General features: G+C 52.7%; 49 protein-coding genes and 5 pseudogenes (1 of these 54 cut by a window edge). 16 read left to right on the forward strand and 38 right to left on the reverse strand.

The window, feature by feature from the left end:
- The 8 genes and pseudogenes from HV334_RS19520 to proB all read right to left on the reverse strand — a co-directional run.
- Positions 1-447 (reverse strand): annotated as a pseudogene (locus HV334_RS19520) (CS1-pili formation C-terminal domain-containing protein); its annotated part reaches 1,791 nt to the left of the window's first position; the annotation flags it as partial.
- A gap of 15 nt (positions 448-462) precedes the next feature.
- Positions 463-1,160, reverse strand: a protein-coding gene (locus tag HV334_RS19525) for an IS1-like element IS1B family transposase (protein WP_095033700.1) whose coding sequence is annotated in 2 segments (ribosomal slippage) — positions 463-911 and positions 911-1,160 — 699 coding nt in all. Because the reading frame shifts where the segments join, the coding sequence is not laid out codon by codon here.
- A 46-nt stretch (positions 1,161-1,206) separates the two neighbouring features.
- Positions 1,207-1,479, reverse strand: a pseudogene (locus HV334_RS19530) (fimbrial biogenesis outer membrane usher protein); the annotation flags it as partial.
- 47 nt (positions 1,480-1,526) lie between these two features.
- A pseudogene (locus HV334_RS19535) lies at positions 1,527-2,204 on the reverse strand (hypothetical protein).
- A 53-nt stretch (positions 2,205-2,257) separates the two neighbouring features.
- A complete protein-coding gene (locus tag HV334_RS19540) occupies positions 2,258-2,845 on the reverse strand; it encodes a common pilus major fimbrillin subunit EcpA (protein WP_046276283.1) in 588 nt (195 codons plus the stop codon).
- Between the two features lie 595 nt (positions 2,846-3,440).
- Positions 3,441-4,160, reverse strand: a complete 720-nt coding sequence (locus tag HV334_RS19545; protein WP_103765892.1) for a Crp/Fnr family transcriptional regulator — start codon at positions 4,158-4,160, stop codon at positions 3,441-3,443.
- Between the two features lie 281 nt (positions 4,161-4,441).
- Positions 4,442-5,695, reverse strand: coding sequence for a glutamate-5-semialdehyde dehydrogenase (proA, locus tag HV334_RS19550; RefSeq protein WP_181220807.1), 1,254 nt, complete (start codon positions 5,693-5,695; stop codon positions 4,442-4,444).
- An 11-nt stretch (positions 5,696-5,706) separates the two neighbouring features.
- Positions 5,707-6,810, reverse strand: coding sequence for a glutamate 5-kinase (gene proB / locus HV334_RS19555; RefSeq protein WP_003031373.1), 1,104 nt, complete (start codon positions 6,808-6,810; stop codon positions 5,707-5,709).
- Positions 6,811-7,099: 289 nt separating this feature from the next.
- Here proB and phoE point away from each other — a divergent pair, with 289 nt between their 5' ends.
- Positions 7,100-8,155: a phosphoporin PhoE gene (gene phoE, locus HV334_RS19560; RefSeq protein WP_016151867.1), complete on the forward strand. Its 1,056-nt coding sequence runs from the start codon at positions 7,100-7,102 to the stop codon at positions 8,153-8,155.
- Between the two features lie 57 nt (positions 8,156-8,212).
- Here phoE and crl read toward each other — a convergent pair whose 3' ends face one another.
- From crl to gpt, 3 genes are all read right to left on the reverse strand, one after another.
- Positions 8,213-8,614 (reverse strand): sigma factor-binding protein Crl, encoded by a 402-nt coding sequence (gene crl / locus HV334_RS19565; RefSeq protein ID WP_016151866.1) that lies wholly within the window; start codon positions 8,612-8,614, stop codon positions 8,213-8,215.
- Positions 8,615-8,671: 57 nt separating this feature from the next.
- The gene (frsA, locus tag HV334_RS19570; RefSeq protein WP_016155767.1) at positions 8,672-9,916 is read right to left on the reverse strand and encodes an esterase FrsA; all 1,245 of its coding nucleotides are present in this window, start codon (positions 9,914-9,916) and stop codon (positions 8,672-8,674) included.
- A gap of 98 nt (positions 9,917-10,014) precedes the next feature.
- The gene (gene gpt / locus HV334_RS19575) at positions 10,015-10,473 is read right to left on the reverse strand and encodes a xanthine phosphoribosyltransferase (protein ID WP_003031380.1); all 459 of its coding nucleotides are present in this window, start codon (positions 10,471-10,473) and stop codon (positions 10,015-10,017) included.
- A 261-nt stretch (positions 10,474-10,734) separates the two neighbouring features.
- Here gpt and pepD point away from each other — a divergent pair, with 261 nt between their 5' ends.
- Positions 10,735-12,192 carry a cytosol nonspecific dipeptidase gene (gene pepD, locus HV334_RS19580; protein WP_016151863.1) on the forward strand — a complete coding sequence of 486 codons (1,458 nt, stop codon included), beginning with the start codon at positions 10,735-10,737 and terminating at the stop codon, positions 12,190-12,192.
- 53 nt (positions 12,193-12,245) lie between these two features.
- Here pepD and dinB read toward each other — a convergent pair whose 3' ends face one another.
- The 3 genes from dinB to lafU form a co-directional block, all read right to left on the reverse strand.
- Positions 12,246-13,301: a DNA polymerase IV gene (dinB, locus tag HV334_RS19585; protein WP_016155765.1), complete on the reverse strand. Its 1,056-nt coding sequence runs from the start codon at positions 13,299-13,301 to the stop codon at positions 12,246-12,248.
- Between the two features lie 66 nt (positions 13,302-13,367).
- Positions 13,368-14,009: a DNA primase gene (locus HV334_RS19590; protein WP_181220808.1), complete on the reverse strand. Its 642-nt coding sequence runs from the start codon at positions 14,007-14,009 to the stop codon at positions 13,368-13,370.
- Between the two features lie 55 nt (positions 14,010-14,064).
- Positions 14,065-14,979, reverse strand: a complete 915-nt coding sequence (gene lafU, locus HV334_RS19595; RefSeq protein ID WP_219916539.1) for a putative lateral flagellar export/assembly protein LafU — start codon at positions 14,977-14,979, stop codon at positions 14,065-14,067.
- Here lafU and HV334_RS19600 point away from each other — a divergent pair.
- Positions 14,906-16,609, forward strand: a pseudogene (locus tag HV334_RS19600) (flagellar biosynthesis protein FlhA); the annotation flags it as partial. The gene lafU and the pseudogene HV334_RS19600 overlap by 74 nt on opposite strands.
- 38 nt (positions 16,610-16,647) lie before the next feature.
- On the opposite strand, the gene HV334_RS19605 reads toward HV334_RS19600, so the two are convergent.
- Positions 16,648-17,409, reverse strand: coding sequence for a C40 family peptidase (locus HV334_RS19605; protein WP_049281680.1), 762 nt, complete (start codon positions 17,407-17,409; stop codon positions 16,648-16,650).
- Between the two features lie 349 nt (positions 17,410-17,758).
- Between HV334_RS19605 and dpaA the strand changes: the two genes are divergently transcribed.
- A complete protein-coding gene (gene dpaA, locus HV334_RS19610; RefSeq protein ID WP_016151817.1) occupies positions 17,759-18,499 on the forward strand; it encodes a peptidoglycan meso-diaminopimelic acid protein amidase in 741 nt (246 codons plus the stop codon).
- Here the strand turns inward: dpaA and HV334_RS19615 are convergent.
- Both HV334_RS19615 and lpcA read right to left on the reverse strand, forming a co-directional pair.
- Positions 18,470-19,237: a class II glutamine amidotransferase gene (locus tag HV334_RS19615; RefSeq protein ID WP_016151816.1), complete on the reverse strand. Its 768-nt coding sequence runs from the start codon at positions 19,235-19,237 to the stop codon at positions 18,470-18,472. The genes dpaA and HV334_RS19615 overlap by 30 nt on opposite strands.
- 149 nt (positions 19,238-19,386) lie before the next feature.
- Positions 19,387-19,965: a D-sedoheptulose 7-phosphate isomerase gene (gene lpcA, locus HV334_RS19620; RefSeq protein ID WP_103776897.1), complete on the reverse strand. Its 579-nt coding sequence runs from the start codon at positions 19,963-19,965 to the stop codon at positions 19,387-19,389.
- 239 nt (positions 19,966-20,204) lie between these two features.
- Here lpcA and fadE point away from each other — a divergent pair, with 239 nt between their 5' ends.
- Positions 20,205-22,649, forward strand: a complete 2,445-nt coding sequence (fadE, locus tag HV334_RS19625; RefSeq protein ID WP_049281681.1) for an acyl-CoA dehydrogenase FadE — start codon at positions 20,205-20,207, stop codon at positions 22,647-22,649.
- A 119-nt stretch (positions 22,650-22,768) separates the two neighbouring features.
- On the opposite strand, the gene tnpA is transcribed toward fadE, so the two are convergent.
- From tnpA to rppH, 5 genes are all read right to left on the reverse strand, one after another.
- Complete coding sequence (tnpA, locus tag HV334_RS19630; protein WP_131381019.1) at positions 22,769-23,227, reverse strand: IS200/IS605 family transposase; 459 nt, start codon at positions 23,225-23,227, stop codon at positions 22,769-22,771.
- A 190-nt stretch (positions 23,228-23,417) separates the two neighbouring features.
- Entirely contained in the window at positions 23,418-24,212 is a 795-nt protein-coding gene (gene thyA, locus HV334_RS19635; protein WP_003033990.1) for a thymidylate synthase, read from the reverse strand.
- 6 nt (positions 24,213-24,218) lie between these two features.
- Entirely contained in the window at positions 24,219-25,094 is an 876-nt protein-coding gene (lgt, locus tag HV334_RS19640; RefSeq protein ID WP_003825606.1) for a prolipoprotein diacylglyceryl transferase, read from the reverse strand.
- A 164-nt stretch (positions 25,095-25,258) separates the two neighbouring features.
- Positions 25,259-27,505, reverse strand: a complete 2,247-nt coding sequence (gene ptsP / locus HV334_RS19645) for a phosphoenolpyruvate--protein phosphotransferase (protein ID WP_016154275.1) — start codon at positions 27,503-27,505, stop codon at positions 25,259-25,261.
- A 12-nt stretch (positions 27,506-27,517) separates the two neighbouring features.
- Complete coding sequence (gene rppH / locus HV334_RS19650) at positions 27,518-28,048, reverse strand: RNA pyrophosphohydrolase (protein ID WP_003825602.1); 531 nt, start codon at positions 28,046-28,048, stop codon at positions 27,518-27,520.
- A 684-nt stretch (positions 28,049-28,732) separates the two neighbouring features.
- Here rppH and mutH point away from each other — a divergent pair.
- From mutH to HV334_RS19670, 4 genes are all read left to right on the forward strand, one after another.
- Entirely contained in the window at positions 28,733-29,428 is a 696-nt protein-coding gene (gene mutH, locus HV334_RS19655; protein WP_016157380.1) for a DNA mismatch repair endonuclease MutH, read from the forward strand.
- Between the two features lie 75 nt (positions 29,429-29,503).
- Complete coding sequence (locus HV334_RS19660) at positions 29,504-30,217, forward strand: TerC family protein (protein ID WP_016154277.1); 714 nt, start codon at positions 29,504-29,506, stop codon at positions 30,215-30,217.
- 144 nt (positions 30,218-30,361) lie between these two features.
- Complete coding sequence (gene ygdR, locus HV334_RS19665) at positions 30,362-30,580, forward strand: lipoprotein YgdR (protein WP_000758660.1); 219 nt, start codon at positions 30,362-30,364, stop codon at positions 30,578-30,580.
- Positions 30,581-30,686: 106 nt separating this feature from the next.
- Positions 30,687-31,727: an NADP(H)-dependent aldo-keto reductase gene (locus tag HV334_RS19670; RefSeq protein ID WP_046276130.1), complete on the forward strand. Its 1,041-nt coding sequence runs from the start codon at positions 30,687-30,689 to the stop codon at positions 31,725-31,727.
- Between the two features lie 100 nt (positions 31,728-31,827).
- Here HV334_RS19670 and lplT read toward each other — a convergent pair whose 3' ends face one another.
- Both lplT and aas read right to left on the reverse strand, forming a co-directional pair.
- Complete coding sequence (gene lplT / locus HV334_RS19675; RefSeq protein ID WP_181220810.1) at positions 31,828-33,033, reverse strand: lysophospholipid transporter LplT; 1,206 nt, start codon at positions 33,031-33,033, stop codon at positions 31,828-31,830.
- A complete protein-coding gene (gene aas / locus HV334_RS19680) occupies positions 33,026-35,185 on the reverse strand; it encodes a bifunctional acyl-ACP--phospholipid O-acyltransferase/long-chain-fatty-acid--ACP ligase (protein ID WP_181220811.1) in 2,160 nt (719 codons plus the stop codon). Before aas ends, lplT begins: the two co-directional genes overlap by 8 nt.
- A gap of 598 nt (positions 35,186-35,783) precedes the next feature.
- On the opposite strand from aas, the gene galR reads away from it, so the two are divergent.
- Both galR and HV334_RS19690 read left to right on the forward strand, forming a co-directional pair.
- Positions 35,784-36,812, forward strand: coding sequence for an HTH-type transcriptional regulator GalR (gene galR / locus HV334_RS19685; RefSeq protein WP_016157382.1), 1,029 nt, complete (start codon positions 35,784-35,786; stop codon positions 36,810-36,812).
- Positions 36,813-36,825: 13 nt separating this feature from the next.
- Complete coding sequence (locus HV334_RS19690) at positions 36,826-37,836, forward strand: LacI family DNA-binding transcriptional regulator (RefSeq protein WP_181220812.1); 1,011 nt, start codon at positions 36,826-36,828, stop codon at positions 37,834-37,836.
- 51 nt (positions 37,837-37,887) lie between these two features.
- Here HV334_RS19690 and lysA read toward each other — a convergent pair whose 3' ends face one another.
- Positions 37,888-39,144: a diaminopimelate decarboxylase gene (gene lysA / locus HV334_RS19695; RefSeq protein WP_016154282.1), complete on the reverse strand. Its 1,257-nt coding sequence runs from the start codon at positions 39,142-39,144 to the stop codon at positions 37,888-37,890.
- 118 nt (positions 39,145-39,262) lie between these two features.
- Here lysA and HV334_RS19700 point away from each other — a divergent pair, with 118 nt between their 5' ends.
- Positions 39,263-40,198, forward strand: a complete 936-nt coding sequence (locus HV334_RS19700) for a LysR family transcriptional regulator (RefSeq protein WP_103766709.1) — start codon at positions 39,263-39,265, stop codon at positions 40,196-40,198.
- Here HV334_RS19700 and HV334_RS19705 read toward each other — a convergent pair.
- The gene (locus HV334_RS19705; protein ID WP_103766708.1) at positions 40,170-40,877 is read right to left on the reverse strand and encodes an aspartate/glutamate racemase; all 708 of its coding nucleotides are present in this window, start codon (positions 40,875-40,877) and stop codon (positions 40,170-40,172) included. The genes HV334_RS19700 and HV334_RS19705 overlap by 29 nt on opposite strands.
- A 137-nt stretch (positions 40,878-41,014) precedes the next feature.
- Between HV334_RS19705 and HV334_RS19710 the strand changes: the two genes are divergently transcribed.
- Complete coding sequence (locus HV334_RS19710; RefSeq protein WP_065554331.1) at positions 41,015-41,341, forward strand: cupin domain-containing protein; 327 nt, start codon at positions 41,015-41,017, stop codon at positions 41,339-41,341.
- 144 nt (positions 41,342-41,485) lie between these two features.
- Here the strand turns inward: HV334_RS19710 and kduD are convergent, their stop codons facing one another.
- The 4 genes from kduD to HV334_RS19730 form a co-directional block, all read right to left on the reverse strand.
- Positions 41,486-42,247: a 2-dehydro-3-deoxy-D-gluconate 5-dehydrogenase KduD gene (gene kduD / locus HV334_RS19715; protein ID WP_046276126.1), complete on the reverse strand. Its 762-nt coding sequence runs from the start codon at positions 42,245-42,247 to the stop codon at positions 41,486-41,488.
- Positions 42,248-42,304: 57 nt separating this feature from the next.
- Positions 42,305-43,141 carry a 5-dehydro-4-deoxy-D-glucuronate isomerase gene (gene kduI, locus HV334_RS19720; RefSeq protein WP_052138002.1) on the reverse strand — a complete coding sequence of 279 codons (837 nt, stop codon included), beginning with the start codon at positions 43,139-43,141 and terminating at the stop codon, positions 42,305-42,307.
- A gap of 484 nt (positions 43,142-43,625) precedes the next feature.
- Positions 43,626-44,804, reverse strand: a complete 1,179-nt coding sequence (locus tag HV334_RS19725; protein WP_006686936.1) for an acetyl-CoA C-acetyltransferase — start codon at positions 44,802-44,804, stop codon at positions 43,626-43,628.
- A 102-nt stretch (positions 44,805-44,906) separates the two neighbouring features.
- Complete coding sequence (locus tag HV334_RS19730) at positions 44,907-45,791, reverse strand: LysR family transcriptional regulator (protein WP_016154289.1); 885 nt, start codon at positions 45,789-45,791, stop codon at positions 44,907-44,909.
- A 101-nt stretch (positions 45,792-45,892) separates the two neighbouring features.
- Here HV334_RS19730 and HV334_RS19735 point away from each other — a divergent pair, with 101 nt between their 5' ends.
- Both HV334_RS19735 and HV334_RS19740 read left to right on the forward strand, forming a co-directional pair.
- On the forward strand, positions 45,893-46,348 hold the full coding sequence (locus HV334_RS19735; RefSeq protein ID WP_016154290.1) for a multidrug/biocide efflux PACE transporter: 456 nt from the start codon (positions 45,893-45,895) through the stop codon (positions 46,346-46,348).
- 142 nt (positions 46,349-46,490) lie between these two features.
- Positions 46,491-47,720, forward strand: coding sequence for an amino acid permease (locus HV334_RS19740; RefSeq protein WP_029139645.1), 1,230 nt, complete (start codon positions 46,491-46,493; stop codon positions 47,718-47,720).
- Between the two features lie 52 nt (positions 47,721-47,772).
- Here the strand turns inward: HV334_RS19740 and rcnR are convergent, their stop codons facing one another.
- Positions 47,773-48,045, reverse strand: a complete 273-nt coding sequence (gene rcnR, locus HV334_RS19745) for a Ni(II)/Co(II)-binding transcriptional repressor RcnR (protein ID WP_016154292.1) — start codon at positions 48,043-48,045, stop codon at positions 47,773-47,775.
- Between the two features lie 120 nt (positions 48,046-48,165).
- On the opposite strand from rcnR, the gene HV334_RS19750 reads away from it, so the two are divergent.
- The gene (locus HV334_RS19750; RefSeq protein WP_141875606.1) at positions 48,166-49,041 is read left to right on the forward strand and encodes a nickel/cobalt efflux protein RcnA; all 876 of its coding nucleotides are present in this window, start codon (positions 48,166-48,168) and stop codon (positions 49,039-49,041) included.
- A gap of 45 nt (positions 49,042-49,086) precedes the next feature.
- Here the strand turns inward: HV334_RS19750 and HV334_RS19755 are convergent, their stop codons facing one another.
- From HV334_RS19755 to HV334_RS19785, 7 genes and pseudogenes are all read right to left on the reverse strand, one after another.
- On the reverse strand, positions 49,087-50,469 hold the full coding sequence (locus HV334_RS19755) for an amidohydrolase family protein (RefSeq protein WP_016157391.1): 1,383 nt from the start codon (positions 50,467-50,469) through the stop codon (positions 49,087-49,089).
- A gap of 12 nt (positions 50,470-50,481) precedes the next feature.
- A complete protein-coding gene (locus HV334_RS19760; protein ID WP_016154295.1) occupies positions 50,482-51,432 on the reverse strand; it encodes a carbamate kinase family protein in 951 nt (316 codons plus the stop codon).
- 26 nt (positions 51,433-51,458) lie between these two features.
- A pseudogene (locus HV334_RS19765) lies at positions 51,459-53,010 on the reverse strand (xanthine permease).
- Between the two features lie 117 nt (positions 53,011-53,127).
- Positions 53,128-54,546 (reverse strand): DUF1116 domain-containing protein, encoded by a 1,419-nt coding sequence (locus HV334_RS19770; RefSeq protein WP_016154297.1) that lies wholly within the window; start codon positions 54,544-54,546, stop codon positions 53,128-53,130.
- Positions 54,546-56,093: an acyl-CoA synthetase FdrA gene (gene fdrA, locus HV334_RS19775; protein ID WP_181220813.1), complete on the reverse strand. Its 1,548-nt coding sequence runs from the start codon at positions 56,091-56,093 to the stop codon at positions 54,546-54,548. The genes HV334_RS19770 and fdrA overlap by 1 nt, the downstream gene beginning before the upstream one ends.
- On the reverse strand, positions 56,071-56,859 hold the full coding sequence (locus HV334_RS19780) for a DUF2877 domain-containing protein (RefSeq protein WP_103766707.1): 789 nt from the start codon (positions 56,857-56,859) through the stop codon (positions 56,071-56,073). Before HV334_RS19780 ends, fdrA begins: the two co-directional genes overlap by 23 nt.
- A 126-nt stretch (positions 56,860-56,985) precedes the next feature.
- Complete coding sequence (locus HV334_RS19785) at positions 56,986-57,591, reverse strand: ankyrin repeat domain-containing protein (RefSeq protein ID WP_153690049.1); 606 nt, start codon at positions 57,589-57,591, stop codon at positions 56,986-56,988.
- Between the last annotated feature and the right edge of the window lie 80 nt (positions 57,592-57,671).

The raw sequence follows: 57,671 nt of genomic DNA on the forward strand, positions 1-57,671 counted from the left end.
CATCCCGAGCGCCAGTCGATATCCGTCATAATCACGCTCATACATCGCGCGATAGAGTTTACTGGTGCTGTTGCTGTCGCCTATGCCGTAAAACGAACCGTTAATGTTGACATGGTGTTCACGCAGCGATGTTGTATTGTCCATCGTCAGATAGCTGCGGGTACTGCTGCCGTTATGATAATCGTTGTAGTAGGTGCCAAAGTTATAGTTCAGGACGTTAGAGAGAGTCTCCACGCTGGAAGGTCCAAGCAGGCTGCTGCGTGCGACAATCGCTTCAGTTAACGCATCTTTGCTGACAATCATCTCCAGGTGAAATGAGGAGACGTTGAGTTGCAGACGTGCATCATTAGATAGCTCGATATTGGTGTTATCGTGAAACTTCACATCACGAATTTTTTCCACCAACGCGCGGGTTTTTCCAGATAACACGGCATTATTGGGCAATTCGGTAATGACTCCAACTTATTGATAGTGTTTTATGTTCAGATAATGCCCGATGACTTTGTCATGCAGCTCCACCGATTTTGAGAACGACAGCGACTTCCGTCCCAGCCGTGCCAGGTGCTGCCTCAGATTCAGGTTATGCCGCTCAATTCGCTGCGTATATCGCTTGCTGATTACGTGCAGCTTTCCCTTCAGGCGGGATTCATACAGCGGCCAGCCATCCGTCATCCATATCACCACGTCAAAGGGTGACAGCAGGCTCATAAGACGCCCCAGCGTCGCCATAGTGCGTTCACCGAATACGTGCGCAACAACCGTCTTCCGGAGCCTGTCATACGCGTAAAACAGCCAGCGCTGGCGCGATTTAGCCCCGACGTATCCCCACTGTTCGTCCATTTCCGCGCAGACGATGACGTCACTGCCCGGCTGTATGCGCGAGGTTACCGACTGCGGCCTGAGTTTTTTAAATGGCGGAAAATCGTGTTGAGGCCAACGCCCATAATGCGGGCGGTTGCCCGGCATCCAACGCCATTCATGGCCATATCAATGATTTTCTGGTGCGTACCGGGTTGAGAAGCGGTGTAAGTGAACTGCAGTTGCCATGTTTTACGGCAGTGAGAGCAGAGATAGCGCTGATGTCCGGCAGTGCTTTTGCCGTTACGCACCACCCCGTCAGTAGCTGAACAGGAGGGACAGCTGATAGAAACAGAAGCCACTGGAGCACCTCAAAAACACCATCATACACTAAATCAGTAAGTTGGCAGCATCACCGGGCAATTCAGCAAGAGTCAGGGCTTTAACCGTAATATTGCCATCAACAAGGGAAATCACCGCATCGGCAACTTTTTGCTGACTTTTCTCGTCAGTCTCGTTGTAACGAATATATACCGGCACCGTCATTCCCTGCTCCAGTGAACGGGCGAAAGCGCTGGGGATAACGTAATTACCCACTTTTACTGGGGCTGCATGTGAAAATCCTGGTGTCAGCGCAAGAAAAAGACAAATGCTACCGCCGACAATATTTGTTGTTGTCATCTGCATCCTTACATTCCGGTAATTTTATTTATCCCTGCTATTGACCATCACTTCACTGTAATAAACTGCTTACCGTGCCAGATACCGATGCGTGAACGGCTATTACTAATGTCGGTAAACTGTAATTTTATTTTTGTACCCGGCATAATGTAATAACGTTCGCGACAGCCTCGTCCCCGATCGCGAGCCTTATCTTTACAAGCCCCATAGGCGATCACACGAAACGAAACATTGCCGGTATTGGTAATAACATCGCCATTTCGGCTATATTCAAAACGCTCCTTGCGCGGCGCGACTACCAAAATAGTGCCAATTTCAGCCGACGCTGTTGCAACAGCCATTTTATTCGCCCGGGTTTCCGCGCTCTCGGTGATCGGCTCATCTATCCATTGCAGACGATAATAACGCTCGACATCATCTGCAGGTCCTTTATAAAAGAAACGAAAAACATCCTTCGCCTGACCTGGAAGAATAAGATTGGCAGGTGTAGAGAGTAATTCTCCGGAATTAACGGGCTTTATTTCGATTCACCCCGCCAAAGGTGATGACAATTGTTTTACCGAAACACTGACATAACGCGCCGCATCTGTCGTATTGATAATTTCTTTCGATAATGAACTCTCAGCAGAAGTCATGATCGATGTGATTTCACCAACATTAATTGCCCATCCGGGAAAAGATGCTACTAACCCTACCAACATCGCTGCCGGTAAATATTTTTTCATGACACCATTCCTGATAAATTCGGGAGAACAAATTCTCCCGAATTTTTTATTACTTAGGCAGACGGAGTCGTCCAGGTTGCATTGAACTGTACTTTTACATCGCCAGTCCAATAGCCGTCTGGCAGTGCAGAGTAATCTGCTACTGTCTGACTACCATCAGAAGTCGCTGACGCGATGGTGAATTTGAAGTTGGATTGATCGCTGACACGATCGGCACCGTTATAAGCGCCATCAGCCATCAAGCTTTCAAGACCAGAAGTGGAGCTGGAGTTAACAAGGACAGTATCTGATGAATTAGTCAGCGCAGTGCCATTCCATGCCACCCCTACGTTCAGGGTAGAAGCATCACCACTGGCGTTGATCAGAGTGTTACTAATAATCTGAGCAGTCAGTTCAAAATCAGTTGCCGTCTCCTGACCCTGAATCGTCACATCAAAAGCACCGTCCTGAGAGTTGAAGGCATTCAGCCCTTCAGCATACTGGAAAGTTAAAGAGTTCAGCGGGGTGACAACCAACATGCTGGTGGTATCTTTCGTTGCCGTCGCGTCCCACGAGGCTGTTGCAGAAGCAGTAACATCTGCCATTGCATTTGCTGCAACAAATACAGAAGCCAGAGATGTTACTAATAATATTTTTTTCATTTTATCTTCTCCTAAGAACAAACTCACCACCGAGTCTTATTATTAAGTCACTCCAGCGGTTCCATTAATTGCGAGCCAGAATTGCCGCGCCAGAAAATTATCATTTGGATTAAGTAACATCTCAACAAACCCTAAAACGTAAAAATTACAAAAAACTAAGAATTTTCCTATAAAAAACATTATATAAGAAGTTTCCTAAGATATAATTACTTAAAATATGTACATTTTTAGAATTATTATCCACACAAACAATAAAAACCAAACAATTCATCTTTTTTAAGTTTTTGATAAATATCAAAAAGATCATACAAATAGCCCAGGAGTAAAACCCTTAAAAAACATAAAGATAATTAACATCCACATACTCTCTCTATAATGTTTATTATTTGTTGCAATCATGCTAATTTTTTAACTTCACAAGAAAATTCTCATGAAATATTTATTTAAGGGGGAATATTCTTATAAAAATAGCGCTGACCTGTAGGATTATCATTCGAATTGATAATTATTCCACATAAATAAAACCAGGAATTTTCTATATAAAATGAATATTCCTGGAATATCAAGAGATAAATAACGCACGGCAAAGATAGCGTTAGCTGAAACCTTTTAACCCCAAATAACTATTAATTGTTACCGTACGGACCCGATGTAAGCTAATCAACTTTTGTTGTTCGAGGGATTTTAATGAGCGGCTAACGGTTTCAATTTTAAGATCGAGATAACTGGCAATTTCCTCCCGCGAGAATGGCAAGCGAAGCGTCGTTTCAGGCCTGCCAATACGTAAATGCATTTCGTAAAACTCCACGAGGAAAGCAGCGATTCTGGCCTCAGCATGTTTATTGGCATAACGCCGTAGTTTTTCAACAATGAATCCATTGTCCCTGCAGAGAAACTTGATGACTGCCGCTGCAACCGACGGCTCCTTTTCTGCTGCCTTGAACAACCGCGCAATATCGATATGACATACCTCCGCAGCCGTTGCAGCCTTGATCGTTGTCAGATACTTCCCCCCCTCAACAGCATCCAGCGCCATGATGTCTCCCGGAACATAAAAGCGACTGATAAAATCGTTATCACCACATTCCACGCTGGACGTGCAGTACCCCTCGTGAATAACAAAAAGCATGTCCGCGGCTCCATCCTGGCGGGCGAGTATCTCCCCCGCTTTAAACTTCCTTCTTTTGTCTATTAATCGGTATTGATTATCACGATCAATCGCCGCTCCCTTTGGACACAGTGAACAATGGCGGGGGGGAAACGGGTTGCCGAGTGGCACAACAGGAATGCTATGTTTGTGAATATCCGATTTCACGCAACTACTCCTCATAAAAATGAGACTGATTCTAATAGATTGGACCATAGGAACAATACGTGAGCCGCAGACCCAGAAAATTCATGCTGGTAGGGAAAATTCTGTGATACGTCGCCTTTTCGACGCCGGGGAGCACATGGCTAAAAACCAGACTGATGCGGATGATGATAAAACACAGGATAGAAAACAAATGCGGTAGCGGGGTAAAGACTAGAATTAACCGAGCAATGCCTTAACAGACCTGAAAATCATAGACCTATTATGGCATCGCCCGTTTTCAATTACGCGCGAATCGTGTCGTCACCGAAGCCAACCCACTTATAGGTGGTCAGTGCTTCCAGACCCATTGGGCCGCGCGCGTGCAGTTTTTGCGTACTCACTGCCACTTCCGCCCCCAGTCCGAACTGGCCGCCATCGGTAAAACGAGTAGAGGCGTTAACGTACACGGCAGAAGAGTCCACTTCATTCACGAAACGATCGGCGTTACGCAGGGTGCGCGTCAGGATGGCATCGGAATGCTGGGTCCCATGCTCGCGAATGTGGGTGATAGCATCGTCCAGATCGGTAACGATTTTCACGTTCAGATCCAACGACAGAAACTCGTCGTCATACTCTTCGGCTTTCACCGCAACCACGTTAGCGGGCCCTGCCTGCAATGTGGCCAGCGCGATGTCGTCGGCATGCAGCGTGACGCCACTTTGTGCCATCTGCTGGCTCAGCGCAGGCAGAAAACGCGCAGCGATATCCTGATGCACCAGCAGGGTTTCTACGGTGTTACAGGTGCTCGGACGCTGGGTTTTGGCGTTGACGATAATCTTCAGCGCCGGGTCGATCTCCGCGCTATCATCAACATAAATATGACAGACCCCAATGCCGCCGGTGATGACCGGGATAGTCGACTGCTCACGGCACAGCTTATGCAGACCCGCGCCACCGCGAGGGATCAGCATATCAATGTACTTAACCATACGCAGCATTTCAGCGACCAGCGCGCGGTCCGGGTTATCTATCGACTGCACGGCTGCAGCGGGTAAACCACAGGCTTCCAGCGCCTTTTGGATAACCGCCACGGTTGCCGCATTCGTTCGGTACGTCTCTTTCCCACCGCGCAGGATCGCCGCATTACCGGTTTTCAGGCACAGGGAAGCAACGTCAACGGTGACATTTGGACGCGCTTCATAAATCACGCCAATCACGCCCAGCGGAACGCGACGACGTTCGAGACGCAGGCCGCTATCCAGCAGACCGCCGTCAATCACCTGCCCGACCGGGTCGGCGAGATTACATACCTGACGCACATCGTCGGCAATCGCTTTCAGACGCGCCGGAGTCAGCGCCAGGCGGTCGAGCATCGCGTCGCTCAGGCCGTTGGCTCGCGCTTGCTCAACATCTTGTACGTTCGCGCTGAGGATGCTTTCCGTTTGCGCTTCCAGCTCATCAGCTATCGTTTCCAGTACGCGGTTTTTTTCGCGACTGGAGAGCAGCGCCAGCTTGTATGACGCAGCTTTGGCAGCAATGCCCATTTGTTCCAGCATATGCCTGTTCCTTAACGGGTAATCATGTCGTCGCGATGGACAGCAACCGGACCGTATTCGTAGCCCAGGATGGTGTCGATCTGTTGTGAGTGATGTCCGGCAATACGGCGCAGCGCATCGCTGTTATAGCGGGTAACGCCGTGGGCAATATCGCGCCCTTCGAGATTGCAGATGCGGATCACTTCACCACGAGAGAAGTTGCCTGTCACGCTTTTAATGCCTTTTGGCAGTAATGAACTGCCACGCTCCAGAATCGCTGCGGTCGCACCCTCATCAACGGTAATTTCCCCGGCAGGCGGTGCGCCGAAGATCCAGCGTTTACGGTTCTCCAGCGGAGAGGCCTGAGCATGAAAACGCGTCCCAACGGAAACGCCTTCCATCACGTCGCCAATTACGCCCGGCTTGCTGCCTGCGGCAATAATGGTGTCAATCCCGGCGCGGCATGCAACATCAGCGGCCTGCAGTTTAGTTCCCATACCGCCGGTTCCCAGACCCGAGACGCTATCACCGGCAATGGCGCGCAGCGCATCATCAATACCGTGAACGTCTTTGATCAGCTCAGCCTGCGGGTTGGTGCGCGGATCGGCGGTAAACAGCCCTTGCTGATCGGTCAGCAGCAGCAGCTTATCGGCCCCGGCCAGAATCGCCGCCAGCGCAGAAAGGTTGTCGTTATCACCGACTTTAATTTCGGCGGTCGCTACGGCGTCGTTCTCATTAATGACAGGAACGATGTTGTTATCCAGCAGCGCGCGTAGCGTATCGCGGGCGTTAAGGAAGCGCTCTCTGTCTTCCATATCCGCACGCGTTAGCAGCATCTGTCCGATGTGAATACCGTAAATCGAGAACAACTGTTCCCATAGTTGAATCAATCGGCTCTGCCCTACCGCCGCCAACAGCTGTTTCGAGGCTATCGTTGCCGGGAGCTCAGGGTAACCCAGATGCTCACGTCCGGCGGCAATCGCGCCCGAGGTAACGATAACAATACGATGCCCTGCGGCATGGAGCTGCGCACACTGGCGAACCAGTTCTACGATGTGGGCGCGGTTCAGGCGGCGCGATCCGCCCGTTAACACACTGGTGCCAAGTTTTACCACCAGCGTCTGGCTGTCACTCATGATTCTCTGCCATTCAAAATTGGGGAAAATGATATCAAACGAACGTTTTAGCAGGACTGGCCCCGGTTGCCAACAACCAGCGCACAAAGCATGAAATTTTATTGCGCAGGATCAGCAAGCGTAGCGGCAGATTTTGACGCATTTATTACAGAAATAAAAAAACATCCTTTTTTAAAAATATTCTTACTTTGTCATAAAACGTTCATTACCAGACGTTAAAAACCCTCCTGTCTTTTAACGGGGATCACACCCAGTGAATATTAGCGCGTACTTTTAATCAGGAATGAAAATGAAAAAGAGCACTCTGGCATTAGTGGTGATGGGTATTACTGCGTCGGCATCCGTACAGGCAGCGGAAGTGTATAACAAGAACGGTAATAAACTGGACCTGTACGGCAAAGTAAAAGCCATGCATTACATGACGGATTATGACAGCAAAGACGGCGACCAGAGCTATATCCGTTTAGGTTTTAAAGGCGAAACGCAAATTAACGATGAACTGACGGGATATGGCCGCTGGGAAGCAGAGTTCGCCGGCAATAAAGCCGAAAGCGACTCAAACCAGCAAAAAACCCGTCTGGCCTTTGCCGGTCTGAAATTAAAAAACCTTGGCTCGTTTGATTACGGTCGTAACCTCGGCGCGCTGTACGACGTGGAAGCGTGGACCGATATGTTCCCGGAATTCGGCGGCGACTCCTCCGCGCAGACCGATAACTTTATGACCAAACGCGCCAGCGGCCTGGCGACCTACCGTAACACCGACTTCTTCGGCGTCGTGGATGGTCTGGATCTCACCCTGCAATACCAGGGGAAAAATCAGGACCGCGATGTGAAAAAACAAAACGGCGACGGTTTTGGTACTTCCGTTACCTATGACTTTGGCGGCAGCGATTTCGCGGTGAGCGGTGCGTATACCAACTCCGATCGTACCAACCAGCAGAATCTGCAAACGCGCGGGACAGGCGATAAAGCAGAAGCCTGGGCGACCGGTTTAAAATATGATGCAAACGATATTTATATTGCGACGTTCTATTCTGAAACGCGCAATATGACGCCAATTTCCGGCGGCTTCGCCAATAAAACACAGAACTTCGAAGCGGTAGTTCAGTACCAGTTTGACTTTGGTCTGCGTCCGTCACTGGGTTATGTGCTGTCAAAAGGGAAAGATATTGAAGGCGTAGGCAATGAGGATCTGGTGAATTATATCGACGTTGGCGCAACATACTATTTCAACAAAAATATGTCCGCGTTTGTCGATTATAAAATCAACCAGCTCGATAGCGACAATAAACTGGGCATCAACAATGATGATATCGTTGCTGTCGGTATGGTTTATCAGTTCTGATGTAGCATAAAAAAATGCCGGATGGGGTTGCGCCGCCATCCGGCATTTTACTGTTCATTATGCCGTTAATTTAACCGGTTCATCGTTAAAATCGTCAGCAGGCTCCAGCGCCAGATTCAGCGACGTTAACAACCCACGTAATTTTTCATGAAATTCACGTAAGGTGTATTCCAGTCGCTCTACCACTTCAGTCTCTTTCACCGGCACAGCAGTCCAGTTCCCGTCTTTATCGAACAAGCCAAACTGGTAGCTGTACGTGAAGCGTTTTTCCTGCGCCTCCAGTTCCATCCACCAGCCCCAAAACTCGCGTTTCTCTGGGGCGGGTTTCACATTGACGCAAACAGCCAGACAATCGAAAAAAAACCGATTATCTTCGCACTGCCCTTCCCGGATGTACGGGCCAAGCGCGGTGAATTTCTTGATCAATCTACTTTTCGGATGCCCACTCGGTAACGTCATTACGATCTCCTTAGGTGAAGCACCTGTTTTACCAAATCGATAAAATTTAGCAAACTTTTAACACAATCTCTGATTGATCCAACCGGTTATTTCCTGCAGCCCTTTGTCAAAATTGCGATACACCGGGTTGAATGGAATCTCCAGCAACTTACCGTCAGAAGATGAAGAAGTGATTAAACGCGACTCCTCTTCCGGGCTAAACGGATCGTTTTTCCAGAACCCCGACAGCATTGGCGTCGGGCAGCGTCGGCCCAGCAGGCCCTGCACTTTTAATGAATAGCGATTAAGCTCAACGCGCAACGCTTCATCGGATGCGTCGTGCATTCCCAAACGACTGGCCAGAACGTCAAGGTACATTTCCGGGACGCTTGCCTGGCGCTGCGGGTCACTAAGCAGCGCATGAACCACCGGCCCCAAACAGGCCACCGCCTTCAGACGTGATGATTCCAGATACGCCAGGCGTACTGCCACGTTGGCGCCAAAGCGGAAGCCGAAGGCCGCCACACGGGTGTGATCCACCCACGGAACATTCGGCAGCGCTTTTAATACGTGCTGATGCAGCAGGCTGGAGTCCTGGGTCAGTTTCCATTTTGACGAGAACCCGACCGACGGCATATCCAGCGTCAGCATGGCAATACCGCGCGGGGCAAAGTAGCGCTCATACAGAGTGTAATAATCCGTTTGCATGGAATCGAGGCCTCCGCACATCAGCACCGTCGGGAACGGACCGTCGCCTTTTGGCATATGCAGGAAGCCGGTAATCGGCGCGCCGCCGGTAACGGCAAATTCCATCTCACGCAGCGTGCCCGGCAGACGCTGTGCGGCCTCTTCATAGGCGCGATTGGCCAGAGCCTGCGCCTGCTCTGCCAGCTCATCGCCTTTTAAGTGCGGATAAGCAGCGATGTTGTAGAGCGTGGAAGCATGCAGCCAGTGGCGTCCGCTCACCTGCGGATCCTCTTCCATAGAGGCTTTCTGTTGCCAGTCCATCGCCTGCTTCGCCCACTCGTAAATCCAGTTTCCGCCGCGATAGCCGATAACCGTGTCGTAGAGCTCTTTATCAGTGCGTTCGGCTTCGCTCATGACGATACGTGCCTGCACTTCGAGGATTTCGCGCGGATCGACGCCACGCCAGATCCACATCAGGCGATTCACCATGCGGTACCAGTGCGGGATGGTTTTGCCATCCAGGGTCGATTGTACGGACGGCTGCGCGCCGTGATTAAAACGACGAACCAGCGTTGACGTTTCAGGGTGTTTGAAGCGGGGTTTAAACAGGACTTCGCTGAGGTTAGCCTGTGACATGATTGCAGCCTCCATGAGTACTCACTAAGGCATAGTGTAACCTGACACAGCACAAAAAGAACAACGCCCGACAGTGCGGGCGTTGAAAACTTTTTAGATTAGCGACCCGAGATCGGCGGAACGAACACTACGCCCATATCCCACGGCTGCTCAATCCAGGTATCCTGAGGGATATCAACAACATAATCATTCACCAGCGGGCGACCTGCCGGCTTAGCGAAAATAGTGACGAAATGCGCTTTAGGGTACATTTCGCGGATCGCTACGGCGGTACCACCGGTGTCAACCAGGTCATCAATTACGATGAAACCTTCACCGTCGCCTTCGGCACGCTTCAGCACTTTCAGTTCGCGCTGGTTGTCGTGATCGTAGCTGGAGATGCATACGGTATCGACATGACGAATACCCAATTCACGCGCCAGCAATGCGCCCGGCACCAGACCACCACGGCTAACGGCAATAATGCCTTTCCATTGTTCAGAAGGCATCAGGCGGCTTGCCAGTTTACGTGCATGGATCTGCAACATGTCCCAGGTGACGACGTATTTTTCGCTCATGTGAAGTGTCCCAGCCTGTTTATCTACGGCTTAAAAAGTGTTCGAGGGGGAAATAGGTTGCGCGAGATTATAGAGATCTGACGCACTAAAAACCAGTGTTTCGCGGAATCCGCGCCTCTTTTTGCATGCTTTATGCTAGCCGTCAGCGGAGAAAGTGGTATTCTCAATCGCATCGCGCAAGCCTGACTTGTGATGTTTTTAATTCTGCTAACCCTGTGGCCTGCAAGCAAGTTTTGTAGGACATCGCCAAGGAGACTCAACGTGTCTGAACTGTCTCAGTTATCCCCGCAACCGCTGTGGGATATTTTTGCCAAAATCTGTTCTATTCCTCATCCGTCCTACCATGAAGAGCAGCTCGCTGAACACATTCTGAGCTGGGCCCAAGAGAAAGGTTTCCACGTCGAGCGCGATCAGGTCGGTAATATCCTGATTCGCAAACCCGCTACCGCAGGAATGGAAAACCGCAAGCCGGTCGTTCTGCAAGCGCACCTGGATATGGTCCCGCAGAAAAATAACGACACCGTGCACGACTTCACTAAAGATCCTATCCAGCCTTATATTGACGGCGAATGGGTAAAAGCCCGTGGCACCACGCTGGGTGCGGATAACGGCATCGGTATGGCGTCCGCACTGGCCGTTCTGGCTGATGACAACGTGGTACACGGTCCGCTCGAAGTGCTGCTGACCATGACCGAAGAAGCAGGTATGGATGGCGCGTTTGGTCTGCAGGCTAACTGGCTGCAGGCAGATATCCTGATCAACACCGACTCTGAAGAAGAAGGTGAGATCTATATGGGTTGCGCAGGCGGTATCGACTTTACCTCTAACCTGCCGCTGTCCCGTGAAGCAATCCCGGCTGGCTTCCAGAGCTTTAAGCTGACGTTGAAAGGCCTGAAAGGCGGTCACTCCGGTGGCGAAATCCACGTTGGTCTCGGTAACGCTAACAAGTTGCTGGTACGCTTCCTGGCGGGTCACGCTGAAGAGCTGGATCTGCGTCTGGTTGATTTCAACGGCGGTACGCTGCGCAACGCGATTCCGCGTGAAGCCTTTGCCACCCTCGCAGTGGCGGCAGATAAAGTTGATGCGTTAAAAGCGCTGGTCAACACCTACCAGGAAATCCTGAAAAACGAACTGGAAGCCAAAGAGAAGAACCTGGCTCTGCTGCTGGATGCCGTTACTCACGACAAAGCCGCGCTGACCACTCAGTCTCGCGACAGCTTCGTACGTCTGCTGAACGCCACCCCGAACGGTGTTATCCGCAACTCAGACGTAGCCAAAGGCGTGGTAGAAACCTCCCTGAACGTCGGCGTTGTAACCATGACTGACGACAACGTTGAAATTCACTGCCTGATCCGTTCTCTGATCGACAGCGGTAAAGACTACGTGGTGAGCATGCTGGATTCACTGGGTAAACTGGCTGGCGCGAAAACCCAGGCCAAAGGCGGATACCCTGGCTGGCAACCGGATGCTAACTCTCCGGTTATGCACCTGGTTCGCGAAACCTACCAGCGTCTGTTCAACAAAACGCCAAACATCCAGATCATTCACGCCGGTCTGGAATGTGGCCTGTTCAAGAAACCGTATCCGGAAATGGACATGGTTTCCATCGGGCCAACCATCACCGGTCCGCACTCCCCGGATGAGCAGGTTCATATCGAAAGCGTTGGTCACTACTGGACACTGCTGACTGAACTGCTGAAGTCGATTCCGGCGAAGTAAGATTCTGCGCTAAATGCCGGATAGCGCTGCGCTTATCCGGCAATCCATCAGAGTCACAGCCCCAACAGCAGCTGTCTTTCCAGTTGGGGATCCAGCAGCGTGACGTGTAATCCCACCAGCCTCACGCCTCGCCCTCCCCGACGTTCTTCCCAGGTTTTACGCGCCGTCGCAATTAAGTCATCTTTATTTAAGCGCGGCCAGACGTGCTCCTGCGTGGTCTGCTGAAAATCATTAAACTTGAGTTTTATCCCCTGGCGAGCGATAAGGAGATCCGGCTTTACCTTGGCCAGACGCCGTTCCAGTTCGGGATAAAGCCGCTCAATAATCGCCTCACACTCTGACCACTCATGAATATCTTCCGCCAGCGTGCGCTCCACGCCGACGGATTTGCGCAGTCTGTCGTTGTTAACGTCCCGCTCGTCAATGCCCTGGCTTCGCTCCCACAGCACGCGACCAAACTTACCAAAACGTTTGAGCAGCATTGCCAGGTCGTATTTTTGAACATCCTCGCAGGTACGCAATCCCATTGATTCCAGCTTCGCGGCGGAGACTTTGCCGACGCCGGGAATTTTGCCGAGCGGTAACGTTTTGAGAAATTCAGGAACATCGGCAGGGGTAATTACATATTGCCCGTTGGGCTTGTTGAGATCGGAGGCTATTTTTGCCAAAAATTTAACCGGCGCAATCCCGGCAGAAGCGGTTAGCTGCAGCTCGTTAAAAATCGTCTGGCGGATCTCCTGGGCGATCAGCGTGGCAGAACCGTGGCAGTGGGTGCTGTCGGTTACATCCAGATAGGCTTCATCCAGCGACAGGGGTTCAATCAGCGAGGTATAGCGCGAGAAAATCGCCTGAATCTGGCGGGAGGCTTCTTTGTAGGCCTCGTAGCGACCGGGTAATAAGGTAAGATGCGGGCATAGCTTTAACGCCATTCCCGTTGGCATCGCGCTACGCACGCCAAATTTGCGCGCCGGGTAATTGGCTGTACTGATAACCCCCCGGCGCTCCCGGCTGCCGCCGATGGCAATGGGAATGTCACGCAGAGCGGGGTTATCGCGCATTTCCACCGCTGCGAAAAAGCAGTCCATATCAACATGTATGATTTTGCGCATCACTCGCCTCCCACAACACTGTTTAAGTATACAGTATTTTTATAGTGTGAGAAGTATGATTATTCCTTACGCCGGACCATTCATGACGAAGCGGGCATCGCACAGGTAACGCACAATATCCTTTTTCGTATGTTCTGCGGGATTACCCGCCGTACTGACAAACAGTTTATTCACTTTGCGAACATTTGCCCGCAGCAGTTTTTCGACTGTCATCAGGCGGAAGGCATCATTTTCAACGCAGAAAAGCTCGTAGTCGCCCAGACGTTCACCACAAATTTCACAGTGATTCATCCAGTAACGTAGCCCGGTGGTTTTACTTTTATCGAGGTAGTAATTGCTGGCTTTGATGTTCTTTTTTATCTCTTCAGGCAGAGAATTAATGTGGAACAAAAAGCTGTTACGCCTGACCGACTGCCAGCCCTGACCATCCTGATTTTTCTTAATAAAGCGGGTAAACATCACGCCATGGATGCGGGTAATTTGGTGGCAGCTCCAGCAGTGCATCTTCGAGGTAATCACCAGATAGTACGGCGCGACAATATTAAAATTGTCGGTGTCGTAGACATAGTCACGAAGCGCCCCGTTTAGCTCGTGGGGTTCGGTGTACCAGATACCTGAGACCTTGTCGAAATGCGCCCCCTGACAGGCTACATCGGTGACGTTATCAGTATGAATCTCCAATGGAATAATATGGGTTACATCTATCACATTGCCTTCCTGAGGAATAAATTGCCCCCACATTGCGTGGGGGACGGGAACAGAATTAATGAGTGACGGGAGCAGATTGCTGACGTAAAGAAGTCACCTGCTTTTGCTTGTCCAGCTTATCCACCAGCGGTTGCACAACCTTCTCTCCCTGCTGGCCAAAATATTGATACAACGTATCGGAAGCGCTTTGCGTCAGCACCATGATCTCAATGCGACGGTTCCCGGCACTTTCCGGGTTTTTCGCATCCAGCAGCATTTGGTCCGCCATCGCGCTGACCTGCATGACTTTATTCTGCGGCATTCCGGCATCCTCCAGCACGCGTCGCGCCGACAAAGCGCGGTCGCCGGAGAGGTTCCAGTTGTTGTAAATGTTACTCTTATAGCTCATCGCGTCTGTATGCCCGGTGATGATTATCTTGTTATCCAGCGAGTCAAACACGGGAGTCAGTTCAACCAGCAGCGATTTAAAGAACGGCATAATCCTGGCGCTACCGCGCTCAAACATATTGCGATTCTGGTCATCTTTAATCAGTACGCGCAGCCCCTGAGGAACAATCTCCATCTCGAGGTTAGTTTCCATATGCGCATTGCGGGCGATAACGTTAATGTCGGTCGCCAGTTCGCCCAATTCGCGGGCTGATTTTTGTTTCAGCAGCACCGCTTTTTCATTCACATCCAGCGCCTTTTTCGCGTTCTCTTCCGTAATTTTCGCCGTCTCCTGCGGGTTGACGGTTTTATCGAGTCTGTTGCGCGTGACGTTTTTCTTCTGCGCTCCCGGCGCTATCGGCTGCTTGCCCAGCTTATTTAACGGCGCCATACCGCCACCGTTAAAGATTGACTGACCATGCAGCGCCGCCACGATATTTTCGCGGTCAGCTTTACTGACGCTGTTCACAATCAACTTTATCGTGGTTACCAAGGGTGCCGAGCGTATCTCCGAGGTTTCGGCCCGCTTTACGCTGGACGCCATGCCCGGGAAGCAGATGGCGATCGATGCCGATCTGAACGCAGGCCTGATTAATCAGGCCCAGGCGCAGGCGCGACGTAAAGATGTGGCGGGCGAAGCGGATTTCTATGGCGCAATGGACGGTGCGTCGAAGTTCGTGCGCGGTGATGCCATCGCCGGGATGATGATCCTGGCCATCAACCTGATAGGCGGCGTCTGTATCGGTATTTTTAAATACGATTTAAGCGCCGAAGCCGCCTTCCAGCAATACGTACTGATGACCATCGGCGACGGTCTGGTCGCCCAGATCCCGTCTCTGCTGCTGTCGACGGCGGCGGCGATTATCGTTACACGCGTGAGCGACAGCGGTGATATCGCCACAGACGTGCGTAGCCAACTGCTGGCCAGCCCCTCCGTACTCTATACCGCCACCAGCATTATGTTTGTACTGGCGGTGGTACCGGGAATGCCGCACTTCCCGTTTCTGGTGTTCAGCGCCCTGATGGGTTTCACCGCCTGGCGTATGAGCAAGCGCCCGAAGGTGGCTGAAACTGAAGAGAAAAATCTTGAGACGCTGACCAAAACCATCGTTGAAACCACCGAGCAACAGGTCAGTTGGGAAACTATCCCTTTGATTGAGCCAATCAGCCTGAGCCTGGGGTACAAGCTGGTATCGCTGGTAGACAAATCCAAAGGGAATCCGCTCACCCAACGTATTCGCGGTGTACGGCAGGTTATCTCAGACACTAACGGCGTGCTGCTCCCGGAAATTCGCATCCGCGAAAACTTCCGTCTAAAACCGACCCAGTACGCCATTTTTATCAATGGGATCAAGGCTGATGAGGCAGATATTCCTTCAGATAAACTGATGGCGCTGCCCTCCAGTGAAACGTATGGCGAGATCGATGGTGTGTTAGGCCACGATCCGGCCTATGGTATGCCGGTGACGTGGATTGTCCCGGCGCAAAAAGCCAAAGCGCTAAATATGGGGTATCAGGTCATTGATAGTGCCAGCGTCATTGCGACGCATGTAAATAAGGTCATTCGCAACTTTATTCCCGACCTGTTTAACTACGATGATATTACCCAACTGCATAACCGCCTCTCTTCGATGGCCCCCCGTCTGGCGGAAGATCTGAGCGCGGCGCTGAATTACAGCCAGCTCTTGAAGGTTTATCGGGCGCTGCTGGTCGAAGGCGTGCCGCTGCGCGATATCGTTACCATTGCCACCGTACTGGTCGCCAGTAGCGCCGTCACTAAAGATCATATTCTGTTGACGGCAGATGTGCGTCTGGCGCTCCGTCGCAGCATTACCCATCCGTTTGTGCGCAAAGATGAGCTGGCGGTCTACACGCTGAATAATGAGCTGGAGAATCTGCTGGCTAATGTAGTGAATCAGGCTCAGCAAAGCGGCAAAGTGGTGCTCGATAGCGTACCGGTCGATCCTAATATGCTGAATCAGTTCCAGACCAATATGCCGCAGATTAAAGAACAGATGAAAGCCGCGGGTAAAGAGCCGGTACTGCTGGTCGCACCGCAGCTACGTCCTCTGCTTGCGCGCTATGCGCGCCTGTTTGCACCAGGCTTACAGGTGTTGTCATATAACGAAGTTCCGGATGAGCTGGAATTAAAGATTATGGGGGCGTTGAGTTAACCCCTGACGAGGCGGTGCCATTCGCACCGCCTTTTTGATTACAGAATGGTATTTTCCGTCAGAATACGACGAGCGCCGAGATAATGATCCTGCCAGAAGTCATCGGATAAATTGCTCACCCGAATCGTTTCTCCCGTACGCGGCGATTCAATAAATTGTCCCTGCCCCAAATAGACGCCCATATGATCGGCAATATCCCGACTGTGAATATGAAAGAACAATAAATCACCACGACGAAGGTCGCGATTAGCGACGATGGTCGCCCGCCGATAGTGATACATTTCATTCGCCGTACGTGGCAATTTTGCTGCCAGAATTTTGTTGTAGGCATAAAAGATCAGCCCGCTACAGTCAAAGCCTTGTTCCGGGCTGGTCCCGCCCCACAAATAGGGTTTACCTAACTGCTGTTCAAGACGGTGGATTGCCACTTCGGTTATGTTGTGCAGATGATCGCTACTGAGAAAATGGTCATTCTCAACCAGCTCCTGCCAGCGTTGATCGCTCGCTTTTAGTGGCCCCGGGAACCACTCCGGGTGCTGTTTAATCAGCGTCCTGTTTTGCTGGCGCAGCGCGCTTTTACTTTGCGCATTACCTTCCACCACATAACTTGCCTGCTTTTTTACCTGCGCGTGGTACTGCTTCAGCAGCCGGGCGCGGTTACGCATGCGTAATTGCGCCGCATAGCTTAAATGGGCGTCAGATAAGAGGGGCTGAACTTTGGCGACAGACGGCGAGGACAACACAACACACAAAGACAGCAGACCCGGCAAAAAGCGTCGGGGCGCAGAGACAAAAGACATGAAAACAACACTACCTAATCAAACACGTTCGCCGCAGTCTACCGCTATTGCCGGGCATTCCATTTTAATATTCGATTATTAAATTATTAATTTTTTAAATTCAATATATTAGGAATTCTGCACTCAGAAGACTTAATGACGTGCGCTAACCCGCAAAATACGTCAGTGTCTGACTGCCTTTAAGCACAATTTTCCGTATAAAGAAAATCTAAAGTGTAAACGCCGCACGAGAGACTTGCGAAAAACTCTCTGGGTGATAATGTGAGCGCTCCAGATCCAGATTTATCCGATTTGGGAATTCTTTTTGCCGTCCTGGCGTGTGTAATCGTTTTATCAAGGAATAAGCAGTATGCGTAAAATCGCATTTTTTCTTGCGATGCTTTTATTGCCGTGCGTTTCATTTGCCGGTTTGCTGAGCAGCAGCAGCCCGACTACGCCTGTCAGCAAAGAATATAAGCAGCAATTAATGGGCTCCCCCGTCTATATCCAGATCTTCAAAGAAGAGCGAACGCTGGATCTGTACGTCAAGATGGGCGAACAGTATCAATTGCTCGACAGCTATAAGATCTGCAATTATTCCGGCGGCTTAGGTCCGAAACAGCGTCAGGGCGATTTCAAAAGCCCGGAAGGGTTTTACAGCGTACAGCGCGGACAGCTGAAACCGGATAGCCGCTTTTATAAAGCGATTAACATTGGTTTCCCTAACGCCTACGACCGCGCACACGGTTATGAAGGTAAATACCTGATGATCCACGGCGCCTGCGTTTCCGTCGGCTGCTACGCAATGACCGACAACGGCATTGATGAGATTTTCCAGTTTGTCACCGGCGCACTGGTGTTTGGGCAGTCCAGCGTGCAGGTTAGCATTTATCCATTCCGCATGACCGATGCCAACATGCAGCGCCATAAGTTCTCGTATTACAAAGAATTCTGGGCGCAGCTAAAGCCTGGCTACGATTACTTTGAACAAACGCGTAAGCCACCGACCGTTTCCGTCGTCGATGGCCGTTACGTTATCAGCAAGCCGTTGAGTCACGAAGTGGTTCAGCCGCAGCTGGCATCAAACTATACGCTCCCCGAGACAAAATAACGCCCACTCGCCTGGCATAATCTTTTGCCAGGTTTCATTGCCGGTTAGCGGCTGAGTGGCAATCACGGTGACCACATCATTGGGTGTGGTCTCTGAGCTAAAATCGATTTCCACATCCTGATCCAGCAGTGTCGCCACGCCAAACGGCGCACGACGGGTGATCCAAAACAGGTTGGTCGAGCAGAAAGCCATCACATAACGCCCGTCAGACAACAGCATGTTGAAGACGCCCTTCTCACGCAATTCTCCTGCCAGCATCGCGATATATTTAAACACTGCCGTCATATTGCCAGGCGTACGCGGATAACGTTCAGTTAGCTTGTGGAGCAGCCAGCAGAAAGCTTTTTCGCTGTCGGTTTCCCCGACCGGGCGGAAATTACCGGTTTCCAGCGATTTATAGCCGCTGAGCTGTCCGTTATGAGCGTACGTCCAGTTACGTCCCCACAGTTCACGCGTAAATGGATGGGTATTTTCCAATGCCACTTCGCCACGATTCGCCTGACGAATATGGGCAATCACGGAACAGGATTTGATGGGATAGTCTTGTACCAGTTTGGCGATAGGCGAATTAAAGCTGGGTTGCGGATCTTTAAACGTACGGCAGCCCTTACCTTCATAAAACGTAATACCCCAGCCGTCTTTGTGCGGCCCGGTACCTCCGCCGCGCTGAACCAGCCCGGTGAAGCTAAAGCAGATATCGGTTGGCACATTGGCGCTCATCCCGAGCAGTTCGCACATACATCACCTCCACAAACGCCTTTAAGCGGGAAGGCGTAATTGTTGCAGCCAGTTTAGATTCGGACAGCGCGCGGAAACCGGAGCGTACACGTAGTACGTGAGGATTTCGGGCACTGCCCGGATTCAAAATGGCAAATAAAATAGCCTTCTTACTTCACCATCTCTTTTTCGATCAACTGGATCAGGATATGGATCACTTTGATATGAATTTCCTGAATACGGTCAGCATAGCCAAAGTGCGGCACGCGAATTTCGATATCCGCACTACCCGCCATTTTGCCGCCATCTTTACCAGTCAGGGTGATGACTTTCATCCCTTTCTCGCGCGCTGCGGCAATCGCTTTAATCACGTTACCGGAGTTACCCGAAGTAGAGATGCCTAACAGGACATCGCCTTCGCGCCCCACGGCTTCAACGTAGCGGGAGAAGACATAATCGTAACCGAAATCGTTGCTGACGCAGGAGATATGGCTGACATCAGAGATAGCGATCGCCGGGTAGCCAGGGCGGTTTTCGCGATAACGTCCGGTCAGCTCTTCGGCGAAGTGCATCGCGTCGCAATGGGAACCGCCGTTACCGCAAGAAAGTACCTTACCGCCAGCTTTAAAGCTGTCTGCCAACAGGACCGCCGCGCGCTGAATGGCGTGAATATTGGCGTCATCTTTAAGAAAATTAGCCAGCGTTTCCGCCGCTTCGTTCAGTTCGTTACGAATAAGATCCTGGTACATGAGGATATCCTTCAGCATGAATGTAAATGACAAGATGCAGTGTACCGGATAGCGCTACCAGCGAGAAGTACAAGCCACAGGAATGGCTGCGGCTTTTGATTTTTTGTGCCGGTTAAAACAGCAACAATGTGAGCTTTGTTGTAATTATTTTGTAAACACATTGCTAAAAGAATTTACATCCACTACAACCATATCATCACAAGTGGTCAGACCTCCTACAAGCAAGGGAGCTTTTCGTTATGATGATTTTGAGTATTATCGCTACGGTTGTTCTGCTCAGCGTTCTGTTTTATCACCGCGTGAGCTTATTCCTCAGCAGCTTAATTTTGCTCGCCTGGACAGCTGCGCTTGGCGTGGTTGGCCTGTGGTCAATCTGGCTGCTGGTTCCTCTGGCCATTCTCCTCGTACCGTTTAACTTTACGCCAATGCGCAAATCCATGATCTCTGCGCCAGTGTTCCGCGGTTTCCGTAAAGTCATGCCGCCGATGTCGCGTACTGAGAAAGAGGCGATTGATGCCGGTACAACCTGGTGGGAAGGCGACCTGTTCCAGGGCAAGCCAGACTGGAAAAAACTGCATAACTATCCTCAGCCGCATCTGACAGCTGAAGAACAAGCGTTTATTGACGGCCCGGTGGAAGAAGCCTGCCGCATGGCGAACGACTTCCAGATCACCCATGAACTTGCGGATCTGCCGCCGGAACTGTGGGCGTATCTGAAAGAACACCGCTTCTTCGCGATGATCATTAAGAAAGAGTACGGCGGGCTGGAATTCTCCGCGTATGCTCAGGCTCGCGTTCTGCAGAAACTCTCCGGCGTTTCCGGGATCCTGGCGATCACCGTTGGCGTACCTAACTCCTTAGGCCCTGGCGAACTGCTGCAGCATTACGGCACCGAAGAGCAGAAGAATCATTACCTGCCGCGTCTGGCACGTGGTCAGGAGATCCCCTGCTTTGCTCTGACCAGCCCGGAAGCGGGTTCCGATGCAGGCGCGATCCCTGATACCGGCGTGGTTTGTATGGGCGACTGGCAGGGCCAGCAGGTGCTGGGTATGCGCCTGACCTGGAATAAGCGTTATATCACGCTGGCGCCTATCGCTACCGTACTGGGTCTGGCATTTAAACTCTCCGACCCGGAAAAACTGCTGGGTGGTGAAGAAGATCTTGGCATTACCTGTGCGCTGATCCCAACGTCAACCCCAGGCGTACAAATTGGGCGTCGACACTTCCCGCTGAACGTGCCGTTCCAGAACGGTCCGACGCTGGGCAAAGATGTCTTCGTGCCGATTGATTACATCATCGGTGGCCCAAAAATGGCCGGTCAGGGCTGGCGCATGCTGGTGGAATGTCTGTCCGTGGGACGCGGTATTACCCTGCCGTCTAACTCGACGGGCGGCGTGAAATCGGTCGCAATGGCAACCGGCGCGTATGCGCACATTCGTCGCCAGTTCAAAATCTCTATCGGTAAGATGGAAGGTATTGAAGAGCCGTTGGCACGTATTGCGGGTAACGCGTACGTGATGGATGCAGCGGCGTCGCTGATTACCTACGGTATTATGCTGGGTGAAAAACCGGCGGTGCTGTCGGCCATCGTGAAGTATCACTGTACCCACCGTGGACAGCAGTCAATCATCGATGCAATGGATATTACTGGCGGTAAAGGCATTATGCTTGGCGAAAGCAACTTCCTCGCCCGTGCTTATCAGGGCGCGCCTATCGCCATTACCGTTGAAGGTGCCAACATTCTGACCCGGAGCATGATGATCTTCGGTCAGGGGGCGATTCGCTGCCATCCGTACGTTCTGGAAGAGATGGCTGCGGCACAGAGTAACGATGTGAATGCGTTCGACAAGCTGCTGTTCAAACACATCGGCCACGTCGGCAGTAACAAAGTGCGCAGCTTCTGGCTGGGCCTGACGCGTGGCTTAACCAGCAGCACGCCAACCGGCGATGCGACCAAACGTTACTACCAGCATCTGAACCGTCTGAGCGCTAACCTGGCACTGCTTTCAGATGTTTCCATGGCCGTACTGGGCGGTAGCCTGAAGCGCCGTGAACGTATCTCCGCGCGTCTGGGCGATGTATTAAGTCAGCTGTATCTGGCCTCCGCTGTACTGAAGCGTTATGACGATGAAGGCCGTAATGAAGCAGACCTGCCGTTGGTTCACTGGGGCGTTCAGGATGCGTTGTACAAAGCGGAACAGGCGATGGACGACCTGCTGAAAAACTTCCCGAACCGACTGGTCGCGGGCTTGCTGAATGTGGTTATCTTCCCTACCGGTCGCCACTACCATGCACCGTCTGACAAGCTGGATCATAAAGTCGCGAAGATTCTGCAGGTTCCGAGCGCCACCCGTTCTCGCCTTGGCCGCGGTCAATACCTGACGCCGAGCGAGCATAACCCGGTAGGTTTGCTGGAAGAGGCTTTGCTGGATGTGATTGCGGCCGACCCTATCCACCAGCGGATCTGCAAAGAGCTGGGTAAAAACCTGCCGTTTACCCGCCTGGATGAACTGGCGCACAATGCGCTGGCTAAAGGGCTGATTGATAAAGACGAAGCCGCAATTCTGGTGAAAGCCGAAGCGAGTCGTCTGCGTAGCATCAACGTGGATGACTTTGAACCCGAAGCGCTGGCGACTCAGCCGGTAAAGCTGCCAGAGAAAGTGCGTAAAATCGAAGCGGCCTGAATATCGGCGAAATAAATATCCTCCGGCATAGCCGGAGGTTTTTCGGATGCGCCTATAAGGCTCTGTTACCAGCCGCGCCCTAACAGGCGCATACGATCTGACATTTGCATCAGACTTCGTTACTTACGGCCCGTAAACGGGCTACCCGGATAAGCGATCGATAACTGCTCACCCATTTTATCTTCTGCAAGCTGGTGCTTTATGTATTCCTGTATCTTCACCGTGTTCTTACCCACCGTATCTACGTAGTATCCCCGGCACCAGAACTCTCTATTCCTGTACTTGAATTTCATATCCCCAAACTGTTCATACAGCATCAGACTGCTTTTCCCTTTCAGATACCCCATAAAGCCGGATACGCTCATTTTGGGTGGGATTTCCACAAGCATATGGATATGATCCGCACAGCATTCCGCTTCCAGGATCCGCACGTTTTTCCACTCACACAGCTTTCTTAAAATGCTGCCTATCGCCCTGCGTTTCTCCCCGTAGAATGCTTGTCTTCGGTATTTGGGCGCAAAAACTATGTGATATTTACAGTTCCATCGGGTGTGCGCTAAGCTCTTTTCGTCCCCCATTGGGACCCCCTTTTGATTTCTTGTTAAACATTTGCAGTTGCCAGACCGCAATGTGTTTTAACAAATCAAAAGGGGTTTTAATAACTGGCCCAAAGCTGAAAGCTTTCCGGAACCCCCAGCCTAGCTGGGGGTTTTCTGTGCACAAAAAAACCGACGCACACGGGCGTCGGTTGTGACAGCATGAAGCCGATTAGATAGCCACTGGCGCTTTAATACCAGGATGCGGATCGTAGCCTTCAATTTCGAAATCTTCGAAGCGATAGTCAAAGATAGATTCAGGCTTACGTTTGATGACCAGCTTCGGCAGCGCGCGCGGTTCGCGGCTAAGCTGCAGATGCGTTTGATCCATATGATTGCTGTACAGGTGCGTGTCGCCACCGGTCCAGACAAAATCACCCACTTCCAGATCGCACTGCTGCGCCATCATGTGTACCAGCAAGGCGTAGCTGGCAATGTTAAACGGCAAACCGAGGAACACATCGCACGAACGCTGATACAGCTGGCAGGAGAGCTTGCCATCCGCCACGTAAAACTGGAAGAACGCGTGGCACGGCGCCAGCGCCATTTTATCCAGCTCACCGACGTTCCATGCAGAAACGATAATTCGGCGAGAGTCCGGGTCATTTTTGAGCTGGTTTAACACCGTGGTGATCTGGTCAATATGACGACCGTCTGGCGTAGGCCACGCACGCCACTGTTTGCCATAAACCGGGCCCAGATTACCGTTTTCATCCGCCCATTCGTCCCAGATTGAGACGTTGTTTTCATGCAGGTAGGCAACGTTGGTGTCGCCCTGCAAAAACCACAGCAGTTCATGAATGATCGAGCGTAAATGACAGCGTTTAGTCGTAACCAGCGGGAACCCTTCCTGCAGATTAAAACGCATCTGATGACCAAAAATGGAAAGCGTTCCGGTTCCGGTACGGTCGTTTTTCTGTGTGCCTTCATCCAGCACTTTTTGCATCAGTTCTAAATACTGTTTCATGGTTCCTCAGGAAACGTGTTGCTGTGGGCTGCGGCGGTACGCCCAAACCATCATAATAATGCCTGCGACAATCATCGGGATTGAGAGGATCTGTCCCATGCTAATGTACTGTACCCAGGTGCCGGTAAACTGTGCATCCGGCTGGCGGAAGAATTCAACGATAATACGAAACGCGCCATAACCAATCAGGAACAGACCGGATACCGAACCCATCGGGCGCGGTTTACGAATGTACAGATTAAGAATGATAAACAACACAACGCCTTCCAGCGCCATCTCATAAAGCTGTGAGGCATGGCGCGGCAGCGAGCCGTAGGTATCAAAAATAGACTGCCATTGCGGGTTAGTTTGCAGCAGTAAAATGTCTTCGGTACGGGAGCCCGGGAACAGCATGGCGTACTTGAAGTTCGGATCAACGCGTCCCCACAGCTCACCGTTGATAAAGTTGCCCAGACGCCCTGCGCCCAGACCAAACGGAATCAGCGGGGCAATGAAATCAGAAACCTGGAAGAACGAACGCTTGGTGCGTTTGGCGAAGATAATCATCACCAGGATCACACCAATCAGCCCACCGTGGAAGGACATCCCGCCGTCCCAAACGCGGAACAGATACAGCGGATTATCGAGGAATAACGGGAAGTTATAGAACAGTACGTAACCAATACGTCCTCCGAGGAAAACCCCGAGGAAGCCCGCATACAGTAGATTTTCTACTTCATTTTTGGTCCAGCCACTGCCCGGACGATTAGCACGGCGCGTCGCCAGCCACATCGCAAAAATAAACCCCACCAAATACATTAAGCCGTACCAGTGAAGCGCGACGGGTCCGATTGAGAAAATGACCGGATCGAAATCCGGAAAATGCAGATAGCTACTGGTCATCTGTCACCACAAGTTCTTGTTATTTCGCTGAAGTCAGACAGCAATTGATAAGCGCGCCTGCATAATGCAGGCGCTCCAAAGGTGCGAATGATAGCACATGGGGATCGCAGCGGATGCCGATTACAGTTAAAAGATATGTATACCTACTGTTACCAGCCCTCGATTCACAATCCCCCGCGAATCAGTCCCCCCATGCCACGGCGTTCCATAAAAGCCGCCACCTGATGGCGTACTTCTGTCGCCATCTGCGCTTCCAGACTGCGTTGCGCCAGCGTTTGCGCCTCATCAAAATCGATATGGCGCAGCAGATATTTAACGCGAGCCACGGAACGACCGTTCATCGACAAATGGCGAAAACCCAGGCCGATCAGAATGGCCACGCACATCGGGTCGCCCGCCATTTCACCGCACAATCGCAAATCGATACCGCTTCTTTCGGCTTCCTGCGCAATCATCGCCAGCACACGTAACATACCCGGATGCAGGCTGTCATAAATGCTGGCTACCCGCGTATTGTTACGATCGACAGCCAAAATGTACTGGGTGAGATCGTTGGTTCCGACCGAGATAAAGTCTATCCGGTTTATCAGATGCGGCAGCATAAACACCATCGACGGAACTTCCAGCATGATGCCAATGCGCGGTTTTGGGATCGCGTAGCCGATCATCTCTTCCACTTCGCGTCCGGCGCGTTCAATCAAACGTCGCGCTTCGTCCACTTCATCAATGCTGGTGACCATCGGCAGCAAAATGCTCAGGTTGCCGGTTGCCGCGTTGGCACGCAGCATGGCCCGAACCTGGATCAAAAAGATCTCCGGCTGATCGAGCGTTATGCGAATGCCACGCCAGCCAAGGCACGGGTTCTCTTCACTGATCGGCATGTAGGGCAGTTGTTTATCGGCGCCGACATCCAGCGTACGCAGAGTCACCGGCTTGTCGTTAAACATTTGCAGCATGCCCTGATACTGCGCAACCTGTTCTTCTTCCGAAGGAAAACCGCTTTGCAGCATGAACGGGATTTCGGTGCGATACAGGCCAATGCCGTCGATCCGGCTCCCCAGCTTCTCTTCATGCTCCGGGCTGAGGCCAGCATTGAGCATCACCTTCACGCGCTCGCCGCTTTTCAACTGTGCTGGCTGGTTGACGTCATCTTCCGCCAGGCGGCTCAGTTCTATTTCTTCACTGATAAGACGCTGGTATTCCTGGATCAATACCGGTTCTGGATCGACCAGCAGTTCACCGCGATAACCGTCCACTACCAGCGTACGGCGGTGTAACACCGATGGCTGGATATCGGCCCCCATGACGGTAGGGATACCCAGCGCACGAACCATAATAGCCGCATGAGAGTTGGCCGCGCCGTCCCGGACAACCACACCGACTAAGCGGTCCTGAGGAAGTTCCGCCAGCGTGGTGGCGGAAAGCTCATCCGCCACCAGCACAAAGCGTTCCGGCCAGGTATTCGGCCCCTGGATCGAGTCGTCAAGATGGAACAGCAGACGCTGGCCCAGCGCGCGTAAATCTCCGGCCCGCTCTTTGAGGTAGTTATCACTCAGCGCGGCAAACTGTTCGGCAAACTTTTCAATGATCGTTTTAACGGCCCACTCGGCCACCGAACCGTTATCCACTTCCGCAAACAGCTCACGGCGCAGACGAGTATCGGAAAGCAAGTGTGAGTAGAGATCAAAAATCGCCGCCGTTTCTTTTTGCGCCCCGGCGGTAAAGCGTTTGCTGTAGCGGCGGAATTCATTCGCCGCCTCTTCCAGCGCACCGGTGAGCCGCTCGCGCTCAAGCGCCGGATCCAGCGTTGAAGCCTGATAGACCTGCTCCATCAGCGGCAGCGTCGCATCCTGCCAGCCTTCGGCTATTGCCACGCCAGGGGCGGCGGGCAATGCGCGGATGCGCGTTTGCCGGTATTGGCCGAACAGTGCGTTTAGCTGCGACTGCGAAAGAATAGCCGCCATTTGCGTGGCGAGCGTGACGAGGAAAGACTCTTCACTTTCATCGTACTGGCGCAATTCGCGCTGCTGGACCACCAGCACACCTAACAGCTGACGGCGCTGAATGATTGGTACGCCTAAGAACGCACGAAAGCGCTCTTCTTTTACCGAAGGGATGTATTTAAAGCTGGGATGTTTTTGCGCATCGGCGAGGTTGATAGGTTCCGCCAGCCTGCCAACCAGGCCAACGATACCTTCATCAAACGCGAGTGCGACAGTACGACCACGCGGTTTCTTCAGTCCCCGGGTCGCCATGAGGTAATAACAACGTCGATCGTGATCGGCCAAATAAACCGAACAGACCTCTGTATCCATCGCAAGACAGATGTCGGTAACCAGAATATTCAGCGCTTCATTCAGACGCGGAGCACTGGCCACCTTTTCGACTATTTCGCGCAGGCGGGTGAGCATAATTTGCGTAGCTTAACCTCTTTTACGTCTGTACGCAGGTGCGCTTTGCGGCTTAGGAGTGCTTTCCTGAAGCGCCATGACAACACTTGCGAATTCTTTCATCACCCTGCGATAGACATCGCGTTTAAATGACACCACCTGTCGAACCGGATACCAGTAACTCACCCAGCGCCAGCCGTCGAACTCAGGTGTACTGCTGGTTTGCATATTGATTTCAGCATCGCTGCTGACCAATTGCAGAAGAAACCATTTTTGTTTCTGGCCGATACAAACCGGCTTCGTGTCCCAACGCACCAAACGTTTCGGTAACTTGTAACGCAACCAGTTACGAGTAGAAGCAAGGATCCGTACATCTTTACGACTGAGACCCACTTCTTCAAAGAGTTCCCGGTACATCGCCTGCTCTGCTGTCTCTCCTGCATTTATCCCACCTTGCGGGAATTGCCAGGAGTGCTGACCAAATCGCCGGGCCCACATGACCTGCCCCTGGCGGTTACAAATTACTATCCCTACATTCGGGCGGTAGCCATCGTCATCAATCACCGGACTACCTCAATATAAACCTTATATACAAACGATTGTTTCACACTCCAGAGAGGCGGTAAACCACTCTGTTAAGGGCGCGATACTCTAATAACAATTGAATAACTCACAGCTAAGGGCGGAGTTATAAACAGAAGAAGGGCAAGCAAGGCGATTTTATTCACCTTTTCTGTGGATATAGTTGTGAAGAAGTACGGAATTACTATGGGAAAACCCAGAACAGTCCGAATAAGACATTCGTCACATATCAAAAATAGTCCTCTATATTCATTAAGTTAAAACCGTTAAGCGCAAATAAACCCATAGAAATGTGACGTATATCACGCACACGATCTTTAGGCTGATGAAAGATCGACCAGCGTTGGTTTTATCCACAGATTATGCCAATAAGTTAGGCACAATTTGTGTGAAAATTCGATTTTCGTCGCACGTCAAGGCTGTAAATTGAAACAGTAGTGGGGGTTTTTCACAGTTATCCCATCTTTCTGTGGATAACATGGTGTAAGATCCTGTTCATTGTCAGTGACCAGAATTGGAAAACCCGCTTCGCTGTTGCGCAACTCTGCGTATGTGAATCTAAAAACCAATATAAATCATAGAATTGAATAAAGCATGTGGAAAAAGATAAACTCTGTCCACACGGTATAAAATCTTTGCTCATTTTTTCACCTAAGGGTTAACCCGATGTCAGAACTCCATCCGCTGCTTTCTCCCCCTGAATCTGAAGCCCAGTTGTTGAGCCAGGCACAGCTGCTTTCGGGCTACGCGCTGGGAGAGTTGGCGGCAATGGCGGGACTCGTCGCCCCCAAGGATCTCAAGCGCGATAAAGGCTGGATTGGCGTGCTACTGGAAATCTGGCTCGGCGCCAGTGCGGGCAGCAAACCGGAGCAGGATTTTGCGGCGCTGGGCGTGGAGCTGAAAACAATCCCAGTGGATAGCCTTGGCAGACCGCTGGAAACCACCTTTGTGTGCGTGGCACCGTTAACCGGCAATACCGGCGTTACCTGGGAAACCAGCCATGTGCGGCACAAACTTAAACGCGTTCTGTGGATCCCGGTAGAAGGCGAACGTAGCATCCCGCTGGCGGAGCGCCGCGTCGGTTCTCCCCTGCTGTGGAGCCCGAATGAAGAAGAAGACCGGCAATTGCGTCTGGACTGGGAAGAGTTGATGGACATGATAGTGTTAGGCCACGTCGAACGCATCACTGCCCGCCATGGGGAAGTGCTACAGCTGCGTCCTAAAGCCGCCAACGCCCGAGCGCTTACCGAGGCAATTGGCGCCCATGGCGAACCCATCCTGACCCTACCACGCGGTTTTTACTTGAAAAAGAACTTCACGCGCGCATTGCTTGAGCGACATTTCTTGTTCCAGGCGCAATAGGCACCGTCCGGTCTTTCACCCGCCGCGTTACGGGCCTATAATTACCGCTTCTTTTTTTTGGCAGGACTTTGTTCGATGTTATTTGCATGGATAACCGATCCTAACGCCTGGCTTGCGCTCGGTACGCTGACGCTGCTGGAGATCGTTCTTGGGATCGACAATATTATTTTCCTCTCTCTGGTTGTAGCCAAACTCCCGACAGCGCAACGCAATCATGCCCGACGTATTGGGCTTGCGGCGGCGATGATCATGCGTCTGGCACTGCTGGCCTCTATCGCCTGGGTAACGCGTCTGACAAACCCGCTATTCGAAGTGTTTGGCGAGGCAATATCAGCGCGCGACTTGATCCTTCTACTCGGGGGATTGTTCCTGATCTGGAAAGCCAGTAAGGAGATCCACGAATCCATTGAAGGTGAGGAAGAGGGGCTGAAAACCCGCGTTTCCTCTTTTCTGGGCGCGATTGTGCAGATCATGTTGTTAGACATTATCTTCAGCCTGGATTCCGTGATTACTGCGGTAGGCTTGTCCGATCATCTGTTTATCATGATGGCGGCAGTGGTGATTGCCGTGGGTGTGATGATGTTTGCTGCACGCCCGATTGGCGATTTTGTCGATCGCCATCCTTCGGTAAAAATGCTGGCACTCTCGTTCCTGATTCTGGTCGGTTTCACGCTAATTCTGGAAAGTTTCGACGTCCACGTTCCGAAAGGATATATCTATTTCGCCATGTTCTTCTCTATTGCGGTAGAGACCCTGAACCTGTGGCGTAATAAAAAAAATCCGCTCTGATGAAATCCATCGCTCCCCGCACGGGGAGCGAATGCGCGCCACACCTACCTCTTCTCACAGTTTAAGATTTTACTGCTTTCGCCATGCACAACTTCGCGTTATTACTAAACTATTGTCAGATGCAGGCCATGTGAGGATAAGCAGATGAAAAAATGGGCAGTTTTGATTTCCGCCGTAGGACTGGCTTTTGCCGTTTCCGGATGCAGCAGTGATTATGTTATGGCGACAAAAGATGGTCGAATGATCCTGACCGATGGAAAACCAGAAATTGACGATGATACCGGTCTGGTGAGCTATCACGACCAGCAAGGCAATGCGATGCAGATTAATCGCGATGATGTGTCTCAAATCATTGAACGCTGATGGTTGAGGTCAGCAGCGCGCTGGCCTTAACAATTTTACTTCCCTTTTTCTCTTCCCTCAGCCATTTTTATAATCCTTATGTCGTGATTATAAAAAGGAAACGGCTATGCAATATCACCGTATACCCCACAGCTCGCTTGAAGTCAGTACACTGGGGCTGGGCACAATGACGTTTGGTGAACAAAACAGCGAAGCCGACGCACATGCACAGCTCGATTATGCCGTAGAACAAGGCATAAATTTGATCGACGTTGCCGAGATGTATCCGGTACCGCCGCGTCCTGAAACCCAGGGTCTCACCGAAACCTACGTAGGTAACTGGCTCGCCAAACACGGCAGCCGTGAAAAGCTAATCGTTGCTTCTAAGGTCAGTGGGCCTTCACGTAACAACGACAGCGGTATTCGACCGAATCAGGCGCTGGACCGTAAAAATATTCGTGAAGCGCTGCACGACAGCCTGAAAAGACTGCAAACCGATTACCTGGATCTGTATCAGGTTCACTGGCCGCAGCGCCCGACCAACTGCTTTGGTAAGTTAGGCTACAGCTGGACGGACTCTGCGCCAGTCGTTTCGCTGCTGGATACGCTGGACGCGCTGGCAGAGTTTCAGCGCGCGGGGAAAATTCGCTACATCGGCGTGTCCAATGAAACCGCGTTTGGCGTGATGCGCTACCTGCACCTGGCGGACAAACACGATCTGCCGCGCATCGCCACCATCCAGAACCCCTACAGCCTGCTGAATCGCAGCTATGAGGTTGGACTGGCGGAAGTGAGCCAGTATGAAGGCGTTGAACTGCTGGCCTACTCTTGCCTTGGCTTCGGTACATTAACCGGTAAATACCTGAACGGCGCGAAGCCAGCCGGTGCACGCAATACGCTGTTTAGCCGTTTCACGCGTTACAGCGGCGAGCAAACGCAAAAAGCCGTTGCGGCCTATGTGGATATCGCGAAACGCCATAATCTGGATCCTGCGCAAATGGCGCTGGCATTCGTGCGTCGTCAGCCGTTTGTCGCCAGCACCCTGCTGGGAGCCACGACGATGGAGCAGCTAAAAACCAACGTTGAAAGCCTGCATCTGGAGTTGAGCGAAGAAGTACTGGCAGAGATTGAAGCGGTGCATCAGGTGTATACCTATCCTGCACCGTGACGGTTAGTGCCTGATGGCGCTACGCTTATCAGACCTACAAATTGCTGCTCTCTGTAGGCCAGATAAGGCGACGCTGCCATCCGGCACATTCATTGTTCATTCATCTCGTACCAGGCTGGCGGCGCTGCCAAATCCACAGCGCCGCAATCGCCAGCGCAAACAGCGCACCGAATCCAATACCAATCGCTACCGCCGGGATCCCCACCAGCACTGCCAGTGAGTAAATCCCAAGCATCAGCAGCATCGCGCTGTTTTCGCCCAGGTTTTGCACCGCGATCGCATTACCCGCACCGACGCTTTTCTTGCCCCGCTCCTGCAGCAACGCATTCAGCGGTACCACAAAGAAGCCACCTGACACGCCGATAAGCATCAGCAACGCGTAAGCCGGAAGCAGCGCATGCTGAAGTGAGAAAATCAGCACCACGACGCCAATCAGGATCCCCGCTGGCATACAGCGCGACACGGTTTCCAGCGTCACCAGCTTCGCTGCCACTCCCGCGCCTACGACAATCCCAATCGCTACCATAGCATTGAGGTAGGTCGGCGTAGCGTTATCGGTGATGCCGAGCGCCACCGGAACCCACAGCACCAGCAGAAAACGCAGCGTGACGCCCGCGCCCCAAAAAAGGCTGGTTCCGACCAACGAAAAACGTGTTTCACCGTTGCGCCACAGCGAAGAAGCGGCGCAGAAGAAACTGCGCGTCATTTTCCCCAGATGCCAGGATTGGCCAGGACGAGCCGCGGCCAGTTTCGGGATGTACAGGTTAGCCACCACGGCGCCAGCATAGGCCAGCGCACAGGCAGAAAGCGCGGCAATCACATGCCAGTCGGCCAGAACGCCACCAGCGACAGAACCGAGCAAAATCGCGGCGATAGTGGAGGCTTCCATCAGGCCGTTGGCTTTCACCAGTTTGTCACCGGTGGTCAATTCACCGAGAATGCCATACTTGGCCGGTGAGTACGCGGCCGCGCCAATCCCCACCAGCGTATACCCGAGAAACGGATTAATGCCGAAGCAAATACTCGCCGCGCCCAGCAGTTTCAGGGCGTTCGCGAACATCATCACTCTGCCTTTGGCAAAGCTATCCGCCACCTGTCCAACAAATGGTGCAAACAGGATGTAAGCGCCCACAAACACCATTTGCAGGATTGGCTGGCTCCAGTCCGGATAAAATTCTTCCTTCAGCAGCGCCAGCGTGGCGAACAGCAGTGCGTTATCGCCAAACGCCGACAGAAACTGCGCGGCGATGACGGACATCATCCCTTTGGACCAGATTGAAGTGTTAGTGTGCGCTGACTCAATCATGTTGTTTTTCCGGCTCATCGACCCAGCTTTTCAGCGTAACAAAATCCGGCTTACCGCTGCCGAGTAATGGGAGTTGCTTCAGGTGGCGAATATCACGCGGCACGGCAAGTTCAGGCACGCCATGCGCTCGCGCATACTGCTGTAGTTTTTCACGCGTGAGTTCGCTGTCGGTAGTGAACAGCACCAGCGCCTCACCTTTGCTGGCATCGCTCTTGATCGCCGTGGCGTGCATTTTGTCTGCAGATACCGCCAATGCCAGTTGCTCAACCATTTCCAGCGAGACCATCTCTCCGGCAATTTTAGCAAAACGCTTGGCGCGCCCCTGGATCTGTACAAAGCCGTTTTCATCAAAGCGGACGATGTCTCCGGTGTCATACCAGCCGCGCTCAATCTCACCCTGCGCATTTTCTGCCGTCGGCACTTTCAGCACGCCAGGTTTTTCGACGCGCAAATAGCCGCTCATAATATTCGGGCCTTTCAGTTGTAAACGCCCACCGTCCTCAATACCCGGAACAGCCAGCAGTCGGGCATCCATGCCAGGCAAGATGCGCCCTACCGTTCCTGATTTTGCCGCCATCGGCACATTGATCGACACAACCGGCGCACATTCCGTCACGCCATAGCCTTCAAGGACACGCAGGCCAAATTTCTCCTGCCATAGCTGCTTTGTGCTGTCTTGCAGTTTTTCCGCGCCTGCCACCACATAGCGCAGGCGGTGGAAATCGTACGGATGCGCGAAACGCGCATAGTTGCCGAGGAACGTTGAAGTACCAAACAACACGGTGCAGTTCCGGTCGTATACCAGCTCCGGCACAATGCGGTAATGCAGCGGGCTGGGATAAAGAAACACTTCCGCACCGGTCAGTAGCGGCGTGAATAATCCCACCGTCAGGCCAAAGGAGTGGAACAGCGGCAGTGCCGACATAAAGCGGTCATCGGCGGTGAAATCGGCAATCGTTTTAATCTGCTCAACGTTCGCCAGAATACTCTTGTGGCTGTGGACCACGCCTTTCGGATGGCCTTCCGAACCAGACGTAAAGAGGATCACCGCAGCCTCTTCCGGCTGCTGTTTCACCTGCGCCAGATGCGGTGCCAGCAGATGTGAGAAAATCCACAGCTTATCGCTCAACGTCACATCGGCTTTTAAATCTTCCAGATAAACCCAGCGTACCTGGGTGAGCTGTTCCGGTAGATGCCAGAGTTTGCCTTTATCGAGAAACTGTCGGGAAGTGAAGATCGTTTTGATTTCAGACGCAGTAATGGCGCTGGTTAACCCTTTCACGCCCGCCGTGTAGTTCATCATGGCCGGAATGCGTCGACGCGCAATGGCACCAAAAATGACCGCCGCGCTGATCCCCGCATTTGGCAGCATCAGGCCGATTTTTTCACCTTCGGCGCTGTATTTTTCCAGAATACGGGCCACAAAGAGCGTCTTAGTCAGCAGTTTGCGGTAGCTGTCCGGCGTAAAGTTAACATCTTCAATGCAGTTTTTGCCCGCGCCAAAACGGTATTTTGCCGCCAGCAGCGACTCGTATAGCGTTTCACGCGGGCGTACCGCCATGCGAGCTTCCATCATAATTTGATGTAGCATTTCACCGGCGATTTTGCGGCGATCGCGAGCTCGCGGGGCTTCCGGCATTGACATTTGAGTCGGCGGTAGAATGTGCAGTTGGATACGCGGGAAGAATCGCTGTTTAACCAGACCTTTCAGGCGGCTGAAGTGGGAAAGCTCTGCCCCCTCAATGCGGACAGGAACGACCGTCGCTCCCGACTTCGCGGCGACAAACCCGGCACCGTCATATATTTTCATCAACGAACCGGTGGTCGAAATGCGTCCTTCGGGAAAAATCACCACCGGACGGCCCTGCTCGACCAGACGGACCAGATGCTTAATCGACATCGGTTTAGTTGGGTCTAACGGCACGAAGTCAATCAGCGGGGTTAGCCAGCGCATATACCATTGCTGGCTGATCGAGGTGTAAACGGCGAAGACGGGACGAATCGGTAAAAATAGCGCCAGCAGGATGCCGTCTATAAATGAGACATGGTTGGGAGTGATTAGAACGCGTTCTCCCTGTAGCGCGCTGACATTGCCCGTGACGCGAACGCGGAAAAGCACGCGAAACAGATTACGAAAAAAGCCAAATAGCATCTCAACTCCCTGTGCCATTAATTATAGAAACATTAATGGTGGGAGAGTATACGAGTTGGGGAATGGGCGCGACAGGTAAACAGGTAAATACAGTCCGAAAAAAAACCTGCGCATCCGCGCAGGTCGGTGCAAGAGACAGGTACGAAGTGCGTACCGAATAATCTCACCAATCAATACCTCTGGGATCTTGATTGTGGTCGTCAGCAGCCAGATACGCCAGTACGAAAACGCAAAGGAATGAACCCAAATGCAACGAGTTGTGTAAATTATCGGTTACTGTTACAGATAGGCTGAAGGCAAAAAAAAACCTGCGCATCTGCGCAGGCTGGTGTAATTCTAGTGATCAACCCGAAAGTTGATTTCACCTATCAATACCTCTGGGATCCCAACTTTAGCAATCCGCTCAGTTCTCCCACCAGCGAACAATCGCAACAGCACATCGCAAAGTGTAAGCAAAAATTAGCATTTTCTATTTTCTGTCTTACTTCGCTCGCGCGCGCTCACATTTGCGAGGTCCTGACGGGCAATCTGCTTGAACAGCCAGCCATTTTCCGTAACACTGACGGAATGTAAGCGTTTACCCACAACAGGTACTATCATGGCGACCATAAAGGATGTAGCCCGACTAGCTGGTGTATCAGTCGCCACCGTTTCTCGAGTGATCAATGATTCCCCCAAAGCCAGCGAAGCATCGCGTCTGGCCGTAACGAGTGCAATGGAATCACTCAGCTACCACCCCAATGCGAATGCGCGTGCACTGGCGCAACAATCCACTGAAACCATCGGACTGGTCGTTGGTGATGTGTCCGATCCATTCTTTGGGGCAATGGTTAAAGCTGTCGAGCAGGTGGCCTATAACACCGGGAATTTTTTGCTGATTGGCAACGGCTACCATAATGAACAGAAGGAACGTCAGGCGATTGAACAGCTCATTCGCCACCGCTGCGCGGCCCTTGTTGTCCATGCCAAAATCATCCCGGATGCGGACTTGGCTTCATTAATGAAGCAAATCCCCGGCATGGTATTGATTAACCGAATTCTGCCGGGATTCGAACAACGCTGCGTTGCCCTTGATGACCGTTTCGGCGCGTGGCTCGCTACCCGACACCTTATTCAGCAGGGCCATACGCGCATTGGCTACCTGTGTTCCAATCACAGTATTTCTGATGCGGAAGATCGTCTGCAAGGCTATTACGACGCGCTGGCGGAGAGCAATATACCGGTAAGCGATCGACTGGTGACGTTCGGCGAACCGGATGAAAGCGGCGGTGAACAGGCCATGACCGAGTTACTTGGTCGTGGCAAAAACTTCACTGCGGTAGCCTGCTACAACGACTCAATGGCGGCTGGCGCCATGGGCGTATTGAATGATAACGGCATTGATGTGCCGGGAGAAATCTCGCTGATTGGCTTTGATGATGTGCTGATTTCCCGCTATGTGCGCCCACGTCTGACCACGGTACGCTATCCCATCGTAACTATGGCAACCCAGGCCGCTGAACTCGCGCTCGCGTTGGCGGAGAAGCGACCCGCACCTGAAATTACCCACGTCTTTAACCCAACTCTGGTGCGTCGCCATTCCGTTTCGGCGCTGACAGAGCCGGGGAACTCATCGTCAAACGATTAACCAGGATTGCGTCATGACTACGATGTTGGACGTTTCACGACACGCAGGCGTCTCAAAAGCGACCGTTTCGCGCGTACTAAATGGAACGGGTCAGGTAAAAGAGAGCACGCGCCAGAAAGTGTTCAAGGCCATGCAGGCACTCGATTATCGGCCCAACTTTTTAGCGCGCTCTTTAGCGAATCGCACCAGCAACAGCATTGGCCTGGTGGTTTCCACATTTGATGAATTCTACTTTGGCCGCCTGCTGCAACAGGCCTCGCGCCAGACGGAGTCTCACGGCAAGCAGTTGATCGTCACCGATGGTCACGACACGCCGGAGCGTGAGCAGGAAGCCGTGCAAATGCTGGCCGACAGGCAGTGCGACGCCATTATTCTCTATACCCGCTATATGAGTGAAAAGGCGATTATGTCGCTGATGAACAGCATTGCGATGCCCTTGCTGGTCATCAACCGTGATGTCAGTCAGGCCCGCGATCGCGCGATTTTCTTTGAGCAGGAAGACGCGGCGTATCAGGCGGTCAATTATCTGATCTCGCAGGGGCACAGCGATATTGCTTGTATCACCGTGCCAGGCCATACGCCTACCGGTAAATCCCGCCTGATGGGGTATCGTAAGGCTCTGGAAAAAAACGGTATTCCCTGGGATCCTGATAAGGTTAAATACGGCGACTCCACGATGACGCGAGGCTATGAAGCCTGTCGAGAACTGCTGGAGGAAGGGGTGAAATTCAGCGCCCTGTTCGCCTGTAACGATGACATGGCATTAGGTGCATCAAAAGCGTTACATCAGGCCGGACTGAGGATCCCGACGGACGTCTCGCTGTTTGGTTTTGATGATGCGCCCAGCGCCAAATGGCTGGAACCGGGGTTATCTACCGTTTATCTGCCGATTGATACCATGATAACCACGGCAATCGACCAGGCTATACGTCTGGCCAACGGTGAGAGCGTGGAGCCGATCCCTCCGTTTACCGGCAAACTGGTATTACGTGACTCAGTAACGCCCGGACCGTACTTTAAGTAATATGAAAAAGAGCCGGATAGTGACGAAAGCACCTTATCCGGCCGGCTTTACTCAGATTAATTCCAGCGCTAACAGCTCATCAATGGTCTGGCGACGACGAATCAGTCGCGCCACGCCGTTATCAAACAAGACCTCCGGCAGCAGCGGGCGGCTATTGTAGTTTGACGACATTGACGCTCCGTACGCCCCGGTATCATGCAAAACCAGATAATCACCCGGCACCACCGCAGGCAACAGACGGGTTTCCACATTTCCGCCTTCCTGCTGGGTAAACACGTCGCCTGATTCGCACAGCGGTCCGGCCACCACGGTTTCCCGTTGAGGAGTTTGTTGCAGAGAACGACCATCCCCCGCCAGCGCGGAGATATGGTGATAGCTACCGTACATGGCCGGGCGCATCAGATCGTTGAAGCCAGCATCGATCAGCACAAAGTGACGGCTGCCCATCTCTTTTACGCTGCGCACCTGCGCCACTAACACACCAGCTTCCGCGACCAGGAAACGCCCTGGTTCGATCTCCAGTTTGACGGCATGACCCAGATGACGCGCAATACTATCGCGCGCGGCGTTCCACAATCCAAAATAGTGATCGGTGTCGATCGCCTCTTCACCTTCGCGATACGGGATTGATAAACCGCCGCCTGCGGAGATCGCCTCCAGATCCTGACCAAATTCCACCACCTGACGCACCATCGCGCCGCACACCTGCTCCAGATGCGCGTAGTCCACGCCAGAGCCGATATGCATATGAATACCCACCAATTTCAGCTTATAGCGCTGAATTACCTCCAGCGCCGCCGGAAGATCGCTGTACCAGATACCGTGCTTGCTGTTCTCGCCCCCGGTATTGGTTTTCTGACTGTGTCCATGCCCAAATCCAGGGTTTACGCGGAGCCACACGCGATGGCCCGGCGAGAGCTGGCCCAGTTGTTCCAGCATATCGACCGACCCGGCATTTACCGGAATGCTCAATTCATGCACCCGGGCGAGCGTCGCTTCATCAATCATATCGGCGGTAAAGACAATCTCATCTTTGCCCGGTACAAAACCTGCCGCCAGCGCGCGTTCAATTTCGCCAAGCGAGACGGAATCGACCTTCACGCCCTGCTCGCGCATCAGGCGCAAAATATGAATATTCGAACATGCCTTCTGGGCAAAACGCACCACGTCAAACTGACTCAGTTTGGCAATCTGCGCGCGAATAATCTGCGCATCATAGACCCACACCGGGCAGCCGAATTCGGCAGGCAGGCGCAACAGGTTGTCGGCGGTCAGGTCAGTGTCTGTGTTGTTGAGTGGGCGTGGCATGGCGTGCTCCGGTATTGGCTTTTTTATGATTACGCCACAGCTCAAAAAGAATAAAAAATATCGTTTTATCTTGAGTCTATGCAAAAATGATATGGATTAGCTCATTTGAGGATTGCTTATGCCCGCGGTTAACCTGCGTCACATTGAAATTTTTCACGCCATCATGACCGCAGGCAATCTGACGGAAGCCGCGCGCATGCTACATACCTCGCAGCCCACCGTCAGCCGGGAACTGGCCCGATTCGAAAAAGTCCTGGGATTAACGCTGTTTGAACGCACGCGTGGCCGACTGCATCCAACCGTGCAAGGCTTACGTCTGTTTGAAGAGGTACAACGTTCGTGGTACGGCCTGGACAGAATTGTGAGCGCCGCCGAAAGCCTGCGCGAATTTCGTCAAGGTGAATTGTCGATTGTTTGCCTGCCGGTATTTTCGCAGTCCTTTTTACCGCCGCTGCTGCAGCCATTTCTTGCGCGCTATCCGCAGGTCAACATTCAGATCGTGCCGCAGGAGTCACCACTGTTGGAAGAGTGGCTGTCGGCGCAGCGCCACGATCTGGGGTTAACGGAAACGCTGCATACGCCAGCCGGAACGAAACGCACCGAATTGCTGGCGCTGGATGAAGTGTGTGTACTGCCGCAGGGGCATCCGCTGACCGAGAAAGCGGTATTAACGCCGCAGGATTTTCAGGGAGAGAACTATATCAGCCTGTCGCGGACCGACAGTTACCGTCAGCTACTGGACACCCTGTTTAACGAACATCAGGTGAAGCGCCGCATGGTGATTGAAACCCACAGCGCCGCTTCAATTTGTGCAATGGTGCGGGCGGGCGTGGGGATCTCGGTGGTGAACCCACTGACCGCGCTGGATTATGCCAGCAGCGGAGTGGTTATCCGCCGCTTCAGCATTTCGGTACCCTTTACGGTCAGCCTGATCCACCCACTTCATCGCCCTGCCTCGGCGCTGGTCGATGCTTTTACGGCGCATCTGCAAGCCCATCTCCCGAGGCTTATCGATCCGCTGGAGGCTATTTTGTCTCCACAGACGAAAGCATAAACGCCACCGCATCTTGCGCATGGATTGCCGCGGTGTCGAAAACCGGTAATGGACTTAGCTCGGCTGGAACCAGCAGACCAATCTCGGTACAGCCAAAGATAACCCCTTGAGCGCCCTGTTTAGCCAACTGATCAATTACGCTCAGGTAGTAGTCGCGGGAGGCGTTGCTGAACTCACCGAGGCACAGCTCGTCGAAAATAATCTGGTTTATTTTCTGACGGTCATCAGCCTCAGGAATAAGCGTGCTAATACCAAATTCAGTCTGTAGACGTCCGCGGTAAAAATCCTGCTCCATGGTGTAGCGCGTACCCAGTAGCGCCACGTTGCTCATCTGCTGTTTTTGTATGGCCCGACCCGTCGCATCGGCAATATGCAGGAACGGCACGTCACAGGCGGTTTCAATCGCCTCAGCAACTTTGTGCATGGTGTTGGTACACAACACAATCCCCTCCGCTCCGGCTTGCTGAAGCCCTGCGGCGGCCTGCGCGAGGATCTCCCCAGCCCGCTGCCAGTCACCGCCAGACTGACAGGCTTCAATCTCGTGAAAATCTACGCTGTGCAACAGAATCTGTGCCGAATGCAGGCCACCCAGACGCTGTTTTACCCCTTCATTAATGAGTCGATAATAAGGAATGGTGGATTCCCAGCTCATACCGCCTAACAGACCGATCGTTTTCATCATTTCCCCTGATTTGTTGTTATCTCTCCAGTGAACCAAAGATGTGATCAACTTTCCACATCTGTTGGCGTGCATTTCTTTTTTTAATTTTCTGATATAGGTTTAATGAAACATTGTTTTAATTACAGGAAGGCCGAATGTTTATTTTTCATAAAGAGACCACCCTTGAAGATCTGGGCAATGGCGTTACCCGACGCATTCTTGCTCACGACGGTAAAATGATGGCGGTTGAGGTGAACTTCGAGCAAGGCGCGATTGGTCCGATGCACAATCATCCGCATGAGCAGCTGACTTACGTTTTGTCTGGGGAGTTTGAATTTACCATCGGCGAAGAAATGCATGTCGTTAGGGCAGGCGATACCCTATATAAACAGCCCAACATTATGCATGGCTGCGTCTGTTTAAAACCGGGAACGCTACTGGATACCTTTACGCCCATGCGCGAAGATTTTCTGCCTGCGTAATTTTATCTGTTCGTAATCTGCCTGGCGGCATAATGTTGTTCCAGAGGGAATGAATATGTCGCCTCCGGTGTATTGCTACATTCACCTTATGTTTAACCGACAAACCCTGCCAAAGGGCAGGGTTTGTCAGTTCTGGAAAGCAGATTAACGCGCCAGCCAGCCGCCGTCTACCGCAACGGTATAGCCGTTGATATAGTCAGATGCGCTGGATGCCAGGAACACAATCGGCCCCATCAGGTCACTCGGCAGACCCCAACGACCCGCCGGGATACGATCGAGAATTTCTGCGCTACGCTGCTCATCAGCGCGCAGCTGTTGAGTGTTGTTCGTCGCCATGTAACCCGGCGCAATTGCGTTGACGTTAATGTTATGTTTGGCCCACTCGTTCGCCATCAGGCGGGTGATGCCCATTACGCCGCTTTTAGACGCGGTGTAAGACGGCACGCGGATCCCGCCCTGGAAAGAAAGCATAGAGGCGATGTTGATAATTTTGCCGCCGTTACCCTGAGCGATAAAGTGCTTCGCCGCGGCCTGAGACATAAAGAACACGCTCTTAATGTTCAGGTTCATCACGTCGTCCCAGTCTTTTTCGCTGAAGTCGATCGCATCGTCACGACGGATAAGACCTGCGTTGTTGACCAGAATATCGATATGACCGAATTCTGCCACTGCGCGCTCCAGCAACGCCGGAATGCCGTCAATTTGACGCAGGTCGGCGGTCAGACTTAAAAAACGGCGCCCCAGTGCGGTCACGCGTTCGATAGTTTCCGTCGGTTCAACGATGTTGATCCCCACGATATCGCAGCCCGCTTCAGCCAAACCCAACGCCATACCCTGACCCAGGCCAGTGTCACAACCGGTCACAACGGCGACCTTACCTTCAAGAGAGAATGCATTCAAAATCATTGTAAATCCTTAATTTTTTATAATGCCCGCCGCAGCAGGCACGGCTATCGCCCGCAACTAGCGCAGATCTTTGACCGCTACATGGTCCATATCATCAAAGACCTGGTTTTCGCCGACCATGCCCCAAATGAACGTATAAGCTTTTGTGCCAACGCCGGAGTGAATTGACCAGCTCGGCGAAATCACCGCCTGCTCGTTGTGCATCACAATATGACGCGTTTCCTGAGGCTGCCCCATCATGTGGAAGACGCAGGTATCTTCTTCCATATTGAAATAGAAATAGACTTCCATACGACGTTCATGGGTATGGCACGGCATGGTGTTCCACAGGTTACCCGGCGCCAGTTCGGTCAGCCCCATGCTCAACTGGCAGGTTTCCAGCACATCCGGCACAAAATATTTGTTGATAGTACGACGGTTACTGGTGAGGTCATCGCCCAGCGTCACTGGCGCAACGTCTGCTGGCGTGACTTTTTTGGTGGGATAAGTCGTGTGGGCCGGCGCGCAGTTGTAGTAAAACTTCGCTGGTTTCGCCGTATCGATGCTGGCGAATACCACTTCTTTGGCCCCTTTCCCGACGTACAGCGCGTCACGATGACCAATTTCATAGCACTGGCCGTCAACGGTAATCGTGCCTGGGCCACCGATGTTAATCACACCCAGCTCACGACGCTCGAGGAAGTAGGTTACGCCCAGCTGTTTGCCGACTTCGCCACCCACAGAGACGGTTTTGGCCACTGGCATAATGCCGCCAACAATGATGCGGTCAATGTGGCTGTAGACCATGGTGTATTCATCTGGGACAAACACTTCTTCGACCAAAAACTCATTACGCAGCTCCTGAGTATCCAGGGTTTTCGCATGCGCACTATGGATGCTTTGTCTTACGTCCACATTTACCTCCAGTGATAAATTGACCGTGAATGCTTAAACGAATAGCAAAACGCTGTTCCGTTTTATCTTATGCGCTCATGATATCCCTCCCGGAATGGGTTTTCAATTACAAATAAAACAACGTTTCACTTTTTCTGCATCTTATTATCAAAAGTGTAATTGCGATCACGCTAGCGCATATAAATCGCGGGAATAATTTCAATAAAATCATTTAAAACAATTAGATAGATAAAAACAAACAAGAGTAGTTCATGAGGGGTAGGGATAAGACATTGAAAATACAGCCAGCCTCACATGCCGTTCACACACCTTTTCTAACAAAGTGCGCTGTTAATCACATGAAATGAAACACCGTTTTGATACGTTAACAGAGTTTAGAGTGTATGTTTCTGTAACTGGCCTTGCCCTCCTGTTGGAGGGCTTTTTTAAGGATGCACGGGAAATACAGCGGGAAAGGCGTTTAAGCAGAGAAAACTACGGGTGGTTAATCTCGTTCGATAGCGAGCGCCACGCCCTGACCACCGCCGATACATAACGTTGCCAGGCCCTTGTGCGCCCGACGCTTCACCATTTCATGCACCAGTGAAACCAGAATACGGCAGCCAGATGCGCCAATCGGATGACCAAGCGCAATGGCTCCGCCGTTCACATTCACCCGCCGTTCATCCCACTCCAGCATTTTCCCAACGGACAATGCCTGTGCGGCAAAGGCTTCGTTGGCCTCGATAAGATCAACATCAGCCAGTTGCCAGCCCACACGCTCAAGGCAACGGCGCGTCGCATACACCGGCGCAATTCCCATGAGCGCGGGATCGACCCCGACGCTGGCAAAGGCACGAATGCGGGCCAGCACCGGCAAATTCAGCTCCTGGGCCTTAGCCTCGCTCATCATCATCACCGCAGCGGCGCCATCATTGATGGATGACGCGTTGCCCGCGGTTACTGAACCGAGCCTGTCGAAGGTCGGATCCAGACGCGCCAGCCCTTCTGCGCTGGCATCGGTGCGCGGCTGTTCGTCGGTATCCACCACGAACGATTGCCCATTACGCTGCGTTACCACCGGCACGATTTCATCTTTAAAGCGCCCGGCGTCAATTGCCATCCGCGCCTTGTGCTGCGAATGCAGTGCGTAGGCATCCTGCAGTTCACGGCTGATGCCATATTCCCGCGCCAGATTTTCCGCGGTAACGCCCATATGGTAATCGTTGAAAGCGTCCCACAGGCCGTCATGCACCAGGCTGTCGACCAGTTGACTGTTGCCCAACTGTGCGCCGGTACGGCTATCAGTAAGGACATGCGGCGCACGGCTCATATTCTCTTGTCCGCCCGCAATCACAATGTCGGCTTCGCCGCACTGGATAGCCTGGGTCGCCAGATGCAGCGCTTTCAGACCCGAGCCGCAGACATCGTTAATGGTGATGGCGGAGACGGTATTGGGTAGCCCACCATTGATGGCGGACTGACGCGCCGGGTTTTGCCCGGCACCTGCGGTAAGCACTTGCCCGAGGATCACTTCATCCACAGCGTGAACGTCCACGCCCGTGCGCTCCAGTAACGCCCTGACCACCATGCTACCTAATTCAACGGCAGAGTGGCGCGCCAGCGTCCCCTGGAAGCAGCCGATTGGTGTCCGTAACGCCCCGACTATCACAACCTCTTTCATCACCACCTCAGCGCAAAATAACACCGCAATAGTAGATGATTGTTAAAAAGAGTTATCAAGGTTGTTTAAAAACGGTGATTTTTATCACAAAGGAAATTCGTATCATTTATTGGTCATCTGAACGCCACTCTGCTGTAAATGGTCGCGCAGCCAACTTCCCGCCACGCCAGGCGGTGATTTCTTATTCCACAGCAGATCGATTGAGATAGCCTTTGGCCAGCCGGGCAGCATCAATTGAACCAGCGGTTTTTCTGCCGCAAACTCCTCCACCAGCGCACAAGGGAGCGCGCACCAGCCGAATCCCTGCACCGCCATACTCAGCAGCAACAAATAGTTAGGCGCCGACCAGACGGGGCCGCGCGCCACGTTGGTGCCGCTCTCCAGATAGGTATTCAGCCGCAGCTCTCGCCAGGTATGTAGCTGTTCCCACTGCAGTTTTTCTTGAGTCGCCAGTGGATGCGATGCCGCAACGTATAATCCCATCCAGGTTTGCATCGGCAGACGCGTGACGCCCATGTCGGTCGGGTAATCCTCCCGCGCTTCGATCAACCCAACCTGAGCACGTCCTTTTTGCAGCAGATCGATAACGTCTTCATCTTCGCCAATCAGACATTCAAACTCGGTATGGGGAAACTTGTGGTCAAACTGCACCATCAATTCTTCCAGCACATCCGGGTGCAGCGTGTCAGACAAAACGAAGGTCAGACGCGCTTCCGTTTCACCCGACAGCGAAATTGCTGCCTCATCAAGACGTTCGCTGGCCGTCAAAATTGCCTGCACATAGCCCAGCACCCGCTTACCTTCTTCGGTTAGCGTCGGCTGACGTGATGAGCGGTCAAACAGCGCAAAACCAAGATCGGCTTCCAGATGCGCAATGGCCGTGCTGATGGTGGACTGACTTTTACGCAGCCGCCGGGCCGCAGCAGAAAATGAGCCGCAGGAAACGGTCTCCACAAATGCCGTTAACGCTTCAGGAGAGTAACGCATGAACTATCTACTTTATCGATGGATACTATCTTTTAGATATCACATAAAACGATAAAATTGCCACCATTCCGTTATCCGGGCATCAAAGAAGGTTTTAGATTATGCAACACGATACAGTCCAACGCCGCTCATTACTGGAGCGAATTTTTCATGCCGTCTGCTTTGAAGGCATTGCCACCGCGATCCTCGCACCAACCACCGCATGGTTGATGCAGCGCTCGGTGTTGGAAATGGGCGGACTGACCATTCTTCTCGCCACGACGGCGATGATCTGGAATATCATTTATAACGCCCTGTTTGACCGACTGTGGCCGTCACACCTGGTAAAACGTACGGCTAAAGTGCGGGCATTCCACGCCTTAGGCTTCGAGAGCGGTTTTATTGTCATCGGGGTGAGCATCGTGGCGTATGTGCTGAACGTCAGCCTGCTCCAGGCATTCACGCTAGAAATAGGTTTCTTCCTGTTCTTCCTGCCATACACCATGTTCTATAACTGGGCTTATGACACTTTACGCGAGCGCGTTATGAAGCGTCGCCAGCAGCGCGTTACTGCCTGATAATTCAAACAATAGCCGGAATCTTCTCGGTTCCGGCTTTTGATCCATTCACTCGCCCGCTTGTTGACACCTCCCCCAGCCCCTGCCATTTGTGGTAAATTGCGCTTCTTTTTGTTTATTTTATAGTTGATACGTTCAAATAATGTCGAAATTTTGGTCAAAAGAAGAGACTCTCTGGAGCTTCGCTCTATATGGGACTGCCGTCGGCGCAGGAACCCTCTTCCTCCCCATACAGCTGGGTTCTGCAGGCGCGGTGGTACTGTTTATCACCGCACTCGTCGCCTGGCCTTTAACCTACTGGCCGCACAAGGCGCTGTGCCAGTTTATCCTGTCCTCAAAAACCTCGGCAGGTGAAGGGATCACTGGTGCAGTTACGCACTACTACGGCAAAAAGATAGGCAGCCTGATCACGACCCTCTATTTTATTGCCTTCTTTGTGGTGGTACTGATCTACGCCGTGGCGATAACCAATTCACTCACTGAACAACTGGCAAAACATATCGCCATCGATCTGCGTGTTCGCATGCTGGTCAGTCTTGGCGTGGTGCTGGTGCTGAACCTGATTTTTCTGATGGGCCGACAAGCAACCATTCGGGTAATGGGCTTTCTGGTGTTCCCGCTCATCGCGTACTTTTTGTTCCTTTCGCTCTACCTGACCGGAAGCTGGCAGCCAACGCTACTCACCGGCCAGATGTCTTTCGATCAGCACACGCTTCATCAGGTTTGGATATCTATTCCCGTGATGGTTTTTGCTTTTAGCCATACGCCAATTATCTCGACGTTCGCCATCGACCGACGTGAGAAATACGGCGAGCAGGCCATGGGTAAATGCAAAAAAATCATGAAGGTAGCCTACGTCATCATCTGCCTGAGCGTGCTGTTTTTCGTCTTCAGCTGTTTGCTTTCGATTCCGACAAACTATATCGAGGACGCGAAAAATGAAGGCGTGACCATTCTGTCAGCGCTATCGATGATGCCAAACGCACCAGCATGGCTGTCGATTTCTGGGATCATTGTCGCCGTCGTGGCGATGTCAAAATCGTTCCTCGGCACCTACTTTGGCGTGATTGAAGGGGCAACCGAGGTGGTAAAAACATCGTTGCATCAGGTGGGAGTGAAGAAAAGCCGGGCCTTTAACCGCGCCCTGTCCATTATGCTGGTTTCGACCATTACGTTTATCATTTGCTGCATTAACCCTAATGCAATTTCAATGATTTACGCGATTAGCGGGCCGCTGATTGCCATGATTCTGTTTATCATGCCGACATTATCTACCTATCTGATCCCGGCGCTAAAGCCGTACCGTTCAGTGGGTAATCTGATCACCCTGATTGTCGGTCTGCTGTGCGTATCTGTGATGTTTTTTGGCTAGAACGTGTTTTAACGGCTCATTCATCAGTATGTGGATGAGCCGTTAAACTGACTTATTTGATGTACGAATCGAGTACCTTCAAAACCACATCCAAATCTTCTTCGCGCTTAATTTCATCGCCCTGATGCACAATGTGCTCGGTCAGATGACCTTTAATCACCTCGCGCATTAACCCGTTTACCGCACCGCGGATCGCCGCTATTTGCTGCAATACCGCTGCGCATTCATGCGGTTCATCCAGCATGGTTTTCAACGCCGCTACCTGCCCCTGAATCTTACTGGCTCGGGCTTTCAGCTTTTGTTTGTCGCGGATCGTGTGTGACATAGCAATACCTTTTCAACATCTGGCTGGAGCGACAATACCATCGTCATTCTACTGGGGGGTAGTATTTAATACTGGGGGGGAGTAGAATCTGGCAAAATTAAACAACTAAGAATCATTCTCATGGGTGAGTTTTCTACGCTTCTTCAGCAAGGCAACGCCTGGTTTTTCATTCCCAGCGCGATTCTATTAGGAGTGTTACACGGTCTGGAACCGGGGCATTCCAAGACGATGATGGCGGCCTTTATTATTGCCATTAAGGGGACCATCAAACAGGCGGTGATGCTGGGGCTGGCGGCAACGTTGTCGCATACCGCAGTGGTATGGCTGATTGCGCTCGGTGGGATGTATATCAGCAAAGCGTTTACTGCCCAGGCCGTTGAGCCCTGGCTGCAGTTTGTCTCGGCGATTATTATTCTCGGGACCGCATTCTGGATGTTCTGGCGAACCTGGCAGGGAGAACAGAACTGGCTGACCCAGACGCATCATGACCACGATCATGATGACCATCACCACCATCATAACCACGGTGAAGCTCACCACCATCATCACGAACATGACCACGACCACGATCATAACCATGCTGCGTTAGCAGGGCTGAGCGAAGATTCAAAAGCGTATCAGGACGCCCACGAGCGGGCACATGCTACCGATATTCAGCGCCGCTTTGCAGGCAAAGAGGTCACCAACGGCCAAATATTATTGTTTGGTCTGACCGGCGGGTTGATCCCCTGCCCTGCCGCCATTACGGTACTGCTGATTTGCATCCAGCTCAAAGCCTTCACGCTGGGTGCCACCATGGTGCTGTGCTTCAGCCTCGGGCTGGCGCTAACGCTGGTAACGGTGGGCGTGGGAGCGGCAATCAGCGTGCAGCAGGCGGCCAAACGCTGGAGCGGATTTAACACACTGGCACGCAAAGCCCCCTATTTTTCCAGCGCGCTCATCGCGATGGTCGGCTTATATATGGGGATTCACGGCTATATGGGGATCGTCGGTTAACGAGCAGAGAGCGCAGCAGCGATTGCCGCTGCGCATCAAACCTGGCTAGCTTGCGACGTTCCCCCACACCAGTTGGCCTTTATGGAAGGTCGCAGTGCGTGGGGAGATTCGCGCGACCGCTTCCGCTGAGCAGGAGGCATCCACCAGTACAAAGCTGGCTTCATCCTGCGCCTTCGGCCAGACGCGCTCACCTTTATCGTTAAGCGGCAGCACATCGCCGGTGGCGAGGAACAGCGCCCGCGACAGGTTGAGTTCATTGGGACGAATATACAGCTGCGCGTACAGATTCGCCTTCTCCAGCATGTCTCCAAGCCCGTACGGCGACCAGTGGTCAATCACACTGTCGGTCCCGGTAATCACTTCCACGCCTTTGTCACGCAGCTGCTTGAGCGGCATATGCAAGGTACCGATCGGTACCGTCGAGGCAATGGTAATCTGCTGCGCCGCCATGCGGCTCGCCAGCGCATCCACCTGCTGTTCGTTCAGCGTCGCCAGCGCAAATGCGTGACTGATGGTCAGTTTTCCCTTCAACTGCGGCGTTTTCTCCACCGTTTCCACCATGTAATTCACTGCCGCAACGCCCGCCGGGCTGGTTTCATGCAGATGGATATCCACGCCTTTATCGTAATCCAGCGCAATCTGGAACATGGTGTCGAGGGATTTTTCCATCGCCCCGTCCACGCTGGTTGGGTCCAGACCGCCGACGTAATGCGCCCCCGCCTGCATTGCTTCACGCATCAACGGTTCAGACTTCGATAACAGCAGGCCATGCTGCGGAAACGCCACGATTTCACAGGCAAAACCCGGCTGGCGACGCGCCAGCACCGCCTGCAGATTTTCCAGGTTTTTCAGCCCGGAAACCGGTTCGATATTGCAATGGCTGCGGGCGATCGAGGTGCCCTTTGATTGCAGCAGATCGATGAGCTTTTCCGCGCGCTCCTGCGTGTAAGGCTGGAGTTCAGGCAGCAGCTTTTGCTCAAGGCGGATCATATCCTGAATGGTGGTGCCAGCCGGGCGATTCAGCGAACGCCAGGGACCGCCGTAAAAGGTTTTATCCAGATGGATGTGCATGTCGCGCATGGCGGGCAGCATCAGCTTTCCACCCGCATCGTAGTGCGGCAGCGTCGCATCCGGATGCTGCTTATTCTCACGCAGGGCAACAATTTTCCCGTCCTGAATTTCAACGGTTTGCAGCGCGGTACGGGTATGCACCACCACCGAGTTTTCGTAATCAAACCCCGCTTCCAGCAGGACGTTATCCAGGTAATAGTGCTTATCGTTAATCGTCATTGTGCTCTTCGCCCCGCAGGTGTTCCCGACAGGATTAGCAGCATACGCGACCGGAGCCACTGCGCCAAACAGCGCGGCAGCGGTGACCATTTTTCCGCTCTGACTTAAAAATTCACGGCGGCTGTTACTTTCCTTCATTCACATTTCCTCTCAGGAATGGACAATATGGGTGCCCGTTTCGCCGCGCAGTGCGGCAGGCAGGCATTCCGGCGTGGTGATGATTACTCGCTTACCGCCACGCGCCAGGAACGCCAGACTGGCAACGATTTTGGGTAACATGCTCCCCGGCGGGAAATGTCCCTCCTGCATGTAACGGGTCATCGTTGCGACATCCACCTTATCCAGCGCCTGCTGGTTGGGTTTGCCAAAATGAATACAGACCTGCTCGACGCCGGTGGTGATCACCAGAATGTCAGCGCGGATCTCCTGCGCCAGCAGAGCCGTGGAGAGATCTTTATCAATCACCGCATCCACGCTCTGATAATCCCCCTGATCGCTACGCACCACCGGGATCCCACCGCCCCCCGCGCCAATCACCACAAAGCCTTGTTGGGTCAGCGTTTTGATCGCCTCAGCCTCGACAATACGCTTCGGTTCCGGAGAGGCGACGACCCGGCGGTAGCCGCGTCCCGAATCTTCAACAAAGCGCCAGCCCGGATTGACCCGCTGCAGTTCATCGCGCTGCGCTTCGCTAAAGAACGCGCCGATAGGCTTGGTCGGGTTAGCGAAGCCCGGATCGTTTTTGTCGACCTCCACCTGCGTGACCACCGTAACCGCCTTCTGCTCACCGCGCCGCGCCAGGCGGTTGTTCAGCGCCTGTTGGATCAGATAGCCGATCCCGCCCTGCGTATCGGCGACGCAGTTTGCCAGCGGGGTGAGCGGCAACCCTTCACGCTCATGCGCGATTTCCGCACGCCGTAGATCCAGCCCCACCTGTGGCCCGTTTCCGTGCGTCAGCACAATGTTGTAGTCCGATGCCAACATCTCCAGCACCGTGTCCGCCACCGCTTTCACCGCTTCAGCCTGGTGCTCAATCGACTGGCTGGCGTTATCTTTGATAATGCTGTTGCCGCCAATGGCAACGACCACAAGTTCTTTCATAATGTTATCTTCCGCTTACAGGCGATTCAGGTCGTTTTCGTCGGTTCCTGCTCAGGCGCAGTCACCGCTTCACGGCTATCAAGAATATGCTTGAGGACAAACATGCCGCTCATCATCAGGTAGGCCACAACAAACATCATCGAACTGCCTTCTGCAAAGCCAACCGCCGGAGAATGGATCACACCAAACAGCGATAACAGCGCGCCAAAAGCTGCCGGCAATCGCCCCACGCAGCGGCTTATTCATAATGGCGAAGATAGCGACGCAGCCCCACAGCATACTGGCCAGCGGCGCACCGCTTCCCAGATGCACCAGCCCATCGTAATAGACACCTTTGCTGTGCAGCAGGTCGCTGCCCAGTTTCCCCGCGGATGTTCCGGCGGCGCCCATCACGCTGTTGACGATGGTCAACGCCCAGTTAGCGATCCACGGGAACAAGCAGATAAAGATAACGGGAACCTCAACTTTGGGCGTCTCTCGCACCACCTGGTTGGCGGTCACCACGCCGATAAACACCAGAATCGGCACTATCGCAGTCATCGGAATAATCGCGAGCATAAACGCCCCCAGCCCAAACAGCGGTACCAGGAACATGGTGATGCCTGAAGCGAGGGTATAGCCGATGCTGGCCCCCATCGCTTTCCAGCCCGCATGCCCAACATATACGGTCACCGGGAATGGGTTGCCCAGCATGCAGCCTAGCATGGAGGCAAAACCGTTCGCCATCATGACTTTACGGGTGTTGTACTCATCCCCCGCCGCATGCGCACTTTCAATATTCTCAAGGTCAAAAATGTAGTTCGCCAGACCCAGAGGAACCGCAGAAGCCAGGTACGGCAGCGCGTGCGGCAAACCCTGCAGGAAGCTGTCGACATGGATTTCCGGCGGGTTGAAGCCAAAGGAAGACATCGAAGATTTAATGGCTTCCGGGCTTTGCAAACCGGAGATCCACGCCAACGCTGTACCGGCAATCAGCAGCAGCAAACCGGTGGGGATGCGGGCAAAAATCGGCTTCTTACCGAACCAGTTAATGAAGATCAACAACAAGAAGATGAAAGAGACGGTCGGCGCTTCAAATGCCTGCAGCATCGGGTTCATCGCCAGCAGCAACAGTCCCAAACCGGACAGACAAGAAAGTAATACCGTACGCGGGATCATCTTGCGGATGGTCTCGCCCAGGAAGGAGCCGCCGACCAGGATCAACGCTTCTACAAAGCACCACACCAGAGCTATCTGGATAGCAAAGTTGGCATCTTTGGTTTGCTGATATACCGGCATTAGCACCAGGAAGGTCACGGTAAAAATTGACGGTGCGCTCGGCCCGGACGGCAGCGCCGTCACGTCTTTGCGCCCGGTGTGCTTTGCCATCTGCAGGCCAAACCAGGCGTAGCAGACGCTGGCCACCAGCACCGCCAGACCAAAGGCAGGCGCAATGCGACCATAGACAATTTCGGTAGGGATCCCGACGACAAAAATGAGCAGCCCCATCATTGTCAGCAGGTTAGTCAGGTTGTTGGTCATCAGCCCAAAGTAAGCAGCCCAGTCACCACGTTTCCATTCTAGTTTTATGCTGTTCATGGAATATCCTTAACAGGTTAAGCATCGTTTGCGATCCCGGGGATCGCCCAGCCCTGCAGGTAAGCAACGTTTTTTGCTTCGCTACTGTGGGGCTAACAGCGTTAGCCCCGATTGTTGTTATTGGCAGTAGCGGTCGCGCCAGTTGAGGATCGCCTTTTCAAAACAGGCGAACGGCGGATGGACTATTCCGGCGCCGATCATGCCGATCCCCGCATCTTTGTGCGCAATTGCGGTGTTAATCACCGGCAGAATGCCGGTGCTACCCACGCGCGTAATGTCGATAGCGGTCGGTACGCCCATAAAACCAAGTAACGGAATGGTAACGTTGGGGTTTTCGCCGAGAGTGATTTCACGCATCTGGCGAGAGAAATCGACCGCCTCTTCAACCGTACCGCCCACCAGCGCCACGATGGCCGGTGCCGTGGCCATGGCAAAACCGCCGATGCCGTAGGTTTCGGTAATTGCGCTATCACCGATATCACGTCCGGAATCTTCGGGCTTATAGCCCGCAAACATCGGGCCAATCACCTGCTGCGCCGGACCGGTAAACCACTGACCCGGTAAGCCGCTGATGCGCAGACCGAATTCAACGCCGTTACGCGCCATCGTCGTGACTACGGTGCTGTATTCGATCCCGTGTGCGGCGTCCATTGCGGCTTTACACATCGCCATCCAGGTCGGTCCGGAGAAGTAATCGCTGCTGAGGACGAACTCGAATACCTCACGCTGCTGCTCAACCGGATAGCCAGTCTGAATAATCCACGGCGTCAGTGCTTGTATCAGTAGCGCCGTCCCGGCGTTGTTGCGGTTATGACACTCATCGCCCATGTGCAGCGCCTGCGCCAGCATCAGGCGCAGATCGATTTCGCCCGCCAGCTTCATGGCGTCGCGCAGCATCGGTCCCATCACATCGCGCATCCAGTTCAGGCGATCGATAACGCTCTGATCGTTCGCGCCCATGCGCAGGATCTTCGCCATCTGCTCGCTCATATTGGTATATGCGCGGTTGCCGTAGGTTTTGTTCTCGACGATGTGCATAAACATCGACGCCGACGTCACACCCGCCATCGAACCGACACAGTCATGCTCGTGGCACGGTGAGAAGATGATTTCACCCGAGGCGGCCAGGTCGGCGGCTTCATCCAGATCTTTCGCCAGCCCTTCAAACACCAAAGCCCCGGTGACCGCGCCCTTCATTGCGCCGCACATTTTTTCCCAGCAGATGGGCGGTCCGGCGTGCAGGATGGTGTTGCGGGTCATGCCCGGCACGACGTTGATCGCCTGGTCATAGCCAATCAGCACCGGATGCGACTGGATAATGCGTTCCAGCGCCTGCTGGTTAGCGGCAGCGATTTTGTCAGCCAGCGGCGAATCGGCAATTTCGTCCAGTGCGGCCACGACCTGCATGTTGCCCTGGCCCGGCGGCGTCCAGTCGAGCTGGGTCACGGGAACATTCTGCTTTTTCAGGTCATCGCTGAACATCGCGATGCCGACGTTAATCACGTTCAGCGGCTGGTTAAACAGTGTCTGGCTCATCAGGCTTCCTCCCCTTTACAGATAAATTCACGCGCCAGCAATCCGGTATTGGTGCTACTGCTCGCCCAGATCACGCCTGCATCGGTCAGCATCTGGCACTGTTTTTCCAGCGACGGCGTATCGAGATCGGTTCCCAGCACGTAGCCGAGGATCTCAAGCGGACGCCCCTCTGCGGCGGCGATCGCTTTGGCTTCGACGATCGCCTCGATCATCACGCCAACCGGATCTTCATGTGATCCATATCCAAGAACAAAGTCCATAACGATCACGCCGACTTCAGGATCGCGTGCTTCCTGCAACAGACGACTAATGCGGTTGGTTGGATCGATCATCGGATGCGGTTTACCGTTGGTAAAATCGTCATCTCCGAAATCAAGGAAGGTATGTCCCACGCTGCGGTTGAGATCTGTCAGGCGAAAAGCCGGATCCGGATGAATGTTGCTGTAAACTTCCGCATGTTTTTCCATGGCAGCAAACATCGCCTCATCGCACAGCGTGCCGCCACAGAACAAGCCGCGAATGTACTTTTGCTGCGGGGTCAGGCGGGCGCGGACCTCTTCAATCAGCGGCCAGTTGAGCGGATGCAGATCCAGACTCTCTTTTTTCACGCCAGTCAGCAGTACCGCTTTCAGCGCCGCCTCTTTAGTGCCGCGTGCAAACAGCAGACCGTTTTCATCCGCAGGCGCGGCTTCACGTCCGAGGAAACACACCACGACGGGCTTATGGCAGGCGCGCGCACGTTCCAGCACCTTGCGCGCCACTGTTGGCGCAGGAGGTTTGGAGATAAGCGCGATGATCTCGGTTTGCGGATCGACCTCCAGCATACCAATCGCGTCAAGCATCATCAGGCCGCCAATCTTTTCGCTCAGATCGCGTCCACCGGTGCCAATCAGTTGGGAAATCCCGCCGCCAAACTCGTGAATGCGTACGCTCAGCTCCTGGCTACCGGTACCGGAGGCACCAACAATTCCGATGTTGCCGCGACGCACCGCATTGCCAAAACACAGCGCCGCGCCGTTAATAATGGCGGTTCCGCAATCGGGCCCCATCATCAGCAGCCCTTTTTCATGCGCCAGCTGCTTGAGCGCCAGTTCGTCTTCAAGAGAGACGTTGTCAGAGAACAGCATCACGTTGAGGTTATTTTGCAGCGCCTGACGCGCTTCACGCGCGGCAAACAGACCATTGACCGAGATCACCGCCAGGTTGCTGTCAGGAACATGCTTCTTCGCACTGGCAAGCGTGGCATAGCGCGCTTCATGCTGCCCTCCCTGCTCTTTATGCGTAAACAAATCTTCAATCGCCACCAGCGTCTGATCGTTCGCCGCCTCGCTGGCGCCTTTAATGACAATCATCAGGTCGCCACTTTTCGCCTCTTCAAGTTCAGGCGTGAGCAGACCGAGATTCTTCAGTACGCCCTTATTCATTTCTGTCGCCATAGCCACGAACGCCTGCTCAACGCCATCGAGCTTATTTGCGCGTGTGGAGATAGACATCAGTGAGACAGAATCAAAATACGTGTTCTTTTTAACAACTATCCTGATCGACATAATTCCCTCCGGACCTGTGGCTCAGGGCGCAGGCATCCGCCATGCCATACAGCATGTCGCAGCCAGAACTTGAGCCGATATTTTTAATGTCAGTAATATATTGCGTAGAAACGGGTTGTTGCTCTGTAATAATATGGTTCAGCAGCCGTCCGACGCTTTCTCGATAACGTTGATGAAAGGCTTCCTCTAGCGTTATTTTGCTGAGTAGCGTGGTATTATTTCCGGCACGTTGTAAGGCTGCTAAAAAATCATCACGATATTTCCCCAGCGGATGTCCCGGAATAAATAAAATAGTGCTTAAACCCACTAAATAATCATCAGATGAAGGCGTCAGACCAATCCCCAGACCAATTAAATGGCTGACCGCTGTAGAGATATTTTCTCCTGTCTGCAACGCCGCCAGTAATGTTTGTCGGCGACTCAGTAATTGGCGGGTGATTTCCAGATAAAACGGGTTATCACCCTGGTACAGAAATAATGTGTCAGCGCTTCTTAGCTGTTGGCGGATAACCTCTTCCCAGCGCAGCCAGCGGATTGCAGCAAGGCTTATTGCATCAAGCCTCCACCGTGGTATGCGCCATGGCAGACAACCGGAAGTTTCTATCCATTTATCGTTGCCAACGGCTATCCCCGATTCGGTAAAACTGACTCTCTCACCGGGGTGAAACAGCTCTTCACAATGCGTCAGCGCCAGCCGACAGCTGTTAGGCGCGTTATCACAACCTTCACTCAGTAACGTCAGCAACCGCTGCTGTTCGGGTATCAACAGGTTTACCGCGCGGGAAAAAACCTGTTCAACCCGTCCCGTTCCCCGGAAAGCGAGAAACGCGCCGTCTGCGGTTAGCGCCCGTACGCATCGCCGTGATGGCGTAGCGATAGTGGCGCTCCTCTGTCAGGCTCCGGCCGCAATCAGCAGCTCGGCAATTTCGTGGTATCCTTTCTCCCGCGCCAGCTCCAGCGGGGTTTTACCGTATTTATCCGTCATGTGCGGGTTTGCGCCATGGTCGAGCAGCAGCTTGACGATTTCCTGCTGTTTCGCACCGCCGTCATTAAGCACGATGGCTTCCAGTAACGGCGTCCAGCCGACAAAGTTGGTATGATTAACATTGATATCGGTACGCAGCAGCAGTTCGCGCACGATCTCTACATGACCTTTTTCGCTGGCTGGCGTAATACCGACGCCGCCAAAACGGCTCAGGCAATTAAGATCGGGATTGGCCGGTAATACGGTACGCAGCAGCGTTAAATCGTTAGTCAGACAGCTAATCAGGAATGGATTAAAACAGGTTTGATCCTGTTTATTAATATCGGCACCGGCGGCAATCAATAAAGAAACACAGTCATAATGTTTATTCAAGCTGGTAATAATTATGGCAGTGCGCCCCTGGCGGTTAGTGGCATTAATATCCACATTTTTTGCCAGGCAGGATTTTAATCCATCGGCATCACCCTGCTCTGCCGCCAGCAGAAATTCAGTAATGAGTTCTTTCTCTGACATAATCGCTCTCCTGCAGTTTTTTAGACTTTTTAAATATCCGATAAGCTGAGAATAGCAACAGAGTGCAGAGAATAATATCC

The organism is Citrobacter sp. RHBSTW-00944 (genome assembly GCF_013615435.1).
GTDB classification, from domain to species: Bacteria; Pseudomonadota; Gammaproteobacteria; order Enterobacterales; family Enterobacteriaceae; genus Citrobacter; species Citrobacter braakii.

Coding starts and splice junctions, on each gene's coding strand:
- HV334_RS19540 (WP_046276283.1), bottom strand. CDS start 2,845: ATGAAAAAAATATTATTAGTAACATCTCTGGCTTCTGTATTTGTTGCA.
- proA (WP_181220807.1), bottom strand. CDS start 5,695: ATGCTGGAACAAATGGGCATTGCTGCCAAAGCTGCGTCATACAAGCTG.
- proB (WP_003031373.1), bottom strand. CDS start 6,810: ATGAGTGACAGCCAGACGCTGGTGGTAAAACTTGGCACCAGTGTGTTA.
- phoE (WP_016151867.1), top strand. CDS start 7,100: ATGAAAAAGAGCACTCTGGCATTAGTGGTGATGGGTATTACTGCGTCG.
- crl (WP_016151866.1), bottom strand. CDS start 8,614: ATGACGTTACCGAGTGGGCATCCGAAAAGTAGATTGATCAAGAAATTC.
- frsA (WP_016155767.1), bottom strand. CDS start 9,916: ATGTCACAGGCTAACCTCAGCGAAGTCCTGTTTAAACCCCGCTTCAAA.
- gpt (WP_003031380.1), bottom strand. CDS start 10,473: ATGAGCGAAAAATACGTCGTCACCTGGGACATGTTGCAGATCCATGCA.
- dinB (WP_016155765.1), bottom strand. CDS start 13,301: ATGCGCAAAATCATACATGTTGATATGGACTGCTTTTTCGCAGCGGTG.
- lafU (WP_219916539.1), bottom strand. CDS start 14,979: ATGGCGTCCAGCGTAAAGCGGGCCGAAACCTCGGAGATACGCTCGGCA.
- HV334_RS19605 (WP_049281680.1), bottom strand. CDS start 17,409: ATGTCTTTTGTCTCTGCGCCCCGACGCTTTTTGCCGGGTCTGCTGTCT.
- dpaA (WP_016151817.1), top strand. CDS start 17,759: ATGCGTAAAATCGCATTTTTTCTTGCGATGCTTTTATTGCCGTGCGTT.
- HV334_RS19615 (WP_016151816.1), bottom strand. CDS start 19,237: ATGTGCGAACTGCTCGGGATGAGCGCCAATGTGCCAACCGATATCTGC.
- lpcA (WP_103776897.1), bottom strand. CDS start 19,965: ATGTACCAGGATCTTATTCGTAACGAACTGAACGAAGCGGCGGAAACG.
- fadE (WP_049281681.1), top strand. CDS start 20,205: ATGATGATTTTGAGTATTATCGCTACGGTTGTTCTGCTCAGCGTTCTG.
- tnpA (WP_131381019.1), bottom strand. CDS start 23,227: ATGGGGGACGAAAAGAGCTTAGCGCACACCCGATGGAACTGTAAATAT.
- thyA (WP_003033990.1), bottom strand. CDS start 24,212: ATGAAACAGTATTTAGAACTGATGCAAAAAGTGCTGGATGAAGGCACA.
- lgt (WP_003825606.1), bottom strand. CDS start 25,094: ATGACCAGTAGCTATCTGCATTTTCCGGATTTCGATCCGGTCATTTTC.
- ptsP (WP_016154275.1), bottom strand. CDS start 27,505: ATGCTCACCCGCCTGCGCGAAATAGTCGAAAAGGTGGCCAGTGCTCCG.
- mutH (WP_016157380.1), top strand. CDS start 28,733: ATGTCAGAACTCCATCCGCTGCTTTCTCCCCCTGAATCTGAAGCCCAG.
- HV334_RS19660 (WP_016154277.1), top strand. CDS start 29,504: ATGTTATTTGCATGGATAACCGATCCTAACGCCTGGCTTGCGCTCGGT.
- ygdR (WP_000758660.1), top strand. CDS start 30,362: ATGAAAAAATGGGCAGTTTTGATTTCCGCCGTAGGACTGGCTTTTGCC.
- HV334_RS19670 (WP_046276130.1), top strand. CDS start 30,687: ATGCAATATCACCGTATACCCCACAGCTCGCTTGAAGTCAGTACACTG.
- lplT (WP_181220810.1), bottom strand. CDS start 33,033: ATGATTGAGTCAGCGCACACTAACACTTCAATCTGGTCCAAAGGGATG.
- aas (WP_181220811.1), bottom strand. CDS start 35,185: ATGCTATTTGGCTTTTTTCGTAATCTGTTTCGCGTGCTTTTCCGCGTT.
- galR (WP_016157382.1), top strand. CDS start 35,784: ATGGCGACCATAAAGGATGTAGCCCGACTAGCTGGTGTATCAGTCGCC.
- HV334_RS19690 (WP_181220812.1), top strand. CDS start 36,826: ATGACTACGATGTTGGACGTTTCACGACACGCAGGCGTCTCAAAAGCG.
- lysA (WP_016154282.1), bottom strand. CDS start 39,144: ATGCCACGCCCACTCAACAACACAGACACTGACCTGACCGCCGACAAC.
- HV334_RS19700 (WP_103766709.1), top strand. CDS start 39,263: ATGCCCGCGGTTAACCTGCGTCACATTGAAATTTTTCACGCCATCATG.
- HV334_RS19705 (WP_103766708.1), bottom strand. CDS start 40,877: ATGAAAACGATCGGTCTGTTAGGCGGTATGAGCTGGGAATCCACCATT.
- HV334_RS19710 (WP_065554331.1), top strand. CDS start 41,015: ATGTTTATTTTTCATAAAGAGACCACCCTTGAAGATCTGGGCAATGGC.
- kduD (WP_046276126.1), bottom strand. CDS start 42,247: ATGATTTTGAATGCATTCTCTCTTGAAGGTAAGGTCGCCGTTGTGACC.
- HV334_RS19725 (WP_006686936.1), bottom strand. CDS start 44,804: ATGAAAGAGGTTGTGATAGTCGGGGCGTTACGGACACCAATCGGCTGC.
- HV334_RS19730 (WP_016154289.1), bottom strand. CDS start 45,791: ATGCGTTACTCTCCTGAAGCGTTAACGGCATTTGTGGAGACCGTTTCC.
- HV334_RS19735 (WP_016154290.1), top strand. CDS start 45,893: ATGCAACACGATACAGTCCAACGCCGCTCATTACTGGAGCGAATTTTT.
- HV334_RS19740 (WP_029139645.1), top strand. CDS start 46,491: ATGTCGAAATTTTGGTCAAAAGAAGAGACTCTCTGGAGCTTCGCTCTA.
- rcnR (WP_016154292.1), bottom strand. CDS start 48,045: ATGTCACACACGATCCGCGACAAACAAAAGCTGAAAGCCCGAGCCAGT.
- HV334_RS19750 (WP_141875606.1), top strand. CDS start 48,166: ATGGGTGAGTTTTCTACGCTTCTTCAGCAAGGCAACGCCTGGTTTTTC.
- HV334_RS19755 (WP_016157391.1), bottom strand. CDS start 50,469: ATGAAGGAAAGTAACAGCCGCCGTGAATTTTTAAGTCAGAGCGGAAAA.
- HV334_RS19760 (WP_016154295.1), bottom strand. CDS start 51,432: ATGAAAGAACTTGTGGTCGTTGCCATTGGCGGCAACAGCATTATCAAA.
- HV334_RS19770 (WP_016154297.1), bottom strand. CDS start 54,546: ATGAGCCAGACACTGTTTAACCAGCCGCTGAACGTGATTAACGTCGGC.
- fdrA (WP_181220813.1), bottom strand. CDS start 56,093: ATGTCGATCAGGATAGTTGTTAAAAAGAACACGTATTTTGATTCTGTC.
- HV334_RS19785 (WP_153690049.1), bottom strand. CDS start 57,591: ATGTCAGAGAAAGAACTCATTACTGAATTTCTGCTGGCGGCAGAGCAG.